Origin of the sequence: Clostridium sp. DMHC 10 (assembly GCF_001270375.1) — a bacterium.
Taxonomy (GTDB): Bacteria; Bacillota; Clostridia; order Clostridiales; family Clostridiaceae; genus Clostridium_S; species Clostridium_S guangxiense.
The window spans coordinates 461,372-519,042 of record NZ_LGVB01000015.1; the positions used below are offsets into that span (position 1 = coordinate 461,372).

A 57,671-nucleotide genomic window follows, 5' to 3' on the forward strand; every position below is an offset into this window, starting at 1 on the left:
AGTTTCATATTTCAAATAAACTTCCTTTGAATATTTACAGTTTTCTATACCCTCATACAGCTTTTTATTTTCTCTTTGAAATTTTCCATGAATTTTAGTTCCTTCTAGAGCTCTTCCCATTCCTTGAAATCTATTATCAATACTTCCGCTTCTCATTACAAATTCCACAAGATTTCTTATTGATATTTTTATCTTATTATTTTCACTCATTATTTGTTCCTTTTATCCTATCCCAATAATTTTTAGAGGCCTGCTCTATCTTGTTTTCACCATAAATATAATACTTTTTATCCTTAACCTTATCAGGTAAATACTGCTGTTTTACATAGTTATTTTTATAATCATATGGATATTTGTAATTTTGCATTCTACCTAGTGCCTTTGCCCCTTCGTAATGACCATCCCGTAAGTACACTGGAAGTTCTCCAATATTGGTGTTATCAAGTTCTGAAAGTGCTAAATCTATAGCGCTTATTGCAGAATTTGATTTAGGAGCTGTTGCAAGAAGTATTGTTGCCTCTGAAAGTGGAATTCTTGCTTCTGGAAAACCAATTTCAAGTGCTGCATCTGTACATGCCTTTACTATTGAAATAGCCTGTGGATACGCAAGACCTATATCCTCCGCTGCAATAACTAAAAGCCTCCTGCATATTGACTTTAAGTCACCGCCTTTAATAAGCATAGCAAGATATAAAGAAGCTGCATCAGGATCACTTCCTCGTATTGATTTTTGAAAAGCACTTAAAATATCATAGTGATTGTCACCATTTTTATCATATTTAAATATATTTTTTTGAGTACACTCTTTCATTATATTTAAATTTACATTTATATTCCCATCTTCATCCTTTGGAGTTGAGAAAATGGCTATTTCAAGAGAATTTAAAGCTTTTCTTATATCTCCTCCGCTTACATTTGCACAGTATTCTAAAGCTTCTTCCTCTATATTTATAGCCGTACTTTCAAATTCACTTTGAACTATTTTTAAAGCTCTTTTCATTGCCTTAACAATATCCTCATTTTTAAGTGGTTTAAATTCAAATATTATGGATCGGCTTAAAATGGCATTGTACACATAAAAATACGGATTTTCAGTTGTACTTGCAATTAAAGTAATACTGCCATTTTCCATAAATTGAAGAAGCAACTGCTGCTGCTTTTTATTGAAGTTTTGGATTTCATCAAGGTATAATAGTACCCCTTCTCTTGCCATTAAAGTATTTAAACTTTCTATTACTTCTTTTACATCACTTAAAGATGCTGTAGTGGCATTAAGCTTATATAATTTTTTATTTGTCTTACTTGCAATTATATTTGCAACAGTAGTTTTTCCAGTCCCCGGTGGACCATAAAAAATCATGTTGGGTATCATTTTACTTTTTAAAATTCTATGGAGTATCTTTCCTTCTCCAAGTATATGTTCTTGACCAAATACGTCTTCAAACTTCTCTGGTCTAATCCTATCTGGTAATGGCTTCAAAATGGAACCCCCTTCTTTGGATAAACAAGTTGAAAAATTTAAATTGCTAATACCAAGTTCATCCTGATAAATTGAAATTTAAAGCAAAGTACAATTGACAAAGTACAAAGTACAATGAAGGAGGATTTGCCTTCCTCACGTCAGGCAAATCTTAAAATTTAAATATTATCAGCTTCGCTGAGCGCAATGCTTTGCGCGATTATGTAATCATTAAATTTAAGATTTTCTACGCTCACGGAGAAAAATCAACCTTCATTGTACTTTGTACTTTGTACTCTGGTTTAACTTTCTACATAAACAAATTTGTTTTTGTGCCATTTAATAAACCTCTCAAAATCCTCATACAAAACCCCTATTGTTGCTGTATTAACATTGGATGAAAGTTTATAAAATGCTTACCTACTAAATCTTTATCTATCAAAATTATAACAGAACTTTCTTTATCATTTATTATACCAAAAGGAGTTACAGATCCAGGTTTGACGCCTAAGTGTTTAAATAATCTTTCTTCTGACGCAAATGATAACTGTGTACTGTTTATTTGTTTTGATAAAAATTTTAAATCTGCACGTTTTGTTTCTTCTAAAATCACAAGATAGTGAATATTACCTTTTCTATTTCTCAAGAATAAGTTTTTACAACATTTTCCTTTAATATCTATTTCCAATTTATCAGCTTCTTCAACAGTATATACTGCTTTATGTTCATATCTTATGTATTTAATTTTTAGTTCATTTAAAATATCATATACCTTTTGTTCCTCTGTACTAATCATTTTTTCACTTCCTAATTTTGCTTAACACATTCATGTATTTTGGTTTTTGAAGTCATATGCGCTCCCGCGCAAACTCTAGATTATTAAAAGTAATTGTATTTTTATTTTGCTTAACACATTCATGTATTTTGGTTTTTTGAAGATTATATAATATTTTTATAGTTTATATAATAAAGGATGGTGCATATGAATAGCATAACAAGAAACAATTTAAAGAAAAAAAGCTAAAAATTTAACTCCTCAAAGAATAGCTGTATATAAATATCTACAATCAACTACTGAACATCCTTCTGCCGAAACAATTTATAAAGCACTTCAAGAAGATTATCCAACTATGAGTTTAGCTACAGTTTATAAATCATTGAAAACTCTTGTTGAAGTGAATCTTATTCAAGAATTAAATGTCGGAGAAGGGAATTTTAGATACGATGCTAACATTCTTTCTCATCCTCATATACAATGTTTAGTTTGTGGTAAGGTGGATGATATCCGTGACTTAAGCTTTGAAGAATTAAACCAAAAAGTAGCTTCATATACTGAGTATGAAGTTATGTCAAATCAAGTGTATTTTTATGGAATGTGCAAAAAATGCAAATCCAAAAAACCACTTTAATTAAAATTTCATGCAAAATATTTAATCGCCCCGCATATAATTAAATATGTTAATTATATGCGGGGTGATTTATTTGAAATTCAATGTGATTTTTTTTAAAAGAAAACATCTATACTATATAATTCTTTTTGTTTCCATGGTTATATTATTTATGATATTTGTTTTGTCCAAGCAATCAGTATCAACTTTTAATATAACTTCCAAAAATACAGTAATTAAAGACTATGATGTAAATGGTGATGGCAACAATGATATTATTTACATAAAAACAAATAATGATAAATATTTTATACAAGTTAACTGTAAGGATAGAAGCTATATATTAAAGCCAAATAAAGTTATAAAGACAATGGGTTCCTATAAAAATTATTGGCCTATTACGCTTACTCTAGCTGATGTAACAAGAGATAAAGTAAATGAAATGTTTGTTCAAAGCTCACAAAATGATACACCAATACAACATATGTTTATATGGGATAATAACAACTTCAAGGATGTACTTTATAATTATAATAACATAATCGGTTTAATAGACAGCCATAATAACGAGACACCAAAAATAATATCTGCCAACTTTTTTAATAATAAAATAGACTTTTCAAACTTCATTCTTATTAGAAATAAATTAAAGAACTATACAGCTAATTATAAAGATAATGCTATAGGAAAAGACAGCGTAGCGGCGCTTATATGTAAAATACAAACATTGGATCCTAATGAACTAAAAAATCAAGATAAAATTTTTTACTCCGATTCTTGGAGCACATTTGCCCAAATATATAACAAGTTAATTAAAGACAATAATACCTATACTTTTGAAGATGGTTCATTTAAAGACACTCGTTATAACAAAGATGGAGAAATCTCAGAAGTTAAGTGGATACTTAACTTTAAAAGTATATCTAAATCTAATGTAAATGAGCTAAAAAACTATTCACTGGATGTTACACTTAGGGCTTCGGAAGAAAATAAGGACAATCCATATTATTTTAAAATATCAAATCTAGATCTAAGCTATAACTAGTATGGTTAAGCAACAGATCTTAGAACATTAAATAGAATTCATAAATCTAAGAGCATAAAAGAAGGGACCGCACTTAAGCGATCCCAATGGGGATGGGGGGTTTCGGTATAAAATAAATTTCATTTTATACCAATGGAGTTTCATTTCTCCACTCACAATTTATGATAACCACTTTTACTAATTTTATTCACTATTTTATTTTATCAGACAAAATTGCGGCAACTGTAATAAAATTAAACAAAGAATGATTTAAAACAGAATACCAAAAACCTTTTTTGTGAATTAGATAACAATTTTCTACAGCAAGAATAAACAAAACTGGAAGGGCCTTTAAATTATAATGTAAAGTTGAAAATAACATACTTGAAACAATACAGCTTGCATATAAGCCTATTTTGCCTTTTAAAATTTTTTCAAACAAAATAAATCTAAATATAAATTCCTCTAATATGGGAGCAAAAATTACACTCACAGGTATATATTTAATAATACTAAGCAATTTCATTTTTCCATATCACTTACAACTTCTTGTTGCTGTACATCAATATTAAACTTTAAAAAAATCCATTGAAAAATAAAAGCTGCCACTATATTCATTGTATAAAACACTATAAAGTATTCAACAGCTTTTATAATATTAACCCTTCTAATACTAAAACTGTACTTATCATAGTCATTTTCATCAATATTATTTTTTAAAATTAATATTGATAAAATAATAAAGATAAATGGAAAAAGGTTGTCCATAAAATTAGAAGTTATAATAACACCTACTGCGTATATTACAATATATAAAAAATTCATATACTTATTATGTTTTGTCTTGCTGAAATATTTAATAAAAATAACTATTGGGAACACATAAATAAAGATTATTATAAATATATCAACTATAATTTCAATCATCTTTATACCTCAAAAATATTCCTTGATTTCTGGTTAGGCAAATCAACAATATTTAATGTTCCGAAATATTATTGATTCACCTTTATTCCTCATCAAATAAATTATCCAAAACTTCTTGTTTGCCATCTTTAGTAAGAGATGAAAAGAAATATATCTTTTCATTGTTATCTAGCTTTAATGTATCTCTTATTATTTTTTCGTTTTTAGCTTTTTCATTTTTAGTTATTTTATCACTTTTAGTAGCCACAATCATACACTTATAATCATAATACTTAATCCATTCATACATGGTTATATCGTCTTTTGTAGGCTTATGCTTGAATCTACTAGTAATACAACCTTAAAAAGCTGTCTCCTGCCCACCAAATAATTTTCTATAGTAGCAGCCCAGTTTTCAAGCTGGCTTTTTGAAACTTTTGCATAACCATAACCTGGTAAATCAACAAAATAAAATTCATTATTAATCAAAAAGAAGTTAACTAACCTTGTTTTACCTGGCGTTGAACTAACCTTAACTAATTTTCTTCTATTAGTAAGAGAATTAATTAAAGAAGACTTGCCAACATTTGATCTTCCTACAAAGGCAATTTCCGCCATGTTGTTAGAGGGAAATTGTGTTTTTTGAGCTGCTGAAATTATAAATTCAGCTTGTTTTATTTCCATCGCTAATACCACCTATTAAAGCATTTTGTAATACTGTATCTATTCTATCTGCAGGTATAAAATTTATTTTTCCTCTTATGGATTTTGGAATCTTCTTAATATCCTTTTCGTTTTCCTTTGGAATTATTACAGTATCTACTCCTGCACGATATGCTGCTAAAGTTTTCTCTTTAAGTCCACCTATAGCAAGTACTCTGCCTGTTAAAGTAATTTCTCCTGTCATAGCCACATTATGTTTAACTTTTTTTATCACTTAATGCAGATACCATAGCAGTTATCATTGTTACACCTGCTGATGGTCCATCTTTAGGAACTGCTCCCTCTGGCACATGTATGTGAACATCTTTTTCTTTATAAAATTTATCTTTTATATTATACTTTTCAGCATTTGCCCTAACATAACTGTAACCTGCTTCCGCTGATTCCTTCATTACATCTCCAAGTTGGCCTGTTAATTGAAGTTTACCATTTCCAGGCATAATTACTACTTCTACAGGAAGTGTGTCTCCACCATAAGCCGTCCAAGCCATTCCTGTAACAACTCCAACTTTATCTTCCTTGTCAATCTTTTCAAACATATATACATCTGTTCCTAAATACTTTTTTACTGTGCTTGTATTTATGTTTATAATTTTCTTATCCTTTTCAACCATGTCAGTTATAGACTTTCTTATAACTGTTGCTATTTTTCTCTCTAAATTTCTCACTCCAGATTCTCTTGTATAATTTTCAATAATATAATATATTGCAGAATCCATAAACTTTATCTTATCTTCATCAACATTGTGCTGTTCCAGCTGTTTTTTTATAAGATAATTTTTTGCTATGTGAAACTTTTCTTCATAAGTATATCCTGACACCTCTATTACTTCCATTCTATCTAGTAAAGGTGTTGGTATAGTATCTAAAGTGTTTGCCGTAGTTACAAACATTACATCGGATAAATCAAAATCAAGCTCTAGGTAGTGATCTCTAAAAGTACTATTTTGCTCACTATCAAGAACTTCAAGAAGTGCATCAGCAGATTCACCCTTATAATTTGAACTCATTTTATCTATTTCATCTAATAAAAATAACGGATTTTTAGCTTTTGCCTGTTTCATTCCGTAAATTATTCTGCCAGGTATTGCTCCAACATAAGTTCTTCTATGACCTCTTATCTCAGCCTCATCATTTACTCCGCCCAGTGACATTCTCACAAAATTTCTATTTACAGCATGTGCTATTGACTTTGCAATTGACGTTTTACCAACTCCAGGTGGACCTACAAGACAAAGTATAGGTCCTCTTAAAGAGCCACTCATTTTCTTAACAGCAAGGTATTCTATAATTCTATCCTTTACATCTTTTAGCCCATAATGCTCCTTATCAAACACTTCTCTAGCTCTTTTAATATCAAGATTATCTTTTGTTTTTTTATTCCAAGGGAGATCTAAAATCCAGTCTATATATGTTTTTATCCCCCTCCCTTCTGAAGAATAACTGCCTATATTTTCTAGTTTTTTAAGTTCATATAAGCTTTTTTCTTTTATTTCTTTTGGAAGTTTTGCTTTAGAAATTTTTTGCTTATATTTTTCTATCTCTTCTTTTTCTTCGTCTTCTTCCCCAAGTTCTTCCTTCATAGCTTTTATTTGCTCTTTTAGATAATATTCTTTTTGAGTTTTATCAATCTTTTCTTTTACTTTACTTCCAATTTGCCTTTCAAGCTCAAGTATTTGAAGCTCATTTTTAAGTATTGTAAGTACAACTTCTAGTCTTTCTATTGAATCACAAGCTTCAATCATTTTTTGTTTATCTTCAAAATCTATGATTAAATACGAAGCGACAATATCAGCATATCTTCCAGGTTCATTAATATCCTCAATAGATGTTAATGTATCTTTAGGTATTGCCCCCGACAATTGTACATATTTTTTAAAAGATTTTTCTACCAGCCTTATAAGAGCCTCTGCTTCATTCTTATCATATTTCTGTTCATCATCATTTATAATATTAATGTTAGCTTTTATAAAAGGTTCTTTTTCTAAATACTCTTCTATTTTTCCACGATATAATCCTTCTACTAAAACCCTAACAGCATCTCCTGGAAGTCTAAGTATTTGTTTTATACTGCAAACTGTTCCTATTTCATTTATTTCATCTTCAATCGGTTCTTCTACCTTTGCATCCTTTTGAGAAACCAAAAATACTCTCTGTTCTTTTATCATGGCATCCTCTAATGCAAGGATAGACTTCTCTCTACCTACATCAAAATGTGTTACCATATATGGAAATACTATAAGTCCTCTTAATGGAATTAAAGGAAGAATTTCTTTCACCTTTTCATGTTTCTCCCCTCCCTTTCAATCTGTAATAAAATATAGTCAATTTAGTATATTATAAACATAAAATAACAACTTTTCAAATTCTAAATCATGTAATTATCCTTATTTATCCCCTTTGCAGTAAGTATTCCTTGTTCATTCCCAATAAAGTTTTCAACATTTTTATTTTCAACCAAAGCATATTTAAAAACCTCTTTTATATTTTTAACTGGTATTATTCTCATGTTTTTATATGTTTTTAATATATTTTGATAGTTTGAAGCCGGAATTAACACAGTAGTAACTCCTGCTTTTTCAGCAGCACTTACTTTACTATTTATTCCTCCAACAGGTTTTACATCTCCGTAAAGGGTTATTTCTCCAGTCATTGCCACTTTATTATCTACACTTGCATTTTTTATAGCACTGTATATTGCGCAGGAAATACTTATTCCAGCGGAAGGACCATCAACAGGAACACCTCCTGCAAAATTAACATGGATATCATAGTTATTAACATCAATTCCAAACACTTTTTCCAGCATAGTAAGTGCATTTTCAACTGAACACCTTGCAGTACTCATCTTTTTTATTTTTCTATTGCTTACATTCATTTCTTCTTCTTCAACTATTCCTGTAGCTTTTACTCTTCCATTTCCATCGCCAACCTCAATAGCTGTAGCTTCAATTTCCATAAGTGCTCCACTGTTTATTCCATAAACTCCCAGTCCATTTACATATCCGACTCTTGGTACATCATTTATTCTTGGCTCAATGTGCGGCAAATATTGACCATTCTCTACAATCCATTCTATTTCTTTAGATGTGATGGTAGTATTTTTTTCATTTAAAACGATGCCAGCACCTAACTGAACCATATTTACTGTTTCTCTCCCATTTGAAGCGTATTTTCCTATAAGCTTAATTGCCTCATCATCAATACTTATATTGATTTTTTCAACAGCATTCTTAGCTATAAGTTCAATTTCATTTTCTTTTAAACTTCTAAAAAATATTTCTACACATCTTGAACGAATAGCTGGGTTGATTTCATCTGGTCTTCTTGTAGTTGCTCCTATAAGTCTGAAGTCTGCTGGCAGTCCATTTTCAAAAACTTCCCTTATGTACTCTGGCATATTGCCATTCATAGAATTGTAATATGAACTATCAAAAAACACCTTTCTATCTTCCAAAACCTTCAAAAGCTTATTAAGTTCAATTGGATGTAATTCACCAATCTCATCTATAAAAAGTATTCCCCCATGCGCTTTAGTTACAGCTCCCGGTTTAGGTTGAGGTATTCCAGCAACCCCAAGTGCACCAGCTCCTTGATAAATCGGATCATGAACTGACCCTATAAGTGGATCAGCTATACCTCTATCATCAAACCTTACTGTAGTTGCATCTATTTCTATAAATTTAGCTTCGCCAGAAAATGGTGAATATGAGCACTTCTTGGCATATTCTAAAACCAATCTTGCTGCTGCTGTTTTTCCAACTCCAGGAGGTCCATATATTATAACATGCTGTGGATTAGGTCCACATATTGCCGCCTGCAATGCTTTTATTCCCTTTTCCTGCCCTATTATTTCTTCAAATTTATTAGGTCTGCTTTTTTCAGATAAAGGAATAGATAAATTAATTTTTTTCATTTTATTTAGATTATCCATTTCTTTTTTGCTGCTTTTATCAATAACAATTTTATTGGTCTGCTGCCCTTTTAAAGCATTAAAAAAATACAATCCCATTATTAATGTAAAAACTATTTCTATCGTCATTAATATTGCAATCATAAAATACGCCTCACTTTTATTTATAATTAAACTATACGCTATTTTATATCAACAATATTATGTGATATTTTAGTATTTAATATACAGCAAAAATAAAAGGAGTAGTTAAAATTTTAGCTACTCCTCCTATAATAAATTATGCAGTTTCTATACCTTTTTTGCCTTTTAGATCATCAGTCTTCTTAGGAGCAGAAATCTTTTTAGCACCATCAGAAAGTACAAGATCAAGCTGCTTACTCTTTACAGATTCTTTAGTAACTACTACTTTTTCAACATCCTCTCTGGATGGAATGTCAAACATAGTATCTTTAAGCATTTCTTCCAGGATTGCTCTTAAGCCTCTAGCTCCAGTATTTCTTTGAATAGCTTCTTTTGCAATCGCTTCAAGAGCTTCATTTTGAAATTCAAGTTCCACATTATCAAGTTGGAACAATTTTTTATACTGCTTAACAAGAGCATTTTTAGGCTGTGATAAAACCTTTATAAGTGCATCTTCATCAAGTGCATTAAGGGTAACTATTATAGGAATTCTTCCTATGAATTCAGGTATCAAGCCAAATTTGAGAAGATCTCCAGGCATAATTCCCTTAAGAAGCTTCCCTATATCCTTTTCATTCTTTGATTTAATATTTGCACCAAAACCAATAGTACTTACTCTTGTTCTTTTTTCTATAATTTTATCAATTCCATCAAAAGCTCCTCCACAAATAAATAATATATTTGTAGTATTTATTTGTATAAACTCTTGATGAGGATGTTTTCTGCCTCCTTGAGGTGGAACTGAAGCTACAGTACCCTCAAGTATTTTTAAAAGTGCTTGTTGAACGCCTTCACCAGAAACATCCCTTGTTATAGATGGATTTTCAGATTTTCTAGCTATTTTATCTATTTCATCGATATAAATTATACCTTTTTCAGCTCTTTCAATATCATAATCCGCATTTTGAATTAACTTTAACAATATATTTTCTACATCTTCACCAACATAACCAGCCTCTGTTAAAGTTGTAGCATCAGCAATTGCAAAAGGAACGTTTAAATACTTTGCAAGTGTTTGTGCAAGCAATGTTTTACCACTACCAGTTGGTCCGAGAAGAAGTATATTACTCTTTTGAAGTTCTACATCATCACTAGCAGCATTGGAATTTATTCTCTTGTAATGATTATAAACGGCAACTGATAATGATTTTTTAGACTCTTCCTGCCCAATTACATATTGGTCAAGATAATTTTTTATTTCTGTTGGCTTAGGTAATGCTCCTACATCAATTTGTGGATTTTCTTCAAACTCATCTGCAATTATTTCAGAACACAACTCTATACATTCATCACATATATAAACTCCTGGTCCTGCAATTAATCTTCTAACTTGATCTTGACTTTTACCGCAAAACGAACAACGTAATTGTTTTTTATCATCGAATTTTGCCATTTCATCACCTCTTTCAAAGGTTATTTGTTTTAGTGACTAGTAATCACATCATCTATAAGTCCATACTCTTTAGCTTCATATGCATCCATAAAGTTATCTCTCTCTGTATCCTTTTCTATTACTTCAAGAGGCTTTCCTGTTCTTTCACTATATACAGTGTTTAGTTTCTTTTTTATGTGAAGAATTCTATTAGCGTGAATTCCTATGTCAGTAGCCTGACCTTGGAATCCTCCAAGTGGCTGATGTATCATAATTTCACTATTAGGAAGTGCAAATCTCTTTCCTTTAGCACCTGCCGTAAGTAAAAATGATCCCATAGAAGCAGCCATTCCTATACAAATTGTAGAAACATCGCATTTTACATATTGCATTGTATCGTAAATAGCCATTCCTGCAGTTATTGATCCACCAGGACTGTTTATGTAAAGATAAACATCTTTATCAGGATCTTCACTTTCCAAAAACAATAATTGTGCAACTATTAAACTAGCTGATGTATCATTTACTTCTTCACCAAGAAAAATTACTCTGTCTTTAAGTAATCTTGAATATATATCGTAAGACCTTTCACCTCTATTTGTTTGCTCTATTACATAAGGAACTAAACTCATACAAATCCCCTCCTACTAATTAAGAATTATGATTTTATTTAAAATTAATTGCCAAGAAGTATCCTGGCAATTAAGTCCTTTTATATATTATGCTATATTTTTAATTTTCTAATCAAAATAATTATATTTTAAGCTACAACTTTAGAATTTTTTACTAATAAATCAATTACTTTGCTGTTGACAACATCGTTTTCTATCATAGGTTTTTGAGCCTGTAATATTAATTCTGCCATCTTATCTAAGTCTTTATCAGTATATTGTTTTGCATATTCCATAGCTTTTTCTTTTAATTCTTCTTCTGTTGCTTTAACTTCTTCAACTTCAGCTATTTTTTCTATAACCAACTTTGTTTTCACTCTTTTTTCAGCTGTTTCTCTCATATAATCTCTAACTTTTTCTTCTGAACTATTTGTAAATTGATAATAAGAATTAAGATCCAATCCTTGATATTTTAATCTTGATTCTAATTCCTTAAGCATGCTATCAGTTTCATTTTTTATCATTACTTCTGGAATGTCAATTTTGGCATTTTCAGTTGCTGCATCAACAACACTATCTTCAAATTCAGTCTTTGCTCTTTCAGCATTAGCTTCTTCAATTTTCTTTTTGATATCAGCTTTTACTTCTTCTAAAGTGTCAAATTCTGAAATTTCTTTTGCAAATTCATCATCAAGAGTAGGTATTTCCTTTATTTTTATTTCTTTTATATCAACTTCGAATCTAGCTTGTTTGCCATTTAATTCTTCTTTACCATATTCTTCTGGAAAGGTTACATTAACAGTTACATGATCGCCTTTTTTAGCGCCAATAAGTTGTTCTTCAAAGTTATCTATAAAAGTACCACTTCCTATTTCTAGTGAAAAATCAGTTCCTTCTCCACCTTCAAAAGCCTTATCTTCTACATATCCTTTGAAATCGATAACTGCTAAATTTCCTTTTTCTATTGCTTCGTTATCTTCTTTTGTTTCAATTCTTGCGTTCTTTTCCTGCATTTTCTTTAATTCGTTTTGTACATCCTCATCTTTTACTTCGTGATCAACTTTTTTAACTTCTACGCCCTTGTATTCTCCAAGTTCAACTTCAGGTTTAACAGTAACTTTTGCAGTATATACAAAATCTTTTTCTTCCTCTAAAGTAACAATATCTATTTCTGGATAAGCTACAGGATCTATATTATTTTCTTCCACTACTTTAGGATATGTAGCATCTATACAATAATTAACTGCATCTTCATAAAATACACCAATTCCATAATATTGTTTTATTATTTGAAATGGTGCCTTTCCTTTTCTAAATCCAGGTATATTGTACTTTCCGCGATTTTTATTATATGCTTTCATAACAAATTCTTTAAATTTTTCTGCTTCAACTGTTATATCGAATTTAACAATATTTTTCTCTGATTTTTCCACATTAACGTTCATAATGAATATTCCTCCTAATTAAAGTACCTTACTTGATAACTTAAACATTATAACATATGCAAATAGTTATTTACAATTAAATTTTTAATTCACATTAATACATTATAACATAATTTATATTATTTTAAAAACTTTTCTAGTTTTTTCTTACATTCTTTAAGTTCATCATAGGATGTGTAGTTTTCTCTATAAATTTCTACTATTCCATTCCCACAATAATTGTTTTCTTTAAGAAGACTAATTATATCTAAATAATTAACCTCTCCCTTCCCTGGGAGTAAACACGTTTCTTCTTTGCTTCTATCATTTATGTGAAAATTTATTAACTTTTCACCCATTATATCTATATACCTATAAGGTTCCGTATTAGCTCTATAAGCTTGCTTTATATCAAAGGTAAAAAATAAATCATATTTGCAATTCTCTTTTAAAAACTTTAGAAAATCCAGACTTTGAGACATACACCACGACACATTTTCCTGTGCAAGTTTTATACCATTTTCAAGAGCTATATATGTAAGTTCGTTATAAATATCAATAATTAATTTTTTGTTAATAGTCGCCATATCTTGATATCTCATTCCATGAAAAGTATAACACATTGCTCCAAGCCTGCTGCCAGCCTTGCATACTTTTTTAAAACTTTCAATCATATCCTTTCTTCTTCTTCTATAAGCATCAAAAATATATGGTTCGAAGGAAGAAGAAAAAGCATGAACTGAATTTATACTTATATTATAATTATTTTTTTCTTGAATAAGTTTATCTATAAAATCATCAGAATACTCTGAAAAGCTGTTTAAAAAAATTTCAGCACATTCAAACCCAAGACTATTTATAATTTCAAGTGAATCTTCAGTATCTACATAAGGATAAAAAACTGCTGATGATAATCCTATTTTCAAGTCCTTTCAACTCCTGACTAATTTGTAGTTGTTCCATCTGCCTTCATATACTGTGTAGTAGTATCTGTCACTATTTCTATGCCTTTATCTGTCATACCATTAATCTTCACATCATTACCATGTATATTAGTGTTAGCATAAGCTTTATCTTTGATTGTAGTTCTCCATACATATTTATCAGTTCTATTATCAAACCAAGGAAGCTGAGATATATAAACCACTGTATTATCATCTATAAATTTAGGTGAAGCACACCAAATATAATTCTGGTTACTTTGAATAATATTATCTTTAGAAAAAAGTGGTACCACTAGTAGACGTATATGTTTTATATGTTATATCTGAAACATTTCCATTAGCATCAACATAATACATATTTTGTCCAGCCTTTTCATATATAATTAAATTTTGTGATGAAGGGCTTATGTTGTATTCTCCATCGACTCCATTTAAATTAACAGATTTTATTTTTCTGACATTTCCACTAATATTATAAGTCACAATCACCTGCTTCCCGTCAGCCAATTTAGCATTAACCACTTGATCTTTACTTTCATTTTTATTAGGTTTCGTCGTTGAATTACCCTTAGTAGTTTTACTAACCCTCTCAGATGATTTCTTATTAGCAGCCTCTTTCTTATTTTGTTCTTGTTCAAGCTTAGTTGCAATATTTTTAAAGCTAACCCCATTAAAGTTAATTCCTAGATATATTTTTACAACTAAATAAATCCCTAAACAACAAACAAAAAAAACTATTATCTTTTTTCTTCGCTTTCTTCTTCTTACTTGCCTGTCATACTGATTACTAAAAATACTAGGTCTAGCCAATTTTCAAACCTCCTAAGTAATTATCAATTTTATTATAACGCAAATTGACCCAATTTAGTAATAATTTTTTATGAATTTAAGTATTTTTTATAAGTATAGTAAAGTAAAAGAAACTTGCCAACATTTAAGTTCTCAAGTTTCTTTACCTACATATTTATTTAAAGTACTCTTTCATTGGTAAATAATTTATTTCTCTGTTTTCTTTTTTTACCTTAATTGCAGTTATAAAAGCCTTAGCTGTATCTATACAAGTAAATACAGGCACTCTATATACTGCTGCTTTTCTTCTTATCTTAAAGCCTGTAGTTCCAACTACGTTACCTTTTGTAGGTGCATTTATTATAAGATTTATCTTACTGTCATCTATAAGCTGCATAAGCTCATTATAGCTTATTATTTCACAATCTATTCCGTTTTTAATTAAATATTTTCCTGTTCCACCTGAAGCAAAAATTTTATATCCAATTTCACTATACTCTTTAACTAGTGCTACGCTTTCTTTCTTATCTACATCTTTAACTGATACATATAAATTCCCCTTAGTAGGTATACTATATCCTGCTGCTCTAAAACCTTTATATATTGCTATATCGAAATCTTTATCCACACCCATAACTTCACCCGTTGAACGCATTTCAGGTCCAAGGTATGTATCTACATTTGCAAGCTTTTCATTTGAAAATACAGGTACTTTAATCGCATAAAGTTTATTATCTCTTTTTAAATCAACTCCGTAGCCTAAATCTTTAAGTTTTTTACCTGTAGCAATTTCAATGGCTAACTTAACCATTGGTACTCCAGTAACCTTACTTAATATTGGCACTGTTCTAGAGGCTCTAGGATTTACTTCTATTACATACACACTGTCTCCATCGTACACATACTGTATATTCATAAGTCCCTTAACATCAAGTGCTTTTGCAAGCTTTTTAGTATATTTTACAAGTGTATCAACCACTTTCTCTGGAAGGGTATGGTAAGGATACATAGTTATACTATCACCTGAATGCACTCCTGTTCTTTCTATGTGTTCCATAATTCCTGGCATAAGAATATTTTCACCATCTGATATTGTATCTACTTCTATTTCTGTACCCTTTATATATCTGTCAATAAGTACAGGATGTTCAGTTGAAAGCGTAACTGCCTCTCTCATATATTTTTGAAGACCTGCAAGATCATATACAACTTGCATTGCACGTCCCCCTATTACATAAGATGGTCTTACTATAACGGGATATCCTAACTTTTCAATTGCATCATAAGCTTCTTCCATGCTTGTTACAGCAGTTCCTTCTGCTTGAGGTATATCAAGCTTCTTTAAAAGCTCACTGAATTTTTCTCTATCCTCTGCGAGATCTATAGATTCAAAGGAGGTTCCAAGTATTTTAACGCCTCTTTCAGCAAGCTTTCCCGAAAGATTTATAGCTGTTTGACCACCAAGCTGAACTATAACACCTTCTGGTTTCTCCTTCTCTACTATATCCATTACGTTATCTATATAAAGTGATTCAAAATAAAGCTTATCAGCAGTATCAAAATCCGTACTTACAGTTTCAGGATTGTTGTTTATAGTTATTGATTTATAGCCAGCTTCCTTTATTGCCCATACTCCATGAACGCAGCAGTAGTCAAACTCTATTCCCTGTCCTATTCTTATAGGACCTGATCCAATAACTATTATCTTTTTATCATTTGTAACTTCATCTTCATCTTCATTCTCATAGCATGAGTAGTAATAAGGAGTTTTAGCTTCAAATTCACCACTACAGGTATCAACCATTTTATATACTGGTTTTACAACTTTAACTATGGCATAAATCTCCCCTTCAGAGAGTTCAGTAAGTCTTGCTATTTCTTTAACCGTAAATCCCATCTTTTTAGCCTTTATTATAGCTTCAGATTTATTTTTATTTTCTTCATCTTCAAGTTCTTTTTCCATGTTAACTATATTGTTAATTCCATTTAAATACCAGTTATCTATTTGAGTCACATCGTGTATCTTGCTTATTTCAACACCTCTTCTAAAAGCCTCAGCTATAGCAAATATTCTCTCATCATCCTGCTTTTTTATTTTTTCAATAAGTTCTCTAACTGTAGTATATCTGAACTTTTTCAAGTCTAAGACCTGTCATTTTACCTTCAATTGAGGTTACAGCTTTTAAAAGTGCATTTTCAAAAGTTCTGTCTATTGCCATTACCTCTCCAGTAGCTTTCATCTGAGTTCCAAGCTTTCTTTCTGCTGTATTAAACTTCTCAAAAGGCCACTTAGGTATTTTTACAACAACATAGTCTAGTGCTGGTTCAAAACATGCACTTGAGTTTTTAGTTACATAATTTTTAAGTTCATCTAAACTATATCCTATGGCAATTTTTGCTGCAATTTTTGCTATAGGATAGCCTGCTGCCTTTGAAGCAAGCGCACTTGAACGACTAACTCTTGGATTAACCTCTATTACTATATATCTGCTGCTCTTTGGATCAAGGGCAAACTGTATATTACATCCACCTTCTATTTGAAGATTTCTTATTATTTTAAGTGCTGAATTTCTAAGCATGTGATATTCTTTATCTCTAAGCGTCTGCGATGGTGCTGTAACTATGCTATCTCCAGTATGCACTCCAACTGGGTCCAAGTTTTCCATATTACATACTATAATACAGTTATCTTTTTTATCTCTCATAACCTCATACTCAAGTTCTTTCCATCCCGCAACACTTTGCTCTAAGAGTATCTGACCAATAGGACTAAGCATTATTCCTCTTGCACATATTTCATGAAGTTCTTCCATGGTTGTTGCTATTCCGCCGCCTGTTCCACCTAATGTATATGCTGGTCTTATTATAACTGGAAGACCATATTTATTTACGAAATCAACACATTCATCTACATGTGTTGCTATAATACTTTTAGGAACTGGTTCATCTATTCTTTCCATGAGTTCCTTAAATTCTTCTCTATCTTCTGCCTTTTTTATAGCCTCACTATTTATTCCGAGAAGTTTTACATTATATTTTTCAAGTACTCCATCGTCTTTTAACTGCATAGCAAGATTTAAAGCAGTCTGACCTCCAAATCCAGCTAATATGCCATCAGGCTTTTCATTTTTTATTATCTCTCCTACTGATTCTACAGTAAGAGGCTCAATATAAACTTTATCTGCAATATGTGAATCGGTCATTATAGTTGCAGGATTGCTGTTTACAAGAATTGTCTCTATTCCCTCTTCTCTTACAGCCTTACAAGCCTGTGTTCCCGAGTAATCGAATTCTGCTGCCTGACCTATTATTATAGGTCCTGAACCTATTATTAGTACTTTTTTTATTGTCTTATCTAAAGGCATAGTTATCCTCCTCTTAATGCTTAAAAATTTGAATGTTTTATATAAACTTCTTAATTAATATGCCACTTTTTCCAAACATGAGTCTATTTGAAGCTTACATTTCACTTCATTTATCTTACTATTTTTTATATTTTTCTTAAACTTATCGAAAAGATATGTCGTATCAGTAGGTCCTGGAGCACCTTCAGGATGAAATTGAACTGAGAAAATTGGAAGTTTACTGTGTTTCATTCCTTCTACCGTACCGTCATTTAAATTTCTATGCGTAATTATCATGCCTTTTTCCATAACACTTTTTTCCTCTACTGCGTATCCATGATTTTGTGCTGTTATATACGCCTTATCTCTTTCAATATCATAGATACCATGATTTCCACCTCTATGACCAAATTTAAGTTTATAAGTATCTCCACCAACTGCAAGTGCAATTATTTGATGTCCAAGGCATATCCCAAAGGTAGGTAAATGTTTTATAAGTTTCTTTACATTTTTAACTGTCTCTGGAATTGATTTAGGATCTCCAGGTCCATTGCTTAAAAACAATCCATCTGGATTAATACTTAAAATTTCTTCTGGACTAGCATCATATGGAAATACTGTTATATCGAAATCTTTTGCCTTAAGATTTTCTATTATATCACTTTTTATACCAAAGTCCATAACGGCAATTTTATATCCATTGCCACTTATATGCAAAATTTCTTTAGTACTTACTTCTGAAACATACTTATCTACAATTTCAGTTGAAGCCATGATTTTCTTAAGTTCGTTTAAGTCAAAAATTTCATTAGAAATCACGCATTTCATAACTCCAGTATTTCTAATTTTTTTAGTAATACTTCTTGTATCTACTCCATAAACTCCAACTACCTCCATATCCTTTTACCACAGCCCCATTTTTATAACAGATGTCCACCTCCACCAAACTTACCACCTTCACTTCCTTCACCATCTGCCCAAAAAGCTCCTCATCAAATTCCTTAATAGTATTTTGCCTCCCCCTTAATATATTTTCAATTTCTTTTACCTTCTCAATCCCATTCTTCCTTATCACTTCCACATTATCAAACCTTTGCTTCTTTGCCTTCAGCTGCTTTATTTCTTCTTCAAGCCTTCCGTATTCCTCATCGTAAATTTCATGGTCTAATCCTTTCCTTACATCCAACCTTACTAGGTTCATCATTTGCTCTTTCAGTTCTTCCAATCTTTCATTTACAGCTCGCACATCATCGCTATTTGTTTCACTTTCTAAAACCCTATTTATATTATCCATCATAGTTTTTAGAAAGGTTTCTTTGTTTTCAATGATTTTATTTATAGACCTTACAAATGCAGCTTTTAGTTTTTCTTCAGATACAGCCTTCATGCTGCAAGCTTTTACACCATTATCTATATGATTGGCACAAAGCCACACATACTTTCTATATTTCTCACCGGGTCCCCACCTTTTTCTTGTACATTTACTGCCGCAATTACCGCATATTATCTTGCCTGAAAAGGCATATTTATTGCTGTATCTACTTTTCGTTTTTTCTGAATAACCTGCAAGTGATGCCCTTCTCTTTATTTCTTCCCGCACCCTTTGAAATATTTCTTTTGGTATTATTGCTGGATGGCTATCTTCAACATAATACTGCTGCACTTCACCTTTATTTTTTACTCTTTTATGTGTTAGAAAATCCGTTGTTATAGTTTTTTGAAGCAGCGCATCTCCTGAATATTTTTCATTTCTCAATATTTTTTGTACAGTGGAATCGTACCACTTCCTGCCTCCTGCACCTGTTAAAATATTATCCTTCTGAAGTCCTTTGCCTATAGATCTTATACCCTTTCCTGAAAGGAACTCATTGTATATTCTTCTAACTACTTTAGCCTGTTCTTCATTTATAATAAGTTCTCCATTTTCATCTTTGTCATAACCTAAAAATCTTGTATGATTTACCCTTATCTTTCCCTGTTGAAATCTTCTAACTATGCCCCATCTGCTGTTTTCAGAAATGTTTCTTGATTCATCTTGGGCAAGTGAAGATAAAATAGTAAGTAAAACCTCTCCTTTTGAATCTAGAGTATCAATGTTTTCTTTTTCAAAATAAACTCCTATACCTTTATCCTTGAGTAGTCTTACATATTTAAGGCAATCCAGTGTATTGCGGGCAAATCTCGAAATTGACTTTGTAATAATCATATCAAACTGACCTGCGAGCCCTGCATCTATCATCCTTTTAAACTCATTTCTGCGTTTTGTATTTGTAGCAGTTATTCCTTCATCAGCAAAAATCCCTGCAAACTCATATTCTGGTTTACTTTTAATATAATTTTCATAATATGTCACTTGAGTTTCATAACTCGTAAGCTGCTCTTCTGTATCCGTACTTACTCTGCAGTAAGCGCAAACCCTTTTCTTTGTTCCTTTTGGCAAACCTTTTATCACTTGCATAGGTTTTGCTGGTATTACTGAAACCTTTGGCATGAAAATTCCTCCTTTACTGCAGCCCCTTAATTCCTCGCTTTTTAATAAATTTTTCTTCCAATATCATTCCATTCTTGAAATGAAGCTCTAAATGTGTTGGTGTAATAACTACTACCTTTTCTATTAGATTTTCAAATATATCATCATCAAACTCTGTAAGAGTGTTTTTTCTTTCTTCAATAAAGCTTTTAATTTCTAAGTTCCTTTTAAGAACCTCTTTATATTTATCATCATCATAAGTTAATTTATCTTTTTGCTGTTTAAATACTTGAAGCTTTTCATTTAAAACTACATATTTCTTATCAAATGCACTTTCCTTTAACTGACCTTTTATCTGCTGCCTCACAAGGCTTTTCATTTCTTCATTAATATTCTTTATTTCCATGTCTATTTTAAATGCCACCTCACAGCTTGCACTTTGCCTTATAACCTTTTGAACATTATCAATAAAAGCTTTAAAAAACTTTTCTTTGTTTTCATAAAGTTTATTAAAGACTCTTACAAATACTGCTTTTAATGTGATATCATCTACTGCTTTCATGGCACAATACTTTTTTCCTTTGCTTATATATGTACTGCACTGCCACACAATTTGTTTTGATTTTAACTTGCTGTTCCAGGTTCTTCTTTTAAAAACACTGCCACAGTTATCACATATTATTTTCCCGCTGAAAGCATATCTTTGAAGGTATTTATCTCTATCTCCAAATAAATTGCCATATTTTAAAGCTTTCTTTGCCATTATATCCTGAACCTTTAAGAAATCTTCTTTTGATACTATTGGTTCATGATCACACTTAATTACATACTTTGGAGCTTGACCTTTATTTTTCTTCCTCTTCTTAGTCAAATAGCTTACTGTTATAGTTTTCTGAAGTACAGCATCGCCATAGTATTTTTCATTTTTTAAAATGCCTTTTATTGAGTTTTCACTCCATAAAAACATTTCCTGATATAGTTTTTATATTATCTTTTTCAAGTTCTAATTTTATAGCCTTGAAAACTTTTGCCCTCAAGGTACCTATTATAAATTTTCTTCACTATTTCTGCTTGTTCCTTATTTACAATAAGCTTACCTTTATCATTCATGTCATAGCCAAGAAACCTTTTTGTATTAATTTTAAATTTTCCTTTCTTGAAATTTTTCTGAATACTCCATTTAACATTTTCTGAAATGCTCCTTGATTCATCTTGTGCAATAGAGCTTAATATACTTAAAATCACTTCACTATCAGCATTTAATGTATTTATATTTTCTTTTTCAAAATATACACCTACCCCAAAACTTTTAAGGTACCTTACCACTTCTAAGCAATCAGCTGTATTTCTCGCAAATCTTGATATGCTTTTCGTTATTATCAGGTCCACTTTTCCTAATTCACAAACTTTAAGCATTCTATTAAACTCTGTTCTTTTACCTGTTCCAGTACCCGAAATACCTTCATCTGCAAAAACACCATCATAATCCCATCCAGTTTTGCTTTTTATATAACTTTCATAATAGGAAACTTGTGTTTCAAATGATTCCATTTGTTTTAGACTATCTGTGCTCACCCTGCAGTATGCACAAACCCTTCTCTTTTTTAATAACTCTTGATTATCAGCAGACACTGTATTTCTTGCTGTAATGGCAGTTACCCTTTTCAACGTAAAACCTCCTTTCATTGGTAGTACATGTTACCTCTACTACCGCCTCAAAGCAAGTAATTTAGGCAGAGGAAACATGTAGAAAAAGTTAAAAAATAAAGAGCCTGAACCATTACAGTTCAAGCCCTCAATTTACTTATTAAAAGATTTTTTATTTTCCGTGTCTATTTTATTAAACTCAACTTCTGTTATAAGCTTATCTTTTAGAAGTTCCTTTAATATAGATTTACTGATTAAATATTCAACTGAAGCATTTTCAGCATTAAACATTTATATCACCTCTTAAAAACTTCCCTTATTTGTAGGATCATTAAATATTCCAAAGGCTGTAAGCACAGAAAATATTAAAGTCGTTAACTCTTTGTAACTATCTTCTGTAAGTCCTATTGGTGCTAAAAGTCCATAAGTTTTCAAAATAAAAAGCACCAGAGCTGCTACTGCTGCCCATGATGCCATGCTTTTAAATCTATTCTGCTTTTGATTATTTCCGCTTACTCCATTGTTATTTTCATTGCTATTTTGTACTTGATTATTATTATTTTCCATTATAATTCTCCCCTTCTATTTAATATAATCAGCGTAAACATATCCGCCATGATCACCAAAATATATTGACCACCAACTGCCTACTTTTTTATCAAGTCTTACTTTTTGTCCATTTTTAAGTTGTCCTATTACATTGTAATTAGTTCCTGCGCCACTTCTTACATTAAGCACGCTAGCTGTTACAGTTCCATAAATCACATTGCTATTTGCTACTTGATTTGATGTACCTGAAGAAATTCTATTTTTAAAGCTCCACCATCTTTGCCAATTGTTTGCGCTCATGCTCTGTGGACACATTTTTCTACTGGCATCATAATGCCTAACAACTTTATCAATAGGAACATTATATTTCACCATAAGAAATTTCACTAAATCAACTGCATTACTTACAGCCTTTTCATAATTACAATCGCAATTAACACATATTTCAACACCAATGGAATTATGATTTGTTATACCGTATCTTCCACCACCATCTCCGCAGTGCCATGAAGCATTATAATCCTCAAGCAATTGAACTATTTCCTTATCATCTACAAAGTAATGAGCTGAAGACTGTCTATCCCCTCCATTAAAATATCTATAGTGTGCTTCAGCATCTGCACCTCTATCCATATTTGCTGTATCATGAACAACAATGTATTTAATATCATTGCCGGAGGAATAGTTAAATTTAATAAGCTTTTTTGTTATTGGTAACATATTTTTTCCTTCCTTCTACTTTAAAATTTTTGATATTATAAATATTGCTATCTGAGTAACTAAAACTAGAATTATTGTTTTTGTGGTTTCATCCCATTTCTTAGCTGGTTTTTCTTCAAGTACTTTTATTCTTGCAGACAGCTCCTTAATATCATCCTTCAAAACTACTACTGTCTCACTTCCTGGTGGATCTCTTTCAAAATTATCTATCTTATCTGCTATTATTTTTACACTGTCCTTTATTTCATTTAAAATATTAAATATCATGGACACTCTTTCTTCATTCTTGTCTCCCTGTCTTTCCAATTTCCCCACCCTATCCTGAAGTTTTAAAATCATGTCATAACCCTTTCCCTCTGAGTCTTTTAATCCCCTTTCAAAGCCTTCTAGTTTATTCTTAAGATTTTCAATCTGCAAACAATCCTTGCAACTCTTATCCTCCAAAGTTTTCATCTCCTTTCTTTCAAAAAATAAAAAAAGACATCCTTGATTTAGATATCTTATATACTTAATGAGCAGGCATATCTAATGGATACACATAATCACAAGTAAAATCATATTGAATTTTCATTGTATTTGTCGGTGTTTTTGTTATTGCCTCTGGAAGCAAAGTATGTGCTGAAGCTGGAATAATATATTGCTGCCTTATTTGTCCACAATTACTATTATCAAATGTAAACATTGTAGATGTATCACTATCCCAAGATATACTACTGCATCTGATATAGCTAAAACTTGATGTACTATAAACGGTCAAATCATTATTTAACTGCAAATAAACATCATGTCCTATCATAGCCCACAATTTGTTATTAGGTATTTTAGTTAAAGTAATGTCATTATAATTTCCAGAACATATTTGAGCTTTATCAGCAAAAGTGCCATCCTTATTGTATCTTGCTATATAACTTTTATATTTGGCCTCTGAATCTGATGTATCTGTGCATCCTTTATAAGCTATATAAATATAAGCATCATTTGCTGCAATATCTGGATATCGTACATTGTATACAAGATCAGCTGGAATAGCTGCACTTTTGGAATAGGATGCAACCACGGCAAAATTTTTATCTAACTTTTTAAAAGAACCATCACTTATTAGTATCCAAAAGTTTGTGCCATCATAGGTAATAGCCTTCGCTGACACCGAAACTGCTGCATCACTTTTCTTTTGACCTGTAATTTTATCATATACCTTTAAATCTGTTGAATCTATTTGTAATGCATAAACATTGCTTTCATCTGTGCATACATTGCAGTAAGGCAAATAATTGTCATTATTTCCTGTCTCTAATGTTTTTCTAGTATAGGTTGAATTTATTACCGGACTTCGTGGACTTCCATCAGTGTCATCCCCACCTGTCCAATATATGCTTTTAAATGTTCCATTGGCTGCATTTGTTGGAAAATCCATAACATAGTGCCTTGTAGTATCGTTTCTCGTGGTCTCTGATTTATTTAAGCTTCCTCTTAAATTGTCATTACCACTGTAGGGATATACACTATCTGCATATCCAACAATATTTCCCCAAGTCCAATAATCATAAGCATCTTCTGGAATATCTCCTGTAGTCAAAACCATTATTCTAAAGGGATACGTTGTGTATATGTTCCTAAGTATGTCCTTTATATTATTATCCAACATAGGATAGTAAAACCCATCAAGGTAAGCAGTATTTCCAAATACAGCAGATATTCTATTTTCACTCTTAGCTTCATAGGTTTGCTTTCCTGTAAGGGAATCATATAATTTAACTGTAGCAGTACCTGTGAAAGGTAATATTGGTTTTTTCTTTAATACTTCTAGCTTGGTTCCTTTTATTAGGTCTTGGCTGTAAGATAAACTTTGTTTGTATGGCATTAATTTTCCTCCTCGCTATCATTTTTGAATACAAAAAAAGCCTATATATCTAAACACAGGCTTTAAATCTTTTATTATTTTAAGTTGTTAAACATTTTTTGTTTCAAATCATATTGTTCAATAGTAAAGCTTATTGCAATAAAAGTTTTAATATATCTTCTTGACGTTTTTCTAATACCTTACAAGTCCATTCAGTATATGTTAATACTTTTTGACTTCTTGTCAAATCACTTATACGCCCCTTAAAATATTTTTCCCTCTTAATTTCAAATTCATAATTGCTAGCAGAAGAATTTTTCCTTTTACTTAGCAATATTAAATTTGCAATTTTATGTTTCCAATAAATATGTTTTTCTTCATCAAACCAACTTTTCCACTTACTTTTATTGTTTATATTTTGTGGCATTACATGTTCTACACTTATTGTATTATATTTTCTTTCTATATTATGTTCAGACTCTAAATACTCTAATTTTAACAATACGTACTTGCAATAGGATTCATTGTACATATCACCATTAATTTTATCTTTTAAAGCATCTTTTTCAAATCCCATTACTTCACTTCTTATAATCTCTTCCGGTCTACTTGACATTTCAATTTTTCTTAATATAGAATTCATATTAACAACTCTTTTAGTTGATGTCGCTCCTAAAATCCAATCTGCAGCAAACTTTTTTTCTAATACTTTTACAAATTCAAAAATATTTTCTTCCTTAAAACGCTTATAATAATACAAAATAGGTGGAATCCAATCTGTTGATGGTAAAAAATCCGTCATTATATTTAATAAATTTTTATATTCTATGTCTTCAGAATTCCCATTCAACACATCCTTATCTAATATAAGTTTTTCATATATAGCCTTATAATCATTTAAGTATTCTATGAAGTCCTTTCCCTTCAAAATTTTGTTCTTTGCAAAAATTAATTTTCATATTCTTTTAATATATCATCTTTAGCCTTTTCTTTTACTTCAATTGTTCTTATATAAGAAATAAGTTTTTCAAATAATTCAGTTCCTAAATCTTCTTCTATTTGTTCCCATATGGATGCATATTTTTTCATTTCACTATTATTCATTACATTAGGTGATAGGTTAGTTGCTTTTAATATATCAACTCTTCTTAATTGCATTCCTCTATCATTTACTATTGTAAAAAGTTTGAATGCATCTTCAAATTCTTTCGTTGCGATGTAAATAACAATACATCGTTGCGATATATGCTGAATTAATGATTCAATTTGTAATTGCGTCAAATTTAAAAGCTTGTCTCTAAAAATATTTACTGCATTTATTATATTGCTTTGTGCAGAATTTTGAGGTTCTACATTTTTAATATCTAATGTTCCATTCTCATGTTGAATATATTTTTTAAAAATAAACTTTCCTTAACCTCTATTCTTGCTTTCTCAGGAATTCCATCTGCTAAATTTTCTTTTTGAAAAATTTTACATTGATTAGAACTTTTAAATTGAGCATCGGTAACACAATCACGCAAGCAAGCCAATAAAATTTGAAGTGTTGTTATCCTTTGTTGCCCATCAATTATTGCATACTTTTTTCCTGTTCCTATGCTCTCGAGCTCCTGTAATATTATTGTTCCCAAAAAATATTCATTGTCTCTATTAGACTCATAGATATCATCAAATAATTGTTCACAATTCTCTTTCTCCCATGAATATGGTCTTTGATATTCTGGAATTATAAAGAAAAATTCATCACTAAAAAGCTTTTTTAAAGAAATTTTTTCTCCTATTATTACAGACATAAACTCCCCTCCCAAATCTATGTATTGTAACTTTATTGTTAATCAAATAAAGAATGTCGTTAATTTTTTATACAATTTTAGTATATCACAGTAATTAAGTCAATTAAACCCAAACATAAATAGGCTTAACTTTTTATTCTACACCGTAGTTAATAATTACTTGTTTTAGCTTTAAAACATCTGTACTTGTTGTAACTTCCATATACCACCCAAACCTCATTTTTTTATTCAAAAGTCCAAGCGATGTCCATTGTGCTTCAGCAATTCCTTGAATCACTGCCACAGTCATCCCCTTACTTTTTATATCCTGCATATTCGTTACATCCACCAATATCCATGAACTACCATCCCAAGCCTTCCATGTAACTCCGCTATCTACACTTACTATAAAAACTATGATTCCACTGCCTGTATTCTTTAAAGTAACTACTACATTCATAATATCATTTATATAAGCTTCACTAAAAGAAATATCGTCCTTCATAGTTACTATTACAGGCTTAGGTTTAATTGTTTGAGTTATCTTTGGTGACGGCATTTCTGATGAGGATGACCATATTTTTAAGATTGGAGAAGTAGATATTATTCCAGTTCTTTCTTTATGACACGCATCATCACCATGAGTTTGAAATTTATCTGCTGTTAGTGGTAATTCTGAAACCTTAACATAACTTGAAGTGCTTGCATCCCAATGTTTAATATCATTTCCGTCTACTATAAGGTATTTTATATTAGCTTGAATATAAGAACCTTCTTTAACGGTGTATGACTTTCCCTGATCCTGCTGTGGAATAAAAGCATAGGATTTATTATTTTCAAGGGTTAAAGTAATCATCCCTAGTGTAGGATTTTCAAAAGAATTTGTTCCTGTATTAGGTATCTTTTCAATAACAAGTACCATAGCACTATCGTTAAATAATATAAGCTCCCAAACCAAATCAAGAGTTCCCCAACTACTGTAACTTTGATGACCTTCCCATCTTATCCTAAAAGTTAGTTTGCCATTTACCGTTTCTTTTGCATAGTAAATATTATCTGCTCCTGCATCCCTTTTGTTTACTCTAAGCTGCTCATTTGAAGTAAAACCAATCCATGAATTGCCGTTGCTAATGATTGTAGTTCTGCAGTTTACACCATTATAGAAAAAATCAAAACCTAAGTCTGGAAAGTTAATTGTACCATCATCATTATGAGTACTTATTGAAGTCATGCCGCTATTTCCTTTTGGAGAAATTATATTAGTACTATATACCCCCAAATTACTTCACCTCTAGTTTTTCAACACTTGCAAATTTACTGCTATCAAGCAGCTTAAAACTGTACAATTTTCCTGAATCTATACTCTCATCAACTGCTGTACCTTCATAAACAGTTTTAAAATAAAGTCCATCATCATCTATTAATAAAACATTGTCATCTATTGAATACTTGTATTTATACTGAGAATTAAAATATAAAATTTCACCTAACTTTTTAATTGAAACAGCATAATTTGTGTTCCACTTCCTGCCACTGGTTATTGAAGATATATCAGCTGTTTTATGAGCACTAAGTATTGAAGTAAATGGACTTTCTAATTCTGTCCCTATATAATCGTATTTTACTTTACTTAAATATAAACCATTCATATCCACAAGCTCTTGTTTTTGAACGCATTCTGCGTGTGGATGCTCAGCGCTTAAACCACCTTGAAGATTTCTTCCATCAATCATACATTGAAGATTAAACATTGGTATATTTACTGTACCTGCATCTACCTTTAAAAACACAGCAATATAATGAGCTCCCTCGGTCACCTGTGGAATTCCTAAAGGTATGCCTATAACATTATCTCCTTGCTGCAATTTTTGTTTTGGTGTAAAAGGAATATCCTTATTATCCAATTGAATTTCAATCGTTAATGTACATAAACTGCTCGCTGTACAATACATAGAAAAATTCATAGACAAGTTTGTATCTGCCACTGCTGTTATTCCTAAATAAATTGGTTCTACGACTACAGTTTCTACGGTTAAAGCGATTGGATTAGCATAATAAAGCATAGAGCTAAAAGATTCAGCCACCTTATTTCCGAGGTCATCTATTGTTGTCTTAATATCTGCTGTATCAAGTTTATTTAATATACTGTCTTTGGGCTGTCCTAACTCAATTTTAATATTTGTACAGTTTAATATATCCTTCTTTATTTTTATTACAGGTAATTTTATATCAATATTAAAATCCTTATGCGTTACTATAACTAAATCCCCTATGTTAACACTTTGAAGATGTTTATATTTTTCATATTCTTTTGTCTTGCTGAGTTCTATAAAATCAACCTCAATATTTACTCTGCTTAAACCTATTACGGTTGCTGCTTCTTTTGCAAGTGCTCTTAAAGTAACTTCATCACCAGCATCCTTAAATTCCACCTTCTTTATAATAGGAAAAGGTGGATATGCCTCACTATTCCAATTAGGAACACTAATATATTTTTCAGTAAGTTTTATGCCATTCTTTCCTACAGGATAAAGCTTTGTTACAACACTTGTAGTATCTATATTAAACTTTAAACCAGCTATATTTTTCCCTTGTGCAATCAGTACACCTGCATCTTTTCCAATAGCTTCTAGTATTTTTATATCAAAATTATCTCTTTTAAGTTCCCCGCAATTCCATACATCGATTATTGAAAACATAACCTCTACAGGGTTCTTTTCCTCTACATCAATTGTATTTGCAGTTATAATATCGCTGTCCACTGTATATATGGTTATTAAGTCTCCAATTAAAGCTTTCTGCATAGCCGTTTTTACACTACAATTTTCAGCCTTCATACTTTCTATAAAATAATAAGAAAGATCATAAAAAATATGCTTTGCCCATACACTTATAATATTTTTACCATCACTGCTTTTCTCAACTTTATATATTCTAAAAAGCTGGTCATCTGCCTTAATAATATTCCACTCAACTAAATGCTTTGATTTTTTAGCATTAGCAGGATATTCTAGCTCCAAAGAATAATCTCCATTTAATTCTTCCGTTATGTAGCAATTTATAGCTTCATTTAAAATTCCAAGACCATTGTTATCAAAGTTACCTTTAGTAGTTTTCTTATCATAAATACATATCATTATAACCACCGCCAGTTTGGTAAAAGCTCAACTTTAGTAACATTCCCACTCCATCCTATGATATTTTCACCAGGTTTTATTTTTAAGAATTCGCCTGACATATTTCCATTTAAATTGTTTCCAGCATCATCATAACAATCCTGTATAACTGAATCTACTATGATTTTATCAGTTACCCCTTTAAAGCTTATCTGCTGTTCATTTATTTTAAAAATAATATTGCCAGAACCATAAATGCTTATTATAGGCTCACTTTCAATAGAGCCTAAGTTAGTTATTTTGGCGCCTGACGTAGTTATAGTTTCTATATTATTTTCTACTGAATACTTAAAAGGTCTGCAATCAAATATTATTGGAAACTCACTAAAATATTTATAAACTTGCTTAAAATCAATAGCATTTACTACTTGAGCAATGTATTTCTTATCGGCTTGAAAGCTAAATATCAAATCACTGTCACCTGTTTCAAAAAGCCAGCCTTTTATAGCATCGATTTTATTTGAGATATCCTGTTTATCCTTTACTGAACATTCCACTTCTATTGTTATATCATCATAAGTTTTCTCATCAAATCTTAGATTAGAATCTCTTCCGGGAATATTTATTGTATTTACTCTACGTTTAGGAGAAGGAAAATTAGGTCTTTGAGCTATTAAAATTCCAAAATCATCATAACTATTTTTATCACCAAAATTAAAGCTGAGCACCTTAAATTCCTCCTTTCCCCATAGCCATTCTTTTTCTGCAAAATTCTAATTCGTAAGCAAGCTGCTCTATATCTTTCTCTGTATAATTATTAAAGTTCTCTATGTTCAAAATCACACTGCTATTTGCCTGTGTTTTTTCTTTTAAGCTATTTCTAACTGGTACCGCTACAGCTGATATATTAGTATTCATTTTCATACCCAATGACAATCCCTTTACAGCTTCTGCAACAAGGTGCTTATTCTTATTTATTCCATCCGCTAAGCCTGACATAAAATCCGGCATCCATTTTTCATAATCAACTAGAGGTCCTTCATCTGGCACTGAAAAATGAAGATAACTTCTTATCTTAGCTGCTAAAGCACCTACTGCATCCTCAACTGCACCTACCGCTGATTTTATACCTTTTACAATTCCATTTACAAAATCTTCTCCATAGTTCCATGCTTTACCCGGTAGACTTGCTAAGAAATTTAAGGCGCTGTTTATGCCACTTTCTATAGAACTTTTAACATTTCCTATGGTACTACTTACACCATCCCTCATTCTTGAAAACATATTAGATCCATAATTATAAAGTTTACTTGGTAATTCACCAAACCAATTTAAAAGAGCATTCCAAATATTTATAACCCCTTGCTTTATGTTAGTACATAAATTAATTACTGTATTTTTTAAACTAGTCCAGGCATTTTTCCCACTCTGTTTTATATTATTCCATAGGTTTACTATAAAACTTTTAAAGTCATTCCAGATATTTTTCGCTGTACTTGATATTGAGTTCCATATTGAAGCACAAAATGACGATATAGCTTGTAACGCATTGTTAAATGTATTACTTATACTAGTCCATATATTTGTAAAAAAAGCACCTATTGCTGTGAATATGCTCGTCACAGTAGTTTTTATCCAATTCCAAACCGCACCTAATCCAGCTTTAATATCATCCCAGTATTTTACAATTTCTAAGGGTATACCTATAAATGGAGCTATTACAACCAATATTTCAGTACCCCATTTACTAAAAAAAGTTCTTGAGCCAATTCCAAAAATTATTAAAAGTAGTTTTGATTCCATTCCAAAGATCACCAAAGAATTTCTTTATTGGCTCCCAGTTTTTTATTATTAAATAAGCAGCAGTAGCTATGGCTGTAATTCCTATGATAATACCAAAGGCTAAAGGATTTATTTTAAAGATTGCTTCAAAGATCTTTCCTATTTTAGATAAGCCTTGAAGTCCTCTACCGCTTTTTTTATGTTATTAATGCCTGTAATTATATCCGTTACAAGTTTGGCTATCTTTATTTCTGCTATTACTGCAACAATGCCTACTATAATTGCTTTTGTTAATTCTCCATGCTTAGCTATAAAATCAAATAAATTCTTGATAATTGGTGTTATTACTGCCCCCATTTCCTTTACAACACCAGCTATACTGTTTACAGCATCTTGTATAGTTTTTTTATTGTCAGATATAACCTTTCCTAAACTTGTAAACAAATTAGTTATAGTCGGAAGTACTGCACTTGCTATTGGCATTAACACCTGAGCTATAGCCATTGAAAATTGACTCATTTCCATTTTTAACACTTGCAGTTGCACAGCTTGCTCATGTGCTTGTTTAGGATCTACACCAAAGCCTTTAACCTTACTTGCAGCTTCTGAAGCCTCCGTATAATCCTGCAATATTGGTATTAATTCTTGTCCTCTTGCACCCAATACTTGTGCTACAAAGGCCTCTTCATTTCCACTTGCAGCCGCTTTTTGATAGCCTTCAGATAATTTTTTAAGCTGCTCAGGCATTGGCAGTAATTTACCACTGGCATCTGTAAGCTTAACACCAAATTCATTTAGTGCTTTAGTTGTTGAATTACCGCTTTTTCCTGCACCTTCTATGCCTTTGTCAAGCTTCAACATTGTAGCTATAAAAGGCTGCGTATCTGTATCAGTTATTTTTAACATCTTATTAAGATTGGCAGCTTCCGATGAGGTTACTCCTAATTTTTGTGAAAGCTTATATGCAGCATCACCACTTTCAACAGCTTTCTCTGTGAGAGAAAATAATCCAAGTCCTCCGGCAAGAGTGGCACCTACTCCAATTGCTGCATTTTTAATGCCATCAAAAGCATTTGAAACGTGTGTATGCATTTTTGTCATAGCTTCTTGTATGCTACTTCCAAGTTTCTTTGAGGCAGAAGATTCTTTTTCTATTTCTTTAGTTGTTTTTACTAATTCTGTATCCATATTAGAAAGTGCTTGTTTTGCTTTATTAAGTTTTATTTCAAGTTCTTGTGTGGCTTTGCTGTCTTTACCCTTTATTTCAGCACTTTTAATATAGGCTTGTTCTAGTGCACTTACCTTTTGCTTTTGAAGTTCCATTTGCTTAGAAAGAGTTTCTTCTTTTAATCTAAGTCCTTCAATTCCCTTTGAATTTTCTCCAAGAGCTGCTGTATTAGCTTTAAATTCACTATCAAGAACTCTAAGATTTCTATTAATGCTACTTATACCATTTTGAAAACCACTTGAATTTAAGCCTATTTTTACAGCTAAACTTCCAAGTTCCTCTGCCACACTCTCACCACCATTTACAATAGATTTAAAACATTATTTAAATTCTCTGCATATTCTTTGTTAAACCTATAAATTAAAATATCAAAATAAAAAAATATGTCCATGTCATCAATATCATTTAAAGTCCATCCCTGCTCTAGGAGCTGACAATAAATTTCTTTTATAAAATTAAGCGGAGATAGCTTTTCTTGTGCCTCTCCGCTTACTTGTTTGGGAATTCCTTTAACTTATTTCCTAGGTTACCCACTATTCCATTTATACTGTTATTAAGAGTTTCTACAAGTTTATCTGCATCTAAGCCATCATAAAAATTGTCCCTTGTAAACTTATTTCCATATAGTTCTACTATGAAATCTACAAGTCCATCTAAATCCTTTGTCTTCATGTTATTGAAGTCTATATTTTCATTAATCTCAATGGCTTTTCTAAGCATTCTTGTTTTTACCTTAGGCATTACATATGTTTTATTGTTTAATACTATTTCCACACTCGCTACCTCCTAAAATTAGCTTGCTGTATAAGCCGCAGTTGAACTTAATACTAAGCCTGTTGATCTATTTGTTTCTGAATCTGCTTTTACCCTTACCTGAACTTTTCCTACAGCATAACTTGCATTGCCAACACTTTGTGGATTTGCTGTTACTGCTGACCAAGTTGTACCACCATCAACGCTGTATTCATAATCTGAAGCATTACTATACCCACTTACATTTGTCCATCCAAAAGTATTAGCTGTATCATCTTGAACTGGATTAGTTGGTGCTGCTGGTATTATTGACTGCCCATAAACTTTATTAAACCATGTATCCCCTCCTGTAAATCCACTATCTTCATCAGCTGTATACTTCCACTTGCCATCTGTTCTTGTTAAAAATGTACCTTTGATTTTTGGTGTCTGAAATTTTGTTTTATCTTCCTGTGAAGAATGTTCTTCGTCTGGTTCACTAAACTTTCCCTTAAGAAGCCATACATATCTATGTTTACTATTTGCTTTTTTTATTTTAAACCCCATAGCAACATATGGTGCTGAATCTTGAACATCAGAACACATTACTTTACTTGTTGAATCAATCTTATGTCCTAGAAGCTCTGCCTGCACTTCAAGTGGCAAATCTTGTGTTTCAATTTCTACATCTATCTCTCCTAAAGATGTAGCTGTTTCTACTGCTCTATTATCAGCATATAAAGTGTCTGAACTACTTTTGGGACTTATCTTTATATTTATTGCTGGAGAAACTAATTTTGGTGTATCATAAGTAAAAACATCTTCGTCGGCTAAAATTGCATAGACTAAATTTTCAACTCCTATAGGAGCACTATTTATTACCCCTGACATAAGCTGCTACCTCCTTCCATTTGAATAAAAAATCTTATTGTTTTGTGATATATTTTAGTGTCTTCTTCAAATAAATCAGCCGCAGAAGTTCTTGTAAACCCTGCGGCTTTCATATAATTTATTATTTTTTCCACTAATTCTGTGTAATCATTTTTACTCCACAGATCTAATTGAATATAGTATCCTGTAGCCTTTTCTTCATTATCGGCATACTGTTCACCCTGCTCTAAATAATTAAAGAAGGTAATATAGGTAGTTTCTTTTCCATTATACTTTTGAAAGGAAACTGGTATATTAAGAGGTTTTAATGTCTCCATTAATAATTTATTTATCACTTTAAACCCTCTTTCAAAGTCGCAGCTATAATTTCTTTTATCCTATTTTTATTTTTCTCATAAGCAGGCTGTAAAAATGGATGAGCCGCTCTTTTACTTGTACCAAACTCAATAAATTTTCCATAAAATATCTCTGAATTATCACCTCTGTCCACCCCTACAAGGATATATTTAACCCCATCTTTGTTTTTAATCTTGCCTATCTTAAGACCCTCTTTAAGTTTTCCAGTTCTTATAGGAACATTTGCTTTTGCGTCTTCAAGTACTGGTTCAGCGGCATTTTTTAGAGCTTTATTTTCAAGTCTTACAACATTTTCACCCATTTGCTGAAGTCTATTTAATATTTCATCAACACCTGTAAGTTCTATCTCAGCCACTATTCTCAACCTCCAAAGCCTTTATTTCTATATACTTATTCCTGTATTGAATATTATCTATAAAAGTTATGTTATACTGTTTATCTTCAAATAATATTCTCATATCCTCCGTTAAGTCTTGTAAATATCTTATAGTAAATTTAACAGTTTTTTCTGCTTGTACAGCTTCAGCTGCGAAAAATTCTTTACCTCTAAGATTTTCAATCTTTGCCCAGCAAGTAATAAAATCCTGCCATACCTCTACTTCAAATCCATTTTCATTTGTAGTTATTGAAAGCTTTTGAAAAGTTATTTTATGCTTAAATTCTTCTGTTCTCATACTGGTATCACTCTATTCATACTTAATAATGAATTTCTTGCTTCTTCAATTTTAGTTCTTTCATCTGGCTTGTAATCATCATACAAAAGTTTCATATGAAGGATCATTGCCCATTTAACTGTTTCTGGAACAGCTTCAGCTTTATCTCCAAACCCAGCTGTGAATCTAATTCTCACAGCATTAATTGGCTGTAAAACTATTGTAGGCCATAACTTGCAGTAACCAAGCACAATTCTATTAACAAAGCTATCAGTATCAACAATATAATTATTTGAATCAAATATAAGCTCTTTTCCATTTGTATCATAATATTTTACACTTTCTACATTTTGAACCGGTGAAGAACTATCAAAAGAAATATAATTATCATCCGGGAAAGAATCTAATACAAGTTCTAAAGTTTGAGTAATATATTTTTTATTTTGAAAATCCTCGCAAAACTCTCTAGCCTGTTTAATCATACTAAGTAATATAATATCATCATCACTGCCAACTATTCTTAAGTGCTGTTTTGCCTCATCCAAAGTTATAGGTTCAATTAAAGGTGGTGTTATAATTTTTAACGCCATAAAATCACCCCAAAATAAAAAAGCCCCTAAGGCTTATAAATTTTAATCAGTTACCGCAGAATGTGTTTCATCCTCGGCATATTTATTCTCTAATATAAATTCTCCACTAGCGAAATTTGTAGCTTGTGTACTTGCCCCTATTCTTATATTTAAACAGCAAAATCCGTTATTCACATCTAGTTTTGCAGGATCTATATAAAATACTACCTGTTTATTCTTTGCTGTATTGGCTACAGTATAACTCACTCCATCTGTCTGCCTTGCAAGTATGTCATTTGCTGAAACATCTTCATTTACAAGTATAGGAACATCACAAGCTAAAGGTTTAGCACCTGTTCCTTCTATATCTTGTGATTGATATAACGAAATTTGTGTTGCATGAGCAACTGCTTGAGCTAAGTTAATAACAACTGCAACTGTAATAGCATTTTTTAAGGTTACATAATTGCTTATTATTGCAGCATTTGTTGTTTTTGGTTCAAAGACTTGTATTAATTTATATTTTTCAATTAACGCCATAGTTTATTTCTCCTCCTTAAATAGTAAAGGCAGCACTAAGGCTGCCTTTAAACAAGTTTAAATTAACACTATTTGCATTTTAATCTTATTAGAAATAGTTACATATTCTATGTCCACAATACATTAACTATACGTTATATCATTTTATAATTCTAGAGTATCTATCTTTATACCAACTAGGAATTGAAAGCTTATTTCCCATTAAAGCATATGTTTTAAATAAATTTTCAATTATATCAGGTGATTGTTTAATTAATTCTACAAACTTCTCACTATGCACATCTTTACTATTTCTAACTGCGTAATGAATAACTGAATTTCTCATATTACTTAACTCTATATAATTTTCAAAACTTTCCTCAGGAGCACTTTTCCAATTAATTCCAGTCTTGTTTATACATTCTGGAATAAAATTATATAACTTATTTCTCACATTATTAAAACCATTTGGCATTTTTGATTTATAATCTTTAATAAAATCTAATAGCTCCTTTTCATTATTATTTAGAGGTTTCATTCTTTTCTCCAAGTTGTCCTTAATAATACAATTCATCCATGACTCCGTTGAAGCACAAAAGGATATTATAGAAGACCTTCTATAACGCCATTTTATATAAAAATCCTCATTTTTATCTGCCATTTCTCTATAGTATAGTGCATCATTGAATAACTCACACGACATATTTGAAATCATAATTGAACATGCTAAATCATTTTCATTAGGCATACAAAATCACTTCCCATATAATTTTTTTACATTGTAATTTATCCTATAATATACATCAAATTTTACTATCAATTACAAATATTATACCAAATATTCATGTAAAATTGTACAAGTTATAAGCTTTTATAACAATATAATTTACCTCTATCTATCCGCCAAAGTAACAAATGGGCTCAAAGCATTAGCTCCCTTATAAGGTGTAATTGGTTTATTTCTATAAGGAGCACCATTGAATTTATAAATAAATCTAAATACCTGCTCATCATATAAAAATCTTACATGTATTGATACATCTGCTGTTGGTGCCTTCTTATCTATTCCAATATACTGCGTAGGATCAGCAAGTATAATATCACCCTTTTTACCTAATGGAGAACATTGTTCAATAGGAATTATAGGCCTATTTAAAAGAGTACTGTATTGCGAACTTAAAGCTCCTCCTGAAGGTAAAAACACTGGTGCTCCTCCTGTTCCTATATTTAGAGCCATGGTATAAAGTTGTGGCTCAATTTCCTGATTAATATACCAAACCGCATTTGCCCTTAATCTAGCCGGCATAGAACTCCACATTTTAAGTATATTTTCATATTTTATTGTACTCGCAGCTTGATTTGATTCTTTTGGTACTGCTACAAGTGCATCTGAATTAAGTATTCCAAGTGGCATACCAACACCTGTACCATTTATTATTGCATCATCAATTTTAAAAGACATTTCATCTGCATAAGCTTGCCTTACTATTGCTTCAAGAGCTGTTGCATCCTGAAGTAAATCGTCTGTAACATAGCAAAGAGCTAACAATTTCTGAAGTGCCATATCAATTTCTCTAAACTTAGGCTTTGATTTTGTAACAGTTTCTGCTTCAGCTATCCAGTAAGCTTGAACACCACCCCATCTACTTCCGTTAGCCCTGCTAGTTTCATCAATTCCAAGAGTTCTAAGTCTATTTGTATTTGAACCAATTGGAATCATCCTTATTCTATTTGCAACTTGGCTTTCTGACATCATAACATCAAACATATCTTGTATAAAATCATTTTCCAGCATAAATCCACCTTCAGAACTTACACTTTCATTTAAACCAGAGGCTGAATTTTGATATACAAGTCTATTATCCATTCTTCCACCAGGTGAAGATGCCTTTGCTACAGCTTGAAGAAATTCTCCCATGCCACCTTTCCACTTTTTTTTCATTTGGATCTTTAGGTTTTGCATATATAGGTTCATTTACTGGTGTCTTATTAAGTTTTTCTCTTTCTTTTAGCTTGTCTTCTGCTTCTATTGTTTTTTCAAGGTTGTTAATTTCAGTTTCTAAACTATCATATAATTTTTGTTCTTCCTCAGTCATTGCTCTTGCTGAATCAATTGCACCTTTTACTATAGCTGCTTGTGAATCAAGTTTTTGTTTTAACATTTCTTTTAAATTCATATATTAAATCTCCTCTCATGAATTTCATTTAGTTTTTCATATAAATCTATTGGGACTTGCTTTTCAATTTTGGCTGCTATTTTTTTATTATTTATAGGTTCTTCTTTAGTCTTTTCTCCATTTGTGATTGGATTTTTAAATTGTATTTTATTTATTTGAAGATTTTTATATTTGGTTATATCAACCTTAAGCCCATTGATAGCAAATATTTCATTACTTAATGAAGCTGATAACTGCTTTTCTTCCTCAATTTCATCTGCAAAACCAAATTCCACTGCTTCTTCTGCTGTCATCCAAGTTTCTGCATCCAATAATTCAACTATCTTGTCTTTTTCCATGCCTGTTTTATCTTCATATACTGAAATCATACTTTCTCGCACTTTATCCAAATCATCAGCTAATTTTCTAAAATCATTTGCATTACCACTTCCAAAAGACCAAGGATTATGCACCATAAGCATTGCATTTTTAGGCATTTTAACATTATCTCCTGCCATAGCAATTATTGAAGCTATACTTGCTGCAAGTCCATCAACATAAACATTAACTGTTGCATCATGACGTTTTAGCATTGAATATATTGCCTGTCCTGCAAACACATCGCCTCCACCACTGTTTATATAAACATTCAAAGTTTTAACAGCACCAAGAGAATCTAATTCTTCCTTAAAATTTTTAGGTGTCACTTCATCTCCCCACCAAGTTGAATCACTAATATCTCCATACAGAAGAAGTTCTCCTTCATCACTGTCTTCCTTGGCATTAAACTTCCAAAACTTCTTACCATTACTCATGTTTTTCACCACCCTTTGAAATCATTTCATATATTTTTTCTGCCAGTTCCTTATTTTTCGTATCATTAGTACTAGCTTCATTCATATTCAAAGGTTGCAAGTATATATCTCCATTTGGAATTGGGTCCATATTTTCAAGCCTTCTTATATCATTTACACTTAGCCACCCCCACTGTCTACCTTGTGCATAAGCTGAAGCTCTAGTCGCAGCATCTCCCTTAAAAGTGCATCCACCTTAAATTCAAAGTATCTATTTTTCCTTTTGGATTCATCAGAAAGAAGTTGTAGATTTAAATTTTCTTCCCACCTTTTAAACCAAGGAAGCATAGTATAAACAATAAACTCAAGACTTTGGTGTTCTATATTATTGTTAGTGGATCTTGTTAAATCCTGCACTAAGTGAAGTGGTATTCTAAATATTCTGCACACATCTTCTATTCTGAATCTCTTAGATTCCAAGAATTGCGCATCTGTAAGCTTCATTGTAACTTCCTTAAATTGGCCTCCACCTTCAAGTATCATCGGCACTCCTGCATTTTGAAGTCCAGTATAGTTTTTCTTAATATCTTTTTTTAGCCTTTGAAATGCTTCATCACCCAATTCATTAGGATACTGAAATATTCCACTAGTAGATGCTCTATTAAAATAAAAGTTTCTTTCAAATTTATCTTGCGATAAACCAATATCAATGGTTAGTGCGGCATAAGTTAAGGGTGTTACTCCTATATAACCATCTAAAGTTAAACCGGGTATGTGCAATATTTCATCTCTCATTTTAGGTTCAGTTTTTCCATCAATAAAATAAAGAAGCCTACCAGTACTTTTATCTATATCAATTTTTACCCTATTCCATAAAATAGGTCTTAGTTCCAATAAGTCACCACGAAGATTAAATACCTTTTGAGCTATAAAGTTTCCACCCAAATTCATATTGCTCATTCCCGTTTCTTTAAACTGACCCGGTGTCATTTCTGCATTTGGCGCATAATGTAATATCTGATATTCTGGAGCATCTGTAACCTGAACTCTATTCCCCTTATTGTCTTTTTCATATAAAAATACAGGGCAACTTGCAAGTGTTTCTGAAAGTACCCTGTTACATGCAAAAACTGCTGTAAAACTCATAGCTGTGTCTGCATCTATATTTGCATTACTTGATGTGGGGACATCTTCTCCACTTAAAAAATCCTGCGAATATTTCTGCAGGACTTCAAACAATGCATTTTGTGGAGTTAAAAAAAGCTTACATCTATCTATAAATTTCAAAACATCACCTCCTAATCAAGCAAACTTCTCATTCCTCTTTTTCATAAACTGATTCTTTTGCTTCATGTCTTATTGCCCTATCGAGAGCCATTATTAATGCAACAGCTCCATCTATTTTTTCAGTAGACTTCTCTTTATCTGGTTTTATATTTCCGGCAGGATCTGTTCTTACAAATATGTTGTCCATCATCCAACTTAAAACTGGATGTCCCCCATGTGCTATTTTCTTTTCTAAAGTTATCTTCATAAGTTCCTTCGTTGGTGGACTCATATCTTTGTATCCTTGTCCAAAAGGAATTACAGTAAAGCCTAAACCATCTAAGTTTTGAACCATTTGTACTGCTCCCCAACGGTCAAAAGCTATCTCTTTTATATTAAATTTGGTTCCGAGTTCATCTATGAAATTTTCAATAAAGCCATAATGAATAACATTGCCCTCTGTAGTTTTAAGAAAACCCTGCTTTTTCCATATATCATAAGGAACATGATCTCTTTTGACTCTAAGCTTCAAGTTATCCTCTGGTATCCAAAAATAAGCTAAGACATAATATTTATCATCTCCCGGTATTGGAGGAAACACTAAAACAAAGGCAGTAATATCATTAGTGCTCGAAAGATCTAAGCCACCATAACATTCCCTACCTTTAAGCTTTTCAATATCAACTTCAAAAGAGCACTTGTTCCAAACATCCATAGGCATCCATCGAACTGACTGCTTTACCCATTGATTAAGTCTAAGCTGTCTAAATATATTTTCTTCAGCTGGATTTTCTTTTGCACTGTTAAAAGCATCCCTAACCTTTTCAATAGGTATAGTATGTCCAAGGGAAGGATTAGATTTATACCAATTTTCTTCTAAACTCCAGTCTTCTCCATCTTTAATTCCATATATAACAGGATAAAAAGTTCTATCGTGTTTTTTACCTCTTAAAATATCCTCCGCTTTTTGATGTACCTCATAACATATAGAGTTTCTATCTGTTCCTGCTGTTGTAATTAAAAAAAACAGCGGCTGCATTCTTGCATCACCACTGCCTTTTGTCATAACATCATACAATTCTCTATTTGGTTGTGCATGGAGCTCATCAAAAATTACCCCGTGCACATTAAGTCCATGTTTTGAAAAAGCCTCCGAGGATAAAACTTGATAGAAGCTTCCAAGAGGTATATACACCAATCTTTTTTGAGATATTACAGGTTTTATTCTTTTCTTAAGTGCTGGACATTGGTCCACCATATCCACTGCAACATCAAATACAATAGATGCCTGCTGTCTATCTGCAGCACAACCATAAACCTCTGCTCCCCACTCATTATCTGCACAAGTAAGATAAAGTGCTACTGCAGCTGCAATTTCACTTTTTCCATTCTTTTTTGGTATTTCCACATATGCCGTATTATACTGCCTAAATCCGTTGTCTTTAACATTTCCAAATATATCTTTAATGATCTTATCCTGCCAAGGTAATAAATCAAACGGAACTCCATGCCACACACCTTTTGTGTGCTTCAAATTATTTATAAACTTTACTACCCTTTCTGCTTTCTTTTCATCAAACACTTTTACACCATCCTTAAAATGTCTTCCATTGGATCTGATGTATCTCCTTTTGAAGTTCCAACATTTATTCTAGACCTTGCAGATGGAGTAAGTCCAAATTCCGAACAGAAGTCCTTCATGATTTTAAGATATGTTTGTGCTATAGATACCTGCGGCACTTGTTGAATATATCCTGATGGTGTTTTAAAAATAGTACCATGCTTTGTTAAAAATTCTTCTGCTTCCTTCCATCTTGCGTATGCTTGGCAGTAGCCTGCAAAAGCAGCTGCATCCACTTTTGTAAGTACACCTATTTGCTCTAATGTCTTTGTCATCCTTCTCCACTCTTTTTTTGCCTCTGGCTCAAGCCATGACGGACATTTTGGAGCTTTATTTTCAGGCCTTGGTTCATTTAAATTTAAAGGTCTTTTTCCTGGATTTCCTTCAAGGACTTTTTAGAGCTGTTGGTTTTGGTTTTCTTCCTCTTGTCGCCATGGGGTTCACCTCCTAATTTTTTTTCAATTAAATATTGACAGTTACTTCTTTATTTAATATAATGTAATTACATAGTATGTATGTACATACTATGTAATTACATTATATATTGAAAGGGATGGTAATTATGCCTCAGATAACTTTAAGAGTTTCAGATGAAATATTAAGAACACTTCAAACAAATGCAGATACTGAAAATTTAACACTAACTGACTATATTCTATGCAAATCAATACCTGACTATATTAGTGGAATATTAACCGTTGGCAAAGTTGTTGCTAAAATACCTTGTAAAAAAGCAGGTGATACTTTTTCAATTAAAGATTTATTTTCTACTAGCGATTGGAAAAATTCTACACCTGGCAGCCACATATCTACTGGCAGACTATTTTATGAAGCTTATAAAAAAAATGAATTTAATTTAAAATCGCGCATTGAATTTGTTGGAAAAAATTCAGCAAACCTTGCAATTTATAAAAAACTTACTGATAATTAAAAAAGTAATAGGATCACTTCCTATTACCTTTTTCTAAATGCACTATTTCCTTTTAAATTTTCAGTCAATTCATGTCTTGCCTCTTTATACCTATCTCCTATAAATTCAAGCCTTAAAAGCCAAGTCCTAAAGGTATATTTTTCATTATCGGTTTGTCTTTCTTTTGCTGATGAATATTTAATCTTTTTTGCACTTTCATTAAGCGCTTCAGCAAACTGATTAGCAATTTCAGCGTTTTCAAAGCCCTCTAAAAATTTAAATTGCAAATTACCTTTTTCAAAATTTAAATTAATACCTTGGCACTTTTCCAATCCAATTCCTAGTGCTGCTGTTTTAAAATCTTCAATGCTTACAATCCTAACATTGTTTATGCCTTTTATAAATTCTTCCGTAACAATATCATTTTCAATTCCTATGGCCTTTTTGATAAGAGTCTGCTTGCTAGCTATCATGTTTATTAAATTTCTTAGGCTAATTCCTGTGTGTCCTTCCATTGAAAAAGTTACTTCTGAATTTTCAGCTTCTTCTTTTACTTGATCTTTTTCAGAATCCCTTAGTAACTCTTCAAGTTCTATCTCTACACCTTCTGAATTTTTAACCTTGCCAGCTTTATCAATAATCATAACTCCTTCTGTTGTTTCTATTTGGTATGCAAAACTTGGTGCTCCCATGTACTTTGGTTTAACACCGAAATGCTCACCTAATAATTTTACGATTTCTTTTCTTTCCATAATGCATTCCTCCTGTACTTTTTTTGTTACTACATTAATCACTCTAAAGCACAGTAATATCAAGTTATTTATAAAGGTTTATTTTATTTAAATAAAGGCTAATATGAGTACCAAGGCGGTGATGATATTGAAAACTTCAAGTTTTGTAAGAATAGATATTCTTATGGTTACCTCGGTAATTTTTATTTTAATATTAACAACAGTTTTGGTTTCAAACTAAAAAAAGCCCTTGCAGGCTTTATTTTTCTAATGCTGTATATCTTGGGTAGGTATATCCTTCTGAATCTACCAAGATGCCTTTATTCGTTTTTGTATTTCTAACTCTTATGCATCTTAATTCTCCTTTTGAATTGCAGCCCCCATCTTCTTTTGTTATCCAAGGTTGATCCTTACAAAAATCTTTTGCAAATTCTTTGAATTCTTCATCGTTTAATTTAACCTCTTTTATAACTTCATACTCTGTTCCTTTTAATCCATTAGCTTTTACTTCTTTTGTAAGTTCCTTAAGCTCCTTTAAGTTTAAAACCTTTCTTCCAAATAATGCTCTCATTTTGTTTCCCTCCATGTGTTTTTTTGTTATACTATATATCACTCTAAAACACAGTAATAGCAAGGGTTTTATTCACTTTTAATTACATTCTTATAAGCTGTTTTACTGCCATTTCTAATTAGGAAAACTTTATCTTCCCCTGCAGTTTCAATATATCTTTTAATAATAACATCACAGTACTTTTCATCAAGTTCCACTGCATAACATATTCTTCCTGTCTGCTCACAGGCAATTAGTGTAGAACCGCTTCCAGCAAAGGGTTCAAATACTATACAATTTGTCATGCTGCTATTTTGAATCGGGTAAGCTATTAGAGGTACAGGCTTCATTGTTGGATGATCTGGACTTTTACTTGGTCTATCAAAATTCCATACGGTAGTTTGTTTCCTATCCGAATACCATCTATGCTTTCCTGTTGGCTTCCACCCATAAAGTACAGGTTCATGCTGGAATTGATAATCGCTTCTTCCTAAAACTAATGACTGCTTTACCCAAACGCACACGCTCGAAAGATGAAAACCTGACTCTTTAAAAGCCTTCCTAAAATTCAAACCTTCTGTATCAGCATGAAAAATATAAGCTCCTGCCCCATCATCTAATGCTGAATAGATATTTTTAAAAGCAGCTAATAAAAATTCGTGAAAACTCTTATCATCCATACTATCATTTTTAATAACTCTTTCATTTTCTTTTCCCGCAGAATAATTAACATTGTACGGTGGATCAGTAACACATAAATTTGCCTTTTTTCCATCCATAAGCTTTTCAACATCTGAAATCTTAGTGCTGTCTCCACATATTAATTTATGTTTGCCCAAAAGCCATATATCTCCCAGCTTAGTTATGGGTTCTTTTATTTCTTCAAGAGCTTTATCTGCATCAAAGTCATCATCCTTAACTTCTTTATCATGAACTTTTGAAAATAAATCTTCTATTTCAGCGGCATCAAAGCTGTAAGAGAAATATCGAACATGGATTTATCAAGTTCATCTAAAATATCAGCTAACTTTGGCATGTCCCATTCTCCACTTACTTTGTTAAGAGCTATATTTAAAGCCTTTTCTTCATCTGTATCTATATCAATAACAACACATTCTATCTCTTTTGCACCCTCATGCTTTAAAACCTTAAATCTTTGATGTCCTCCAACTATATTACCTGTTTTCTTATTCCAAATTACAGGTTCTACATATCCAAAGGTTTCAATTGATCTTTTAAGCTTTTCATATTCAGGATCACCTGGTTTTAAATCTTTTCTTGGATTATATTTAGCTGGATTGAGTTTTTCAACTGCTATTTTCTGAATCTCCATCTTCTCACCTTCTTTAAAACAATAAAAAATGCCCTAAAAAGTACAAGTTTTTACTAAACTTTTTTAAGGCATAAATCTTCTTAAACTGTTTGAACTTCTATGTTCTTCATCTCAAAATTTGACTTATACCCCCCTCTGGAATTTTGCGTTTTTTCACACGAAGGGGACCACCCGGCCCTTTTCGTTTAAGTCTAGAGGAAATGTATCCCCCCATCTTTAATTTTCTACATTATTCCAAGGATAAGAATAAACTTCATTTTTGTTTCCAAACCTTCCGTCTTCCTTTGCAGTCTTTACATCATGGTGATGTTTACATAACGATTGCCAATTGCTTTCATCCCAAAAGAGTTCTTCATTACCTTTGTGAGGTATAATATGATCAACCACTTCTGCAGCAGTAACTACTCCTTCTCTTTTACATTCTTCACAAAGAGGATGCTTCAAAAGAAACTGCTTTCTTAATTTATACCACCTGTTGTTGTAGAGTTTCTTAAAAGGTCTGCTTGTCTTGTTATACTTACTTTCTATTTCTTTTTGATGTTTGCTGCAGTACCTTTCACTTGTAAGTTCAGGACATCCTGGATAACTGCAAGGTCTTTGATGTTTAAATGGCACAAAACTCACCTCTACTTATTCATTTAAATACGACTTGTACTATTTTAATTAACTGTTCTTTGCTAAGTGCTTGTAAATACTTTTGTCTTTCTTTATATGAACATTCTTCAAGCCGCTTTCTTTTTTTCCCTTGCCTTATAAAAATTCCTGATAACTGCAAATCATTTTTAGTTGATTCTAGGTAATGTCTTCTCCAAATATTATAATAAATTGATGCAGTACTTTTGCTACATCCTTTATATATTAATTCCTTTATACCAGTTCTTCTGTCTTTTACCTCAAGACCATTACACAATTTGTAAATTTCCTGAAGCTTTATCATTTTCCTCATCTCCATTATTAATGCATCTTGGAAATATGCAAAATATATGTTCCTTACTTATCTTGTCATGCCATACACATTTTCTGCATTTTTTTTTTCATATCTTCCTCCAATGACTTAAAACTTATGAATGTATTTTAAAACCTTGATTTTTTTGCATAAGAAAAGCCCCAAAGCATTATGCTCCAGAGCTGTTTTTTTATTTATTCATACTTCTTTACATTTTACATTATAGCATCGTTTTTACTGGATTTACAATGGACACTTATCGTATTTTTTATGACCACTTACTAACCAGTCACTTACCTTTTTATAATTTTGAGAACAATGCAGTAACATTTATAATCATAAATTTAATTAAGATTTAAACCAAATGCTTTGCTGCCAAGTTTTCGTTTATAAATTGATTCGATCTCAATAACCTCATTGCTGGTAAGTGTTCTCGGTAGAGTTCTCAAAATAGAGTACTGAAACTTTTTATATCGAAGTGGGGCTTTTTCTAAAATGTCTATCAATAACTTATTCCCACCATGACCATTTTTAGAATATTGTTTCCACCTTCCTAAAATGCCTTCTTTACCATAAGCAGAACCAACATACTGCATACCAGTTTCCATATCTACAATCAAATATACACCTGCTACAGAAGATAACATTTTATGCCACTCTCTATTAGCATCAGAATAATCAATAATTTTTTTTAACTCATCATAATTAATAATTACTTTATCAAATCCAGGAAAATTATTATAATATCCTTTAGGCAATATTTCAACAACTTCCTTATTACTTAGATTTTGACACCAGTTTCTTGCACCTTTCCCCCATTCAATAACAAGTCTATCTTTCAAATCTGCAAGAATTGTTACTTCTATCTGTTCATAATAAAATTGATCACCTTTATAAAAATCTGGTATTCCTTGAATATCAGGCAATTTTTTGATTTTTCTTCTTTGCTTTACTGTCGTTTTATTAACAATTTCATAAGCACCAACAAATATTGCTTTTGTACTTTCTGTAGCAATAAAAGAAATAATATATTCGCAGTCTTTAAAAAAATCTTTTGATTGAACTGCCTGATAATCCCTTAGTTGCCCAGCTTTATAAATTAAATTAACATCATATCCATTTTCAGTTGTATGTCTAACCAATTTTATCTTTTTACTAAGATCAAACTTTCTTAATTGAAGTATTTCTATTAAATCCATAGGTTCCCTCTTTTAATTCATAATACTATTATTTAAGAATAATCTATATTTATTTAATATCATACCACAATTTACAAAAGACCAGCAAACTAAATTGCCAGTCTTCTCAAATCAAACATGGATACAATTTCGTCAATTCCTTTTTTTCTGTAATTATTCAAAGTTTTTTCACTGACTGAATTTTTTCTTGAAATGTCTTTCCATTGGAGTCCTTCAAAAAACATCTCCTTTACTACTTCCCTTATATTAGGTTCAAGCCTATCTATGCAATAATTCAATCTTGATATTTCAAGTTCAGAAACTTTTATCATTTTATAAATTTCTTCTCTGCTTTCTTTATTCATGCGTTTTGCAGCTTCTTTATAAATCAAAGCTATTTTACAGGTTTTATCAGAAACACTGTTACTTTGAATTTTTTCATCACTTACTGAAGAAAAATTAAGTGATTCTATAACTTCATTTTCTTCAATATCTTTATAAACTTTATATTCAAATTTAAGTTGTTCTATATCTTTCAATATCTCCCTGTAATTTTTCAAAAGATACTCCACATATTCTCTAGTTTCCACACTCTCATCCCCTAATCATTAATTTTACTAAGTCTTGCTTTTACCGCCTGAAGTAGTGCTTCCTGTCCTACTTCCTTATTTTGAAGTGCTTTCATTACATCTTCATCCATAGTTCCTTTTGCTACAAGATGATGTATAATAACATTTTCCTTTTGACCTTGCCTATATAACCTTGCATTAGCTTGCTGATATAATTCCAAGCTCCACGTAAGTCCAAACCAAACTATTATGTTTCCTCCTGCCTGAAGATTAAGTCCATGTCCTGCTGATGCTGGATGAACTAGCATTATAGGAATTTCTCCTCTATTCCAGGCTTTAATATCATCTGATGTTTTTAATTCTTTTGCTTTAAAATACTTCTGAAGCCTATCTCTATCATGTTTATAAGAATAAAATATAAGTACTGGTTTTCCGTTTGCAACTTCAATAATGTCTTCTAGCGCTTTAAGTTTTTCATCATGAATTTCTAAGGCATCACCATTTTCATCATAGACAGCTCCATTTGCCATTTGAAGTAATTTATTTGTAAGTACAGCTGCATTATTTGCAACTATATCCGAATCCTTAAGCGGAAGAAGTAAATCTTTTTCTAATTGCCTGTACTTATCCATAGCTGTCTTTGATAAATTAATTTTTATTATGTTATTTATTCTCTCAGGAAGTTTTAAATAATCCTCTGATTTAATGCTCACACATATATCTTTTAATTTTTCATAAATGTTTTCTTTTGCACCTTCTTTAGGCTTATAGCTAAAAATTACATTTTGATTTCTCTTATCTGGTAAAAAATATCTTTCTCTATATCCCGTTATTGTTTTTCCAAGTCTTTCTCCACCATCTAGAAGATAAATTTCTGACCATAAATCCATAAGTCCATTTGGTGCTGGTGTTCCTGTAAGTCCTACAATTCTTTTAGGTCTAACTTTTTTTAACGCCCTAAACCTTTGAGATTTTGAAGATTTAAAACTTGAAAGTTCATCTATAACAACCATATCAAAAGGCCAGTCCTTGCCATAATACTTTACAAGCCACACCACATTTTCTCTATTTATAACATAAATATCTGCCCTATGATTTAATGCTGATATTCGTCCTTTTTCTGATCCTAGCACCTTTGATATTTTTAAATACCCTAGGTGATCCCATTTTTCACTTTCACTACTCCAGGTATCTTCTGCTACTCTAAGTGGAGCTATGACCAAAACCCTTATAACATCAAAATAATCATACATAAGTTCACCTATCGCTGTAAGTGTTACTACAGTTTTTCCAAGCCCCATGTCCATCAAGAGTCCAACTTTTTCTTTATCTAAAATCCACTTCGTAGCATATTCCTGATAACTGTGTGGTTTATAAATCACACTATCATATCCTCCATAAAATCCTTAATTCCTTGTATTGAATCTATTAAATAAACTTTAAAACCTAACGTTTCGAACTGCTTTTTTCTTTTAAGCTGCAGCGGTCTCATTTTCTTTTTTGGTGCCTTAAGCTCTACAAAGACCACTTTTCCATTTGGCATTAAAACAACTCTATCTGGTACACCTGCCATACCCGGTGATACAAACTTTAGTGCCAGTCCTCCACGCTTTTCAACTTCAAGTTTTAATCTACTCTCAATTTCACTTTCTAACATCTCTTGCCTTCTTTCAAATGTATCCATAGTATCCTTAACAGACCATTTTCCTTACGCGGGCGTATATATAGATTATGTGTATATAGGTATTTCTATATTTTATATACATCTATATAATAATAGGGATATATAAGATACGAAGTGAGCTAAGCCCTTATGTTTACTAATTTCAAACGGTATCCTTAAACGTATCTATACCAAGTTTTTATGGATATTAAGGATACCTTTAATTCTATAAATTTAATGATTATAGAAAAATAATATTTTAAGGGATACATGGATACTCAATTAAAAATTATATTAATTGACACTTACAGATACCCTATTTTCCTTAAGGATACGTTTCCCTTATAAATGCTCTTTGGAGTCCGTAGTTTCTCCCAAATTTAAGTCTTCCAGTTCCCTTAGAATATTCCTTCCACCCTTCAATTTTTCTCAAAATGTCATTAATCTCTCTTGCTTGAATAGGTGACAGTTGTTTTGGATCTGCTTGAAAAAGCTCTACCCATATTTCCATTGCACATACTTTGTCCCTTTGAACAGTACCTTCTTTAGCTTCACCAAAATCAGTACCATGGATAAATAGCCTTCGAGCTCCTATATCAAGTTTGCCCCAATCTTTAGGTAACAACCTATCAAGGTATTCTCTAATTAATCCTTCCTTGGAACTTTCCTCTGTATGCTGTTCTTGAACTTTAACAGCTTCTTTTTCTATATCAGGCGAAAGGAATAAACCTTCTCCATTTCTCCAAAGTGTCAAAGTTTCCGCCCATATTTGATCTATTTCATCTTGACTCAGTTCTTTCCATAAATTTTTATTACTTTTATTTATTGCTACAACTACAGGCCAATAACGTCTATTTCCTGTTTTATCTCTTAAGAAATCATTATCATTGGTAGTTCCAAAGAATACGCACTGCCTTGGGAACTTGGTTACACGCTTACCATAAGCAACTCTGTAAATATCCTCTCTTTTAGATATAAAATGTTTTACTGCTTCAGTTTCTGCTTTTTTAGTTGCAGAAAGTTCTGCCATTTCAATAATCCAGGCATCTTGAAGTTGTTCATAGGCTTCTTTACCCTGCACTGTATTTAAAGAATCTGAATACCAATTTTGCCCTAGTAAACTTATAATATGACTTTTCCCTATTCCCTGTTTGCCAACTAAAACAAGCATATAATCAAACTTTATTCCAGGTACAAATACACGAGCAACTGCTGCAACTATAGCTTTTCTTGTTACTGTTCTTGTATAAGAAGTATCTTCTGCACCAAGATAATCAATGAATAAAGTTTCAACTCTTTTTTGACCATCCCATTTAATTTCTTCAAGATAATCTCTAATTGGATGATATTTATTTTTTTCCTCTACAATTAATAAGGCATCGCTTATTTTTGTAGGTGAAGTTATTCCGTATACTTTTTCAATATAATATCTTAAGGCAGCATCATCGCTATCTTTCCAAGGATCACCTTCGGCTGTATTTTTTAATCTGTGCCATGGAAGATTTCCTCTTATAATTGTTCTATGTGAAAACTCATTTAGAGCTATTTTTTCTTTTAAATATGGATCATTTTCAAGAATCAAAACTATATTGCCTATTGTAGGCTTATAAAAGCCTCTTTTATCAACTTCAAGAAGCTTCAGCCATTCCGTATCAGTAACTTCTGAATCATCAATTTCTATAAAATCTTCTTTTGCTGTACTTAACTTTTCTTGTCCAATAGTCTGTTTTACTTCCTCGTCTTTTCTGCTAAAATCCATCATAGCTTGATAAGAAGGTAACTTTACCACTGGTGTTCCTCCCTTAACATCTTCATCCAATTCTCCAAATTTATGAAGCCTTACTAAATCAAATGCATTACAAAGCTTTCCTGATGCTGGATCTGTTCCATGATGAGAATAAGCAAAATCACCGTTTTCATAAATAACAAGGCCTCCTGATGTTGAACCTTTAACATATGTGTACCTGTTTTCATCAGCACAAGGTACATAAGTATCACTTAAAAACTTTTCAATAGCATCCACTACAGAATAAGTCCTACAAAATGCACCTACAATGCCACCCTTTTCTCTTGGATTTCCCTGTTTATCTGCTGACTTTTCTCTAATTTTTATACTTCTTGAAGACTCAGGCCAAAAACTTGTATCCTGCCAATTTTCATATCTACTTAAAATATCATCTGGATTTAGCCATTCTTCATCTTGATATTTAAAAATAAATTCTCCATTTTGTGACGTAGAAGGCCAGTACATAAGTCTTGAAGGTTCATAAGTTGTATCATCAAAGTAATCTATTCCTATATCAGCTGCAATTCTTCTAGATACCGCTCCATATTCTTCAGGAGTCACAGTTCTGCTTAATGGAATAACTAATCTAAACCTTGGTTTATCCTTACTGTGTTTATGAGTTGTATATATGCAGCAGCCAAAATCAAATAACATTTCTATTGTATCCCACAGTCCATTTTGCCCATAATCAGCATCTAAAGTGAGAATACTTCTACTTAAAACTGCAGCACTTTTTCTTCTGCCATCTTTTAAAGCTCCACCAACAAAGCCTCCAACATCTTTTATGTCATCTTGTTCATTTTTAGATAATTTTTTATATTCCTCATAGTTTTCAGGTGTTCTTGTAGTTTTACTTACTCTATCTAAAAACTCTGACCACTTCATCTCTTTATTTTTCCAATTCAATTCTTTGCGATTTCTGCCTACAGCAATTTTAATAATTCCATCGTGTTTCAATCATATTCACCTCCAAAATTAATGTCTAACCTAGATATATCGCTTCAACTAAAAAATTTATGTGCACCAAAATGCTGACAAAATAGCATTTTGTTACAAATAAATTTTAAGTTTCAAGGTATATATCTTTAATCTTTCTTATAGTAATCCGTTTCAAAACCTGCTGCTTTTAATGGAAGTCCCTTTGCCCATTCAATGGATTCTCCCATAATTTCATTTACCTCTTCTAAAGAACCAAACCCTTTAGGCACATCTAATATAACTTCATCATGAACATGAAATACTATTTTATATCCTGCTTTATCTAGTCTAAGCATAGCCTCAGCTAAACAATCTCTTGCAATTGCTTGAACTATATTTTCCGTAAGTTTTCCTCCATAAGTGCTGAGTCTGCCCCATACCTTAGTTCCCTGTTCTATTCCTTCATAAGTTAGTTCGGGTTTGTTAAATCTAATATCTTCCTCAATTCTAGGTCTTACATAAGCAAGACTTCTTCCAGAAGGCAGCTTAATAAATAAAAATCCTCCATTACATGAAAACTCAAGTCCATATTGCATTTTTACTACTTTATTTTCTTCTACTGATTTTATTGCTGCACTCTCAATTTTCTTCCACAATCTCACTATATTAGAATTTGATTTTCTCCAAGCTGCTACTATACTTGGAAGTTCTTCTTCCTTTAATCCCATCTTTACAGCACCCATAGCTATAAGTGCACCAGAACTTCCTTGATAACCGCAGGCAAGAGTTGCAACTTTACCTTTTTGCCTGAGTGCATATTCAGGATTTCCCTTCGATATCTTTTCAATAGGCACTCCAAACATTCTACTTGCTGTCATTTCATAAATCTTTCCACTGCTTTTAAAAGTATCTATAACCCACTTTTCTCCTGCAAGCCATGCTATGACTCTAGCTTCAATGGCACTAAAGTCTGATACTATAAATCTTGAATTAGCCGATGGAATAAAAGCGGTTCTTATAAGTTCAGATAAAACCTCTGGTACGCTGTTAAATAGAACTTCCAGCATTTCATAATTTCCTGATTTAAGAAGTACGCGAGCATCTTCTAAATTATCCATACTGTTTCTTGGTAAGTTTTGAGTCTGAACTAATTTTCCTGACCAGCGGCCAGTCCGATTTGCTCCATAAAATTTCATAAGTCCCCGTACTCTTTCATCCCTGCACTTAGCTCTTGCCATAGCTTCATATTTTTTAACAGAGGTTTTAGATAATTCTTGCCTAAGCTCAAGTGCTCTTTTAACCTTATCATCTTCTACTTCTTCTAATAATTCCTTTACTTTTTCTTTTGATAAACTTTTGACTTTTATTCCGTTAGTTTCAAGCCAACCTTTTAACTGCGCACTACTATTAGGATTTTCAAGTCCTGTTAAAGTTACAGCTTCTTTCATTTTTTTATTTTGATAGGCTTTGTCAGACTTTATAGCATTATGAACTAAGGCTTTATCTATTTTTACTCCTGCATCATTTATTTTTTGGTCCAAAGCCCAAAGCTGCCATTCCTTTTCTGTTACTGGATACCTCTCTAACTTTTTTCTTATAGCTCTTTCAACTTCTACATCCTGTTTACAATAAGTTTTAAATATCTCCCATTTTCCTATATCCTGCTCCGGTAAATTGCGAGTTCTTCCACAATTAGCTTTAGTAGGTTTGCATGGCATAGAAAAATATCTGATAAGAGCCTTTCCTTCATTCATTTTTTGTTGCTCTAAATTCATGCATTTAGCAACTCCTTCAAGACTTGCTTTAAGACCTAATTCAAGTGAATGAACAGCACTACATCTCCACTCTTCAGGCTGCATAGGTTTATTTAGATATTTTGCTAGACATGTTCTTTCAAAGTTAGCATTAAAAGCTGTTTTTATAAGCTTAGGATTTGTTAAATCATATTCTATATTTTGTGGTAACTTTTCATCACAAGCTAAATCTATTATTTGAACAGGTTCATCATCATAGGCATAAGCAAATAATAATATTTCAAAATCTTCTGCCTCTGTGTATGCATAAACTCCACATTTTGTAATATCAACACTCGAATAGGTTTCTATATCAATGGCCAGCAAAATAATCATCCCCTATAAATTAAGGGAGATTTCTCTCCCCCTAAAAAATTAATCTAAAAAGTTATCTTCTACTGCATCAAAGTCATCTTCAGCTCTACTATGTCCACCAAGTGGATCTCCATCTTCTAATTTTTGAAGGTTTTGAAGTCCACAGGCTATACCTTTATTTCCATTAGCATTGTAAGCATAAAATGTAATGCTGGCTCTTCCATAGCAACCGCTGTAAAACTCACTTTGATCTAGTATAGTTTGTACATTTTTGTCTACTATTCCAGGCTTTGTATTACTATTTGCATTTATAAAATAGCTATCAGCATAGGATTCATCATCTGCTCTATCAACATCTCCATCTCTAAGTGGTGTTTTTAAATTAGCTGGTATTTTTCCTCCAAGTTTTGCTGTTCCTTCTTTTTTAGCTTCTTCAATAGCTTCTTTTACTTTTTTAAGTGTATCCTTATCAGATTTAGGTATTATCAAACTTACTGAATACTTTGGATCACTTCCATTAATACTTTTAGGCTCCCACACATTTGCATAACTAAATCTTACTTTTCCTGTAACAATTTTCATGAATAATTCCTCCCTAATTTTTAAAATCTGCTTCTGCAGTATTATTAATTTCTGGTCTTTTGTCACTTTCAACTACTAATGTCAGTTTCCCTTTAGGCTTCATAACTAAGCTACCTATCAAATCTTTAAATTTCTTTTTACCTATAGCTTTTTCCATAGCTGTAATACCTAATAAGGATTTAGAATATATAACATCTTCTGTGTATCCTGCCTCTATTAAAGTCTTAGCAGTAGCTTCTTCATCACTGTATTTTCTAATACTTCTGCCCTCTACTAATTTAAAGCCTTCCCATTTCTTATTTTCATTTATAGCTTTATCTAAGGCATATGCCTGTATATCAGACGCCCATTTTTGAAATTCATCTATTCTAGATAGTATTTCACTTATCTCATCTTCACTTAAAAGAGGAGCTTTTTTAAAATCATATTGTGCCATTTTCATGTTTTCATCTGACCTTGCCCTGCAGTTAAATCTAGCTCTGCAGAATCTACAATGCTCACCTGCACAAAATTCTCCCTCACCTTTTATAGCCAAGGCTGCTTTTGGTTTCACCGTATCATCTGCCCACTTCTTCAGTTCATCCACTGTAATTTCAAAAGTTGATATGTTATCAAGTCTTGGCTGCACTATTGTCATTCTTATATTTTCAATATCATAAAGACTGTCAAATAAATTTAAAGCTCCTATAGCATATAACATCATTTGAGGATTATTAACTGCAGATACTTCAACACCTTTTCCATACTTTAAATCCACTATATCAAGTATTCCATCGGCTACAATAACAAGGTCTCCTGTGCCAAAGCCTTCTGGCACACAAGAACTAAAATCAAGTTTTTGCTCCACAAGAATAATTGGATCTTTTGATCTGATTTTTGCCTCTGATATAAGTCCACAACCATATTCAAAATAAATGTCTGTATAATACTCTAGTTCCTTTAAATCAAATTCACTTTTTGGCTTTTTAATCTTTATTCCAAGATATTTTTTCAGCTTATATTCAGCTAGCTCGTGTGCAGCAGTACCTTCTTCTGCAAAAGCACTGCTTTCATTTTTAAAATTTTCTTCTAAAAGAGCCGATGGAGTACATACAAGCCATCTATGAGAATTTGACGCTGATAAAAGTGCATGTTCAGCCATTTCTAAATCACCTCAGCTTCTTTTAAGAGTTCACTGTATTTTTCTTGTGAAATATCTGTTAGTTTTTTACCTCCAAATTTTTTTTATGAGTGCTTTCACTTCCTGCTGCTTGCCATTTTGTGAAAGCTTTGCAAGTACTCCTCTTACTTCTTCTAAAGTTACTGTTTTAGGTTTTTCTTCTTTTTGAACTTTTTTCTTTTGGTGCTTGTACTTCTTTAGGCTTTATCTCATGCTCCTCTTTTATTTCTGCTCCTGTTCTCACTTGTAGCATCGCATCTGCTAAAGCTAATAAAGAATTCATAATATCTGGTGAATCAACTCTAACTGTAATATTAATATCCATTTATAACACTTCTTCCTTTTAATTTTTATTTGTTTCAAACAAAGTATCTATTGTTTCATTTGGAAATATTCTTAATAAGCCGCTTGCCACCTTACGTCCAACACCTCTCTTTCCACTAAGAACCCTGCTTATAGTTCCTTTAGATACATTG

General features: G+C 31.7%; 58 protein-coding genes and 7 pseudogenes (2 of these 65 running past the window's edge). 3 read left to right on the plus strand and 62 right to left on the minus strand.

Features of this window, described 5'->3' with window-relative positions; genetic code table 11:
- The 3 genes and pseudogenes from AGR56_RS04045 to AGR56_RS04055 form a co-directional block, all read right to left on the minus strand.
- Nucleotides 1-210 carry the 5' end (the start) of a PD-(D/E)XK nuclease family protein gene (locus AGR56_RS04045; protein ID WP_242851306.1) on the minus strand. Its footprint begins 1,449 nt before the window's first position, so 210 of the gene's 1,659 nt are visible here — the first part of the coding sequence; its start codon is at nt 208-210; its stop codon lies off the left edge, out of view.
- Nucleotides 203-1,480 (minus strand): replication-associated recombination protein A, encoded by a 1,278-nt coding sequence (locus AGR56_RS04050; protein ID WP_084756861.1) that lies wholly within the window; start codon nt 1,478-1,480, stop codon nt 203-205. The genes AGR56_RS04045 and AGR56_RS04050 overlap by 8 nt, the downstream gene beginning before the upstream one ends.
- 281 nt (nt 1,481-1,761) lie before the next feature.
- A pseudogene (locus AGR56_RS04055) lies at nt 1,762-2,252 on the minus strand (prolyl-tRNA synthetase associated domain-containing protein).
- A 250-nt stretch (nt 2,253-2,502) separates the two neighbouring features.
- On the opposite strand from AGR56_RS04055, the gene AGR56_RS04060 reads away from it, so the two are divergent.
- The gene (locus tag AGR56_RS04060) at nt 2,503-2,868 is read left to right on the plus strand and encodes a transcriptional repressor (protein ID WP_157055658.1); all 366 of its coding nucleotides are present in this window, start codon (nt 2,503-2,505) and stop codon (nt 2,866-2,868) included.
- A 136-nt stretch (nt 2,869-3,004) separates the two neighbouring features.
- Nucleotides 3,005-3,892 carry a hypothetical protein gene (locus AGR56_RS04065; protein ID WP_207642160.1) on the plus strand — a complete coding sequence of 296 codons (888 nt, stop codon included), beginning with the start codon at nt 3,005-3,007 and terminating at the stop codon, nt 3,890-3,892.
- A gap of 190 nt (nt 3,893-4,082) precedes the next feature.
- Here AGR56_RS04065 and AGR56_RS04070 read toward each other — a convergent pair whose 3' ends face one another.
- From AGR56_RS04070 to AGR56_RS04265, 44 genes and pseudogenes are all read right to left on the minus strand, one after another.
- Nucleotides 4,083-4,397 (minus strand): CPBP family intramembrane glutamic endopeptidase, encoded by a 315-nt coding sequence (locus AGR56_RS04070; protein WP_053241226.1) that lies wholly within the window; start codon nt 4,395-4,397, stop codon nt 4,083-4,085.
- Nucleotides 4,394-4,798: a hypothetical protein gene (locus tag AGR56_RS04075; RefSeq protein ID WP_053241227.1), complete on the minus strand. Its 405-nt coding sequence runs from the start codon at nt 4,796-4,798 to the stop codon at nt 4,394-4,396. The genes AGR56_RS04070 and AGR56_RS04075 overlap by 4 nt, the downstream gene beginning before the upstream one ends.
- Nucleotides 4,799-4,880: 82 nt before the next feature.
- Nucleotides 4,881-5,461: pseudogene (gene yihA, locus AGR56_RS04080) on the minus strand (ribosome biogenesis GTP-binding protein YihA/YsxC).
- Nucleotides 5,442-7,725 (minus strand): annotated as a pseudogene (gene lon, locus AGR56_RS04085) (endopeptidase La). Before lon ends, yihA begins: the two co-directional pseudogenes overlap by 20 nt.
- Nucleotides 7,726-7,868: 143 nt before the next feature.
- A complete protein-coding gene (gene lonB, locus AGR56_RS04090) occupies nt 7,869-9,557 on the minus strand; it encodes an ATP-dependent protease LonB (RefSeq protein ID WP_053241228.1) in 1,689 nt (562 codons plus the stop codon).
- Between the two features lie 136 nt (nt 9,558-9,693).
- Nucleotides 9,694-10,989 (minus strand): ATP-dependent protease ATP-binding subunit ClpX, encoded by a 1,296-nt coding sequence (gene clpX, locus AGR56_RS04095; RefSeq protein WP_053241229.1) that lies wholly within the window; start codon nt 10,987-10,989, stop codon nt 9,694-9,696.
- A 29-nt stretch (nt 10,990-11,018) separates the two neighbouring features.
- A complete protein-coding gene (gene clpP / locus AGR56_RS04100) occupies nt 11,019-11,600 on the minus strand; it encodes an ATP-dependent Clp endopeptidase proteolytic subunit ClpP (RefSeq protein ID WP_053241230.1) in 582 nt (193 codons plus the stop codon).
- A gap of 128 nt (nt 11,601-11,728) precedes the next feature.
- The gene (gene tig, locus AGR56_RS04105; protein WP_053241231.1) at nt 11,729-13,024 is read right to left on the minus strand and encodes a trigger factor; all 1,296 of its coding nucleotides are present in this window, start codon (nt 13,022-13,024) and stop codon (nt 11,729-11,731) included.
- Between the two features lie 119 nt (nt 13,025-13,143).
- Complete coding sequence (locus AGR56_RS04110; RefSeq protein WP_053241232.1) at nt 13,144-13,929, minus strand: sugar phosphate isomerase/epimerase; 786 nt, start codon at nt 13,927-13,929, stop codon at nt 13,144-13,146.
- Between the two features lie 17 nt (nt 13,930-13,946).
- Nucleotides 13,947-14,240: a hypothetical protein gene (locus tag AGR56_RS21340; RefSeq protein ID WP_242851307.1), complete on the minus strand. Its 294-nt coding sequence runs from the start codon at nt 14,238-14,240 to the stop codon at nt 13,947-13,949.
- A complete protein-coding gene (locus AGR56_RS04115; protein WP_242851308.1) occupies nt 14,221-14,757 on the minus strand; it encodes a hypothetical protein in 537 nt (178 codons plus the stop codon). The genes AGR56_RS21340 and AGR56_RS04115 overlap by 20 nt, the downstream gene beginning before the upstream one ends.
- A 154-nt stretch (nt 14,758-14,911) precedes the next feature.
- A pseudogene (gene carB / locus AGR56_RS04120) lies at nt 14,912-18,101 on the minus strand (carbamoyl-phosphate synthase (glutamine-hydrolyzing) large subunit).
- A 54-nt stretch (nt 18,102-18,155) separates the two neighbouring features.
- Nucleotides 18,156-18,983 (minus strand): annotated as a pseudogene (gene carA, locus AGR56_RS04125) (glutamine-hydrolyzing carbamoyl-phosphate synthase small subunit); the annotation flags it as partial.
- A complete protein-coding gene (locus AGR56_RS04130; RefSeq protein ID WP_084756863.1) occupies nt 18,931-20,571 on the minus strand; it encodes a recombinase family protein in 1,641 nt (546 codons plus the stop codon). The pseudogene carA and the gene AGR56_RS04130, both read right to left, overlap by 53 nt.
- Before the next feature lie 13 nt (nt 20,572-20,584).
- Nucleotides 20,585-21,517, minus strand: a complete 933-nt coding sequence (locus tag AGR56_RS04135) for a recombinase family protein (RefSeq protein WP_053241233.1) — start codon at nt 21,515-21,517, stop codon at nt 20,585-20,587.
- Between the two features lie 29 nt (nt 21,518-21,546).
- Nucleotides 21,547-22,218, minus strand: coding sequence for a recombinase family protein (locus AGR56_RS04140; protein ID WP_053241234.1), 672 nt, complete (start codon nt 22,216-22,218; stop codon nt 21,547-21,549).
- 132 nt (nt 22,219-22,350) lie between these two features.
- A complete protein-coding gene (locus tag AGR56_RS20665) occupies nt 22,351-22,488 on the minus strand; it encodes an SHOCT domain-containing protein (protein ID WP_198149932.1) in 138 nt (45 codons plus the stop codon).
- 12 nt (nt 22,489-22,500) lie between these two features.
- Entirely contained in the window at nt 22,501-22,764 is a 264-nt protein-coding gene (locus tag AGR56_RS04145; RefSeq protein ID WP_084756865.1) for a phage holin, read from the minus strand.
- Nucleotides 22,765-22,779: 15 nt separating this feature from the next.
- Nucleotides 22,780-23,466, minus strand: coding sequence for an N-acetylmuramoyl-L-alanine amidase (locus AGR56_RS04150; protein WP_053241235.1), 687 nt, complete (start codon nt 23,464-23,466; stop codon nt 22,780-22,782).
- A 15-nt stretch (nt 23,467-23,481) separates the two neighbouring features.
- Nucleotides 23,482-23,910, minus strand: a complete 429-nt coding sequence (locus tag AGR56_RS04155) for a hypothetical protein (protein ID WP_053241236.1) — start codon at nt 23,908-23,910, stop codon at nt 23,482-23,484.
- A gap of 64 nt (nt 23,911-23,974) precedes the next feature.
- A complete protein-coding gene (locus AGR56_RS04160; protein ID WP_053241237.1) occupies nt 23,975-25,327 on the minus strand; it encodes a hypothetical protein in 1,353 nt (450 codons plus the stop codon).
- A 130-nt stretch (nt 25,328-25,457) separates the two neighbouring features.
- A complete protein-coding gene (locus AGR56_RS04165) occupies nt 25,458-26,234 on the minus strand; it encodes an HNH endonuclease family protein (protein WP_053241238.1) in 777 nt (258 codons plus the stop codon).
- A gap of 20 nt (nt 26,235-26,254) precedes the next feature.
- Complete coding sequence (locus AGR56_RS20025; RefSeq protein WP_157055659.1) at nt 26,255-26,710, minus strand: DUF262 domain-containing protein; 456 nt, start codon at nt 26,708-26,710, stop codon at nt 26,255-26,257.
- Complete coding sequence (locus AGR56_RS04175) at nt 26,671-27,099, minus strand: DUF262 domain-containing protein (protein WP_053241240.1); 429 nt, start codon at nt 27,097-27,099, stop codon at nt 26,671-26,673. Before AGR56_RS04175 ends, AGR56_RS20025 begins: the two co-directional genes overlap by 40 nt.
- Nucleotides 27,100-27,232: 133 nt before the next feature.
- The gene (locus tag AGR56_RS04180) at nt 27,233-28,357 is read right to left on the minus strand and encodes a hypothetical protein (RefSeq protein ID WP_053241241.1); all 1,125 of its coding nucleotides are present in this window, start codon (nt 28,355-28,357) and stop codon (nt 27,233-27,235) included.
- Nucleotide 28,358: 1 nt separating this feature from the next.
- The gene (locus tag AGR56_RS04185) at nt 28,359-30,215 is read right to left on the minus strand and encodes a phage tail spike protein (protein WP_053241242.1); all 1,857 of its coding nucleotides are present in this window, start codon (nt 30,213-30,215) and stop codon (nt 28,359-28,361) included.
- On the minus strand, nt 30,215-30,922 hold the full coding sequence (locus AGR56_RS04190; RefSeq protein ID WP_053241243.1) for a distal tail protein Dit: 708 nt from the start codon (nt 30,920-30,922) through the stop codon (nt 30,215-30,217). Before AGR56_RS04190 ends, AGR56_RS04185 begins: the two co-directional genes overlap by 1 nt.
- 1 nt (nt 30,923) lies before the next feature.
- Complete coding sequence (locus AGR56_RS21345; protein WP_242851309.1) at nt 30,924-31,997, minus strand: hypothetical protein; 1,074 nt, start codon at nt 31,995-31,997, stop codon at nt 30,924-30,926.
- A gap of 138 nt (nt 31,998-32,135) precedes the next feature.
- Complete coding sequence (locus AGR56_RS20030; RefSeq protein ID WP_053241244.1) at nt 32,136-33,491, minus strand: hypothetical protein; 1,356 nt, start codon at nt 33,489-33,491, stop codon at nt 32,136-32,138.
- A 202-nt stretch (nt 33,492-33,693) separates the two neighbouring features.
- Nucleotides 33,694-33,978: a hypothetical protein gene (locus AGR56_RS04205; RefSeq protein ID WP_053241245.1), complete on the minus strand. Its 285-nt coding sequence runs from the start codon at nt 33,976-33,978 to the stop codon at nt 33,694-33,696.
- Nucleotides 33,979-33,996: 18 nt separating this feature from the next.
- A complete protein-coding gene (locus tag AGR56_RS04210; protein ID WP_053241246.1) occupies nt 33,997-34,827 on the minus strand; it encodes a major tail protein in 831 nt (276 codons plus the stop codon).
- Complete coding sequence (locus AGR56_RS04215) at nt 34,815-35,162, minus strand: hypothetical protein (RefSeq protein WP_053241247.1); 348 nt, start codon at nt 35,160-35,162, stop codon at nt 34,815-34,817. Before AGR56_RS04215 ends, AGR56_RS04210 begins: the two co-directional genes overlap by 13 nt.
- Nucleotides 35,159-35,539 carry an HK97-gp10 family putative phage morphogenesis protein gene (locus tag AGR56_RS04220; protein WP_053241248.1) on the minus strand — a complete coding sequence of 127 codons (381 nt, stop codon included), beginning with the start codon at nt 35,537-35,539 and terminating at the stop codon, nt 35,159-35,161. The genes AGR56_RS04215 and AGR56_RS04220 overlap by 4 nt, the downstream gene beginning before the upstream one ends.
- A complete protein-coding gene (locus AGR56_RS04225) occupies nt 35,532-35,858 on the minus strand; it encodes a phage head closure protein (protein ID WP_053241249.1) in 327 nt (108 codons plus the stop codon). Before AGR56_RS04225 ends, AGR56_RS04220 begins: the two co-directional genes overlap by 8 nt.
- Nucleotides 35,855-36,427 carry a head-tail connector protein gene (locus AGR56_RS04230; RefSeq protein ID WP_053241250.1) on the minus strand — a complete coding sequence of 191 codons (573 nt, stop codon included), beginning with the start codon at nt 36,425-36,427 and terminating at the stop codon, nt 35,855-35,857. Before AGR56_RS04230 ends, AGR56_RS04225 begins: the two co-directional genes overlap by 4 nt.
- A gap of 42 nt (nt 36,428-36,469) precedes the next feature.
- Nucleotides 36,470-36,946, minus strand: a complete 477-nt coding sequence (locus AGR56_RS04235; RefSeq protein ID WP_053241251.1) for a hypothetical protein — start codon at nt 36,944-36,946, stop codon at nt 36,470-36,472.
- A 139-nt stretch (nt 36,947-37,085) separates the two neighbouring features.
- Nucleotides 37,086-37,673 (minus strand): hypothetical protein, encoded by a 588-nt coding sequence (locus AGR56_RS04240; RefSeq protein ID WP_053241252.1) that lies wholly within the window; start codon nt 37,671-37,673, stop codon nt 37,086-37,088.
- A 144-nt stretch (nt 37,674-37,817) separates the two neighbouring features.
- The gene (locus AGR56_RS04245) at nt 37,818-38,867 is read right to left on the minus strand and encodes a phage major capsid protein (RefSeq protein ID WP_242851310.1); all 1,050 of its coding nucleotides are present in this window, start codon (nt 38,865-38,867) and stop codon (nt 37,818-37,820) included.
- Nucleotides 38,785-39,102 carry a hypothetical protein gene (locus AGR56_RS21350; protein ID WP_242851311.1) on the minus strand — a complete coding sequence of 106 codons (318 nt, stop codon included), beginning with the start codon at nt 39,100-39,102 and terminating at the stop codon, nt 38,785-38,787. Before AGR56_RS21350 ends, AGR56_RS04245 begins: the two co-directional genes overlap by 83 nt.
- Nucleotides 39,099-39,896, minus strand: a complete 798-nt coding sequence (locus AGR56_RS04250; protein ID WP_053241253.1) for a head maturation protease, ClpP-related — start codon at nt 39,894-39,896, stop codon at nt 39,099-39,101. The genes AGR56_RS21350 and AGR56_RS04250 overlap by 4 nt, the downstream gene beginning before the upstream one ends.
- Nucleotides 39,889-40,026: a hypothetical protein gene (locus tag AGR56_RS21355; protein ID WP_242851312.1), complete on the minus strand. Its 138-nt coding sequence runs from the start codon at nt 40,024-40,026 to the stop codon at nt 39,889-39,891. The genes AGR56_RS04250 and AGR56_RS21355 overlap by 8 nt, the downstream gene beginning before the upstream one ends.
- 29 nt (nt 40,027-40,055) lie before the next feature.
- Complete coding sequence (locus AGR56_RS04255) at nt 40,056-41,162, minus strand: phage portal protein (protein WP_242851313.1); 1,107 nt, start codon at nt 41,160-41,162, stop codon at nt 40,056-40,058.
- 28 nt (nt 41,163-41,190) lie between these two features.
- Nucleotides 41,191-42,723, minus strand: coding sequence for a terminase TerL endonuclease subunit (locus tag AGR56_RS04260; protein ID WP_053241254.1), 1,533 nt, complete (start codon nt 42,721-42,723; stop codon nt 41,191-41,193).
- Between the two features lie 2 nt (nt 42,724-42,725).
- Nucleotides 42,726-43,197: pseudogene (locus tag AGR56_RS04265) on the minus strand (phage terminase small subunit P27 family).
- A 127-nt stretch (nt 43,198-43,324) separates the two neighbouring features.
- Between AGR56_RS04265 and AGR56_RS04270 the strand changes: the two are divergent.
- A complete protein-coding gene (locus AGR56_RS04270) occupies nt 43,325-43,693 on the plus strand; it encodes a DUF1413 domain-containing protein (RefSeq protein WP_053241255.1) in 369 nt (122 codons plus the stop codon).
- Between the two features lie 23 nt (nt 43,694-43,716).
- Here AGR56_RS04270 and AGR56_RS04275 read toward each other — a convergent pair whose 3' ends face one another.
- The 15 genes and pseudogenes from AGR56_RS04275 to AGR56_RS04345 all read right to left on the minus strand — a co-directional run.
- The gene (locus AGR56_RS04275; RefSeq protein ID WP_053241256.1) at nt 43,717-44,424 is read right to left on the minus strand and encodes a hypothetical protein; all 708 of its coding nucleotides are present in this window, start codon (nt 44,422-44,424) and stop codon (nt 43,717-43,719) included.
- Between the two features lie 238 nt (nt 44,425-44,662).
- Entirely contained in the window at nt 44,663-44,974 is a 312-nt protein-coding gene (locus AGR56_RS04280) for a DUF6329 domain-containing protein (RefSeq protein WP_053241257.1), read from the minus strand.
- Between the two features lie 68 nt (nt 44,975-45,042).
- Nucleotides 45,043-46,286, minus strand: a pseudogene (locus AGR56_RS04285) (site-specific DNA-methyltransferase).
- 216 nt (nt 46,287-46,502) lie between these two features.
- Nucleotides 46,503-46,901: an HNH endonuclease gene (locus tag AGR56_RS04290; protein WP_053241258.1), complete on the minus strand. Its 399-nt coding sequence runs from the start codon at nt 46,899-46,901 to the stop codon at nt 46,503-46,505.
- A gap of 19 nt (nt 46,902-46,920) precedes the next feature.
- Nucleotides 46,921-47,223: a hypothetical protein gene (locus AGR56_RS04295; protein WP_053241259.1), complete on the minus strand. Its 303-nt coding sequence runs from the start codon at nt 47,221-47,223 to the stop codon at nt 46,921-46,923.
- Nucleotides 47,224-47,576: 353 nt separating this feature from the next.
- Entirely contained in the window at nt 47,577-48,431 is an 855-nt protein-coding gene (locus AGR56_RS04300; RefSeq protein WP_053241260.1) for a GIY-YIG nuclease family protein, read from the minus strand.
- A gap of 89 nt (nt 48,432-48,520) precedes the next feature.
- Nucleotides 48,521-49,000: a hypothetical protein gene (locus AGR56_RS04305; protein WP_053241261.1), complete on the minus strand. Its 480-nt coding sequence runs from the start codon at nt 48,998-49,000 to the stop codon at nt 48,521-48,523.
- 11 nt (nt 49,001-49,011) lie between these two features.
- Nucleotides 49,012-50,361, minus strand: a complete 1,350-nt coding sequence (locus AGR56_RS04310) for a DEAD/DEAH box helicase (protein WP_053241262.1) — start codon at nt 50,359-50,361, stop codon at nt 49,012-49,014.
- Complete coding sequence (locus AGR56_RS04315) at nt 50,358-50,636, minus strand: VRR-NUC domain-containing protein (protein ID WP_053241263.1); 279 nt, start codon at nt 50,634-50,636, stop codon at nt 50,358-50,360. The genes AGR56_RS04310 and AGR56_RS04315 overlap by 4 nt, the downstream gene beginning before the upstream one ends.
- 331 nt (nt 50,637-50,967) lie before the next feature.
- Complete coding sequence (locus tag AGR56_RS04320) at nt 50,968-53,385, minus strand: virulence-associated E family protein (protein WP_053241264.1); 2,418 nt, start codon at nt 53,383-53,385, stop codon at nt 50,968-50,970.
- A 128-nt stretch (nt 53,386-53,513) separates the two neighbouring features.
- Nucleotides 53,514-55,475: a DNA polymerase gene (locus AGR56_RS04325; RefSeq protein ID WP_198149937.1), complete on the minus strand. Its 1,962-nt coding sequence runs from the start codon at nt 55,473-55,475 to the stop codon at nt 53,514-53,516.
- A 39-nt stretch (nt 55,476-55,514) separates the two neighbouring features.
- Nucleotides 55,515-56,036 (minus strand): DUF2815 family protein, encoded by a 522-nt coding sequence (locus AGR56_RS04330; protein WP_053241265.1) that lies wholly within the window; start codon nt 56,034-56,036, stop codon nt 55,515-55,517.
- A gap of 13 nt (nt 56,037-56,049) precedes the next feature.
- Nucleotides 56,050-57,177, minus strand: coding sequence for a DUF2800 domain-containing protein (locus AGR56_RS04335; protein WP_053241266.1), 1,128 nt, complete (start codon nt 57,175-57,177; stop codon nt 56,050-56,052).
- A gap of 166 nt (nt 57,178-57,343) precedes the next feature.
- Nucleotides 57,344-57,520: a hypothetical protein gene (locus tag AGR56_RS21360; protein ID WP_242851314.1), complete on the minus strand. Its 177-nt coding sequence runs from the start codon at nt 57,518-57,520 to the stop codon at nt 57,344-57,346.
- An 18-nt stretch (nt 57,521-57,538) separates the two neighbouring features.
- Nucleotides 57,539-57,671: the 3' portion of a helix-turn-helix transcriptional regulator gene (locus AGR56_RS04345; RefSeq protein ID WP_053241267.1), read on the minus strand. Its footprint extends 77 nt past the window's final position; only the last 133 of its 210 coding nucleotides appear in the window; its start codon lies off the right edge, out of view; it ends in the stop codon at nt 57,539-57,541.

Bases quoted from the DNA above. Each gene is read 5' to 3' on its own strand.
- AGR56_RS04065 (WP_207642160.1), top strand. From the start codon at position 3,005: ATGGTTATATTATTTATGATATTTGTTTTGTCCAAGCAATCAGTATCA.
- AGR56_RS04070 (WP_053241226.1), bottom strand. From the start codon at position 4,397: ATGAAATTGCTTAGTATTATTAAATATATACCTGTGAGTGTAATTTTT.
- AGR56_RS04075 (WP_053241227.1), bottom strand. From the start codon at position 4,798: ATGATTGAAATTATAGTTGATATATTTATAATAATCTTTATTTATGTG.
- lonB (WP_053241228.1), bottom strand. From the start codon at position 9,557: ATGATTGCAATATTAATGACGATAGAAATAGTTTTTACATTAATAATG.
- clpX (WP_053241229.1), bottom strand. From the start codon at position 10,989: ATGGCAAAATTCGATGATAAAAAACAATTACGTTGTTCGTTTTGCGGT.
- clpP (WP_053241230.1), bottom strand. From the start codon at position 11,600: ATGAGTTTAGTTCCTTATGTAATAGAGCAAACAAATAGAGGTGAAAGG.
- tig (WP_053241231.1), bottom strand. From the start codon at position 13,024: ATGAACGTTAATGTGGAAAAATCAGAGAAAAATATTGTTAAATTCGAT.
- AGR56_RS04130 (WP_084756863.1), bottom strand. From the start codon at position 20,571: ATGCCAAAGGTTTCAGTAATACCAGCAAAACCTATGCAAGTGATAAAA.
- AGR56_RS04135 (WP_053241233.1), bottom strand. From the start codon at position 21,517: ATGTTTTTATGGAGTGAAAACTCAATAAAAGGCATTTTAAAAAATGAA.
- AGR56_RS20665 (WP_198149932.1), bottom strand. From the start codon at position 22,488: ATGTTTAATGCTGAAAATGCTTCAGTTGAATATTTAATCAGTAAATCT.
- AGR56_RS04145 (WP_084756865.1), bottom strand. From the start codon at position 22,764: ATGGAAAATAATAATAATCAAGTACAAAATAGCAATGAAAATAACAAT.
- AGR56_RS04150 (WP_053241235.1), bottom strand. From the start codon at position 23,466: ATGTTACCAATAACAAAAAAGCTTATTAAATTTAACTATTCCTCCGGC.
- AGR56_RS04160 (WP_053241237.1), bottom strand. From the start codon at position 25,327: ATGCCATACAAACAAAGTTTATCTTACAGCCAAGACCTAATAAAAGGA.
- AGR56_RS04175 (WP_053241240.1), bottom strand. From the start codon at position 27,099: ATGTCTGTAATAATAGGAGAAAAAATTTCTTTAAAAAAGCTTTTTAGT.
- AGR56_RS04185 (WP_053241242.1), bottom strand. From the start codon at position 30,215: ATGATATGTATTTATGATAAGAAAACTACTAAAGGTAACTTTGATAAC.
- AGR56_RS21345 (WP_242851309.1), bottom strand. From the start codon at position 31,997: ATGGAATCAAAACTACTTTTAATAATTTTTGGAATTGGCTCAAGAACT.
- AGR56_RS04210 (WP_053241246.1), bottom strand. From the start codon at position 34,827: ATGTCAGGGGTAATAAATAGTGCTCCTATAGGAGTTGAAAATTTAGTC.
- AGR56_RS04225 (WP_053241249.1), bottom strand. From the start codon at position 35,858: ATGAGAACAGAAGAATTTAAGCATAAAATAACTTTTCAAAAGCTTTCA.
- AGR56_RS04230 (WP_053241250.1), bottom strand. From the start codon at position 36,427: ATGGCGTTAAAAATTATAACACCACCTTTAATTGAACCTATAACTTTG.
- AGR56_RS04235 (WP_053241251.1), bottom strand. From the start codon at position 36,946: ATGGCGTTAATTGAAAAATATAAATTAATACAAGTCTTTGAACCAAAA.
- AGR56_RS04240 (WP_053241252.1), bottom strand. From the start codon at position 37,673: ATGCCTAATGAAAATGATTTAGCATGTTCAATTATGATTTCAAATATG.
- AGR56_RS04245 (WP_242851310.1), bottom strand. From the start codon at position 38,867: ATGAAAAAAAAGTGGAAAGGTGGCATGGGAGAATTTCTTCAAGCTGTA.
- AGR56_RS21350 (WP_242851311.1), bottom strand. From the start codon at position 39,102: ATGAATTTAAAAGAAATGTTAAAACAAAAACTTGATTCACAAGCAGCT.
- AGR56_RS04250 (WP_053241253.1), bottom strand. From the start codon at position 39,896: ATGAGTAATGGTAAGAAGTTTTGGAAGTTTAATGCCAAGGAAGACAGT.
- AGR56_RS21355 (WP_242851312.1), bottom strand. From the start codon at position 40,026: ATGGACCCAATTCCAAATGGAGATATATACTTGCAACCTTTGAATATG.
- AGR56_RS04270 (WP_053241255.1), top strand. From the start codon at position 43,325: ATGCCTCAGATAACTTTAAGAGTTTCAGATGAAATATTAAGAACACTT.
- AGR56_RS04275 (WP_053241256.1), bottom strand. From the start codon at position 44,424: ATGGAAAGAAAAGAAATCGTAAAATTATTAGGTGAGCATTTCGGTGTT.
- AGR56_RS04280 (WP_053241257.1), bottom strand. From the start codon at position 44,974: ATGAGAGCATTATTTGGAAGAAAGGTTTTAAACTTAAAGGAGCTTAAG.
- AGR56_RS04295 (WP_053241259.1), bottom strand. From the start codon at position 47,223: ATGATAAAGCTTCAGGAAATTTACAAATTGTGTAATGGTCTTGAGGTA.
- AGR56_RS04300 (WP_053241260.1), bottom strand. From the start codon at position 48,431: ATGGATTTAATAGAAATACTTCAATTAAGAAAGTTTGATCTTAGTAAA.
- AGR56_RS04315 (WP_053241263.1), bottom strand. From the start codon at position 50,636: ATGTTAGAAAGTGAAATTGAGAGTAGATTAAAACTTGAAGTTGAAAAG.
- AGR56_RS04325 (WP_198149937.1), bottom strand. From the start codon at position 55,475: ATGATTATTTTGCTGGCCATTGATATAGAAACCTATTCGAGTGTTGAT.
- AGR56_RS04330 (WP_053241265.1), bottom strand. From the start codon at position 56,036: ATGAAAATTGTTACAGGAAAAGTAAGATTTAGTTATGCAAATGTGTGG.
- AGR56_RS04335 (WP_053241266.1), bottom strand. From the start codon at position 57,177: ATGGCTGAACATGCACTTTTATCAGCGTCAAATTCTCATAGATGGCTT.
- AGR56_RS21360 (WP_242851314.1), bottom strand. From the start codon at position 57,520: ATGGATATTAATATTACAGTTAGAGTTGATTCACCAGATATTATGAAT.